The following is a 57,671-nucleotide window of genomic DNA, read 5'->3' on the forward strand; positions in this document are numbered from 1 at the left end:
CACAACACTCGACAACGAACAGGAACACACCCCGGTCAACTCGCGCAATAAAGTTGTCGTCGCCTCGCTCATTGGCACCGCCATTGAGTTCTTCGACTTCTATATTTACGCCACCGCCGCGGTGATCGTGTTTCCCCATATCTTCTTCCCGCAGGGGGATCCGACCGCGGCTACGCTACAATCCCTCGCCACTTTTGCTATCGCCTTTGTGGCCCGACCAATCGGTTCCGCGGTGTTCGGACATTTCGGCGATCGCGTCGGCCGTAAAGTCACGCTGGTTGCTTCACTGCTTACCATGGGGATCTCGACAGTCGTCATTGGCCTGCTGCCGGGCTATGAAACTATCGGCATTTTCGCCCCACTGCTGCTGGCGCTGGCGCGTTTTGGTCAGGGTTTAGGTCTGGGCGGTGAATGGGGCGGCGCAGCGTTGCTGGCGACGGAAAACGCGCCACCGCGCAAACGCGCGCTGTACGGATCATTTCCGCAGCTGGGCGCGCCTATCGGTTTCTTCTTCGCCAACGGTACCTTTCTGCTGCTCTCCTGGCTGCTGACCGACGAACAGTTCATGAGCTGGGGCTGGCGCGTACCGTTCATCTTCTCCGCGGTGCTGGTGATTATCGGTCTGTACGTCCGCGTTTCATTGCATGAATCCCCGGTTTTCGCCAAAGTAGCCGCGGCGAAAAAACAGGTGAAAATCCCGCTGGGTACTCTACTGACAAAACATGTTCGCGTGACGATCCTCGGCACGTTCATCATGCTGGCGACCTATACGCTGTTCTATATCATGACCGTCTATTCGATGACGTTCAGTACCGCCGCAGCGCCTGTAGGGCTTGGCCTACCGCGTAATGAAGTGTTGTGGATGCTGATGATGGCGGTCATTGGTTTTGGCGTCATGGTGCCGGTGGCGGGCCTGCTGGCCGATGCGTTTGGTCGCCGCAAGAGCATGCTCATCATCACCACGCTGATCATTCTGTTTGCGCTGTTTGCCTTTAAACCGCTGCTCGGCTCTGGCAATCCGGTGCTGGTGTTCGCCTTCCTGTTGCTGGGCTTAAGCCTGATGGGTCTGACATTTGGCCCGATGGGCGCACTGCTGCCGGAGCTGTTCCCGACCGAAGTGCGCTACACGGGGGCGTCGTTCTCATACAACGTTTCGTCGATTCTCGGCGCATCGGTTGCCCCATACATCGCTGCATGGTTGCAGGCGAATTATGGTCTGGCGGCTGTTGGTACGTATCTGGCATCGATGGCGGCATTGACGCTGATTGCACTGCTGTTGACCCACGAAACCCGCCATCAGTCGTTGTAATTCTTTTGCCGGATGCGGTGTAACCACCTTATCCGGCCTGGGTTGAGCATGAAATCCAGGCCGGATAAACATCCGGCCAGACATCACTTCTTCATCTGCGACAGGATCGTCCGGCACTGATTCGCGTCACCCTCTGAAGGCGAAATCAGCGCCAACAAGGCTGCCGCGGGAGTAACTAACGTGGCTAATGCGGCAGCAACCGCACCGCGCGCAATCAGCGGTCCGGCCTTCACGCCAGCCCGCGGATTCTTAAATGTGCCGCGAACATACAGCGGCGAACGCAGAGTAATAATACGAATCCCTTTGCTCTCCGGATCGATGGTTAAATCAAGTTGCTCCGACGCAAAGCTCGCCGTACCAGTGACATTGATCACTGCGTTTTCCGTGTCGAAAGCAAAAATCTGCGGACGCGCCACGCCGTTAACAATATCCAGATTCGCCGCCGCGCAGTTCACCCGCACTTCGTCATCACCAAATATCTGCCCGACAAGATAGTTCCCCAGATTCAAGCCCACAATTTCCATCAGATTCCGGCTGATCAAGCCGTCATTCATCAGCAGTTTCAGGTTGCCATTGCTGTTACCCAGCAGCGCCGCTACCGAGTTTCCACTTCCGCTAAACCGGGCGTCCCCGTTCATTTCACCGAGCGTTTTCTGCATCAGTTCCACATCGGGCATCAGCGCTTTTAGCTTCAGCCGCCGCGCCTGAATATCCGCCTGCCCCCGCATCGGCTTTTTATCCCCTTCCAGATGGATGCTGGAGACAATGCTGCCTCCCGCAAGACCAAATTTCAGCGGTTGCAGGCGCAGGTCAGCATTTTTCAGGATGATATGAGTGGAGAGATCGCTGATCGGCAGGCTACTGCCATGCTCAATACGCCGTCCTTTGAAACGCACGTCAGCGTCCATCACGTTCCATTTATCGGTTTCAAAACGGTCATACGGCAAGACCTTGTCCGCTGGCTGAATGCTCTTCTCACCTTTGCGCTGTTCAGATTGTTTTGCCCGTTCCGCCCCTTTGCCTGAATCCACCCCGATCAGCGGCCCCAAATCGGCCAGCCTCAGCTGGCGTGATTCCACATCGCCCTTCAGCATGGGTCGCGGCTTACCGGTGGTATAGGCCAGCGTTCCGTGAATATCGCTGTCGCCAATGCGGCCATTGAAATCGCGATAATCAAAAACAGAGGATTTTTCCGGGTCAATTTTCGCCACCAGACGTCCGTCGGTTTCAAACGGCGGCGTATCCGGGAGCAGTACGCCGGTCAAATCGTACAAATCCCCTAGCGAATCTCCCGAGAATTTAAGCCGCAGATCCGCCCCGCCCATATTCATCGGATCGTTTATCGTGCCGATAAACGCTACGCGCGTATTGCCCGAACGGAAATCAGCCTGAATCGGGAAAGGCGTATCTTCGCCACGCAGCGCCAGCATTCCACCTATTTTTCCGCTACCGCTTAGCGGTTCGCCGTTATATCGTCCTTGCGCTTTCAGCCCAAACACGTAGTCCTCGACGCGGGCGTTGCTCTCTTTACCTTTTGCGCCGGTCACTTCGCTAAAGGGTAACGGTTTACCCAGCGGATCGACCAGGATTTCAATCTCCGACTTCGTCACCTTATCGTTAATGGCGATACGTCCCTGGTCGAACAGAATGTTATCCAGCCGGAAAGACCATGCTGATGGCGGCGCATCAGGATCGCGGTTTTCGTCCCCAGCTAAGTTAAAGGTCCAGTTATTGTTTTTCTCCGACAGGCGGATCAGCCGCGCATCGGGTTTGACCAGCTTGACCCACGGGAGCCAGACGGTTTTTGTCAGCAGTGCCAGCGGGGCGAGCGTAGCTTCAACACGCGGCAGATGCACCATGGTGACGTCAGGAATATCTGGCGGGTTGCCGAGGATAATATCTTCAGCATGAACATGCGGCCAAGGAACCCAGCTACGCCAGCCAGTTTCCTGCTTCTGGCGTTCCCAAACCACGCCCAGGTCACCCCGTATAGCAAAGGGCCGGTTGAGTTCTGTAGAGACTTTCTGGTTGATGGTCGGTTTGAGCCGGTTCCAGTCAAATGTCGCAATCACAATGATGAGTACGACGATCAACAACAAGAAAACCCCTATTACTGAAGTGGTTATTTTACCTGTTCTCGTCATGTCTAACCTCGTTACTTCCTTCCTTGCCTGTCCTAAAGATAGTCCAGCAGGATGAAAAGGAGGTGCACTACGCCCTCATCAAAGCGACAGGATCACCTCTTCAAGCGTATCCAGAGGCACTGGACGAGAGAGAAAATAGCCTTGCGCAGCGAAAGCCGGTGAGTTTTGCACATCGCGCCACTCTTCCAGCGTTTCAACGCCTTCGACAATGACACCGCGGCAATAGCGGTTCATGAGCTGTAATAGTAGTGTGAAGAGATTACGTCCCTCCGGCGTCTTGCGCAGCATGACGAACAGATCCCGCGCCACTTTGATATAGTCATAACTCACTTCACTAAGCGCCGAGAAGTTCGCCATTCCGGTACCAAAGTCATCCAGCCAGAGCGGGCCGAACTCGCACATTGAGGCGAACGACGACCCCTTCGGCAAGCGGATATGTTCCACCAGCTCAAAACGCAGCCACGGCAGGCCTTCAATTATTTTCAGGATTTCGGGATCCTGACGCATCGCAATGAGTGTTGGTCCATCGACATTCACTGAAGCCAGCAGGTTGTTGGCTCTGAAAAAGCCCCCTTTCAGCTCAAGCTGCAGAAGTTGCTCTTTCACTACATCAACACGATGCCGTACAGCCACTTCAGCAAAATAGCGGTCTGGTGCAATACGTTGGGAAGGGTTATCAGGATGGCTCACGACGGTCAGCAGCTCAACGGCCATCAGCCGTCCGTTGGTCTGGTAAATTGGCTGGTAGGTGTAAGCACGCTCGCACTGCAGCCAATAGCGTCTTTCCAGCAAGCTTTCAATACTCGCATCGGGCGTAATGAGCTGCTGGGTAACCTGCTTTATCATCTGAGATGTCCTGTAAATAAGAGTGTGACTGACCGGACTCGTCAAAGGTTATCGGCGCTCAGACGAAGAACTTTACGTTCAGCTGTGCGCAAAAATAAAAACTAAGCGGCAAAAACAACGCAGAACACGTGCTGGCTCAAAAAAATAATGGAACGATGTTTTAATATAGTTGACCACTTAACACCCACAGCGCACACTAACGCTAATTTTTTTCAGAGCAGGTTACGACTATGTCCAGAAAGATTGCCGTGATTGGCGAATGCATGATTGAGCTGTCACAGAAAGGCGCTGACGTTCAGCGCGGATTCGGTGGCGACACGTTGAATACATCCGTTTATATCGCCCGTCAGGTCGATGCGGCGGCACTTTCCGTACACTATGTGACTGCACTGGGTACCGACAGTTTTAGCCAACAAATGCTGGAGTCCTGGCAGGGTGAAAACGTAGATACCTCATTAATCCAACGCATGGAAAACCGCCTGCCGGGTCTCTACTACATTGAGACCGACAGCACTGGCGAGCGCACCTTCTATTACTGGCGTAATGAAGCCGCCGCAAAATTCTGGCTGGAGAGCGATCAGTCTGCCGCGATTTGCGAAGAGCTGGCGACATTTGACTACTTATATCTGAGCGGAATCAGCCTGGCGATTTTAAGCCCGGCAAGCCGTGACAAGCTGCTGTCTTTGCTGCGTGAATGCCGTGCCAACGGCGGAAAGGTCATTTTTGACAATAACTACCGCCCACGTCTGTGGAGCAGCAAAGAAGAAACCCAGCAGGTGTATCAGCAGATGCTGGAATGCACCAATATCGCATTCCTTACGCTGGACGATGAAGACGCACTGTGGGGTGAAAAACCCGTTACCGAGGTGATTGCCCGTACTCACGCTGCTGGCGTTCAGGAAGTGGTAGTGAAGCGCGGCGCAGACTCTTGCCTGGTTTCCATTGCAGGCGAAGAACTGATCGACGTTCCGGCCGTTAAATTGCCGAAAGAGAAAGTGATCGATACCACTGCGGCCGGAGACTCCTTCAGCGCCGGGTATCTGGCGGTCCGTCTGACCGGTGGCGATGCCGCCGAAGCCGCAAAACGCGGCCACCTGACGGCAAGCACCGTCATTCAGCATCGTGGGGCGATTATCCCCCGCGACGCCATGCCGCAATAATTTATTGTTCCTGTAGGCCGGATAAGGCGTTAACGCCGCATCCGGCACTGGGTAAGCCGGGAGCGCTTCACTTGCCCGGCTTACAGGTTACGATACCCTTTACTGTACAGGCGGGATATCCGTCACTTCAGGGTGTGATTCATCCGTTTCAACAGACGTTGCCGCTGCGGTAACGGGCGCCATAATGCTATCCCACGTCGCCTGCAGATCCTTCATATTGAATTCAGGTTCACCCTTCGGCTGCAGCAGAATTAACGCCATATCTTGCGACAGCTGCTGACGCAGGTCCTGATTCAGCATCTCAACGCTCAGGCTGTTGAGGAAGCTCTGGCGTAAACGCTGGTACTGTTCAGGCGCAATATCCACCACCTGATTTTGCAGCGAGCGCAAACGCTGGCTGATCAAAATATCGGTATCGGTACGACCATAGGTGGCAAACAGCTTCTGCAGTTCCAGATTCTTTTGCGCTACCAGCGCATTGAACTCTTCTTCCGGCAGTCCCTTATCACGCACTTTCGCCAGCTCACGCGCAACCGTACCCAGATTGGCGTTCAGCTTATCGTTCGGCGACTCCACGTTAATCGCGCACTGCGCGCGCAGGAACAGCACCCGGCAGTCAAATCCGAGGCCAATGTCTTTGGCATTGTTTTTGGTTAGCTCTTGCTGAATGTGCCAGAACAGCGCCTCACGAGCTAAATCAGCGCGCCAGTAACGTAACAGCGCGGCAGATTCACGGATCGGCTGCCACGGCGTATCCCACATAATAGACAGGCGATCCTGGCGTACCGCATCGGTCATAATACTCACGGCTTCTGCTCGCAGCGGAGAGAGCGTGGGAACCGGTGCAGGCGTTTCGCGTTTTCCTTTTAACTCGCCAAAGGTTTTATTGATTTGCTCAGCTACGCTGCGTGCATCAACGTTACCGACGATGATCAGCGTCATCGCGTCCGGGGTATACCATTTCTGGTAGAAAGACTGAATTTTCGACGCGTCTACCGGCGTTTTCAGCGGATCGGCGGGATCGTGCCCCAGCAGGGTCGATCCCTTCAGACGGTAACGCCACCACCCTTCTTTGGTATCTGACGGCCAGGTTGCAACCATATCTTCGCTATTCAGCGCATGATTGACCGTTTCAGAGGTGATGCTCAGTTTACCGGAGATATTTGCCAGATAAGAAAGTGACTCTTTCAGTAGGTCGTTACGGCTGTTAGGCAAACTGAGGTTATACAGCGTTGAATCATAGGAAACGATAACCGGCGGCATGGGACGTTTGGGATCGAACCCCTGCTGCCACAGTGAACGGGCTTGCGTGGCATCGAGGCCACCGCTTTGCGTCAGCGCGATACGCGGGATCGCATGGCTGAAACCACTCTGTTGCGCACTTTCGGTGAGTGAACCGGTATTGACCAGCAGGCGAACCTCAATACGGTCGCTCGGACGCTGGGGAGTGGCTAACACTTGCCACTGTAAACCATTTGCCAGCGTGCCCTGTTGCCACGCTGGATCAGGCTGGAGCGCATCTGCCTGCACATAGCCGGCAGTGGCCATCATCAGCAAGCCGCCCGCTAAAAGTCGAATTTTTGTGCCCTGCATGTGAACCCCTGATCAACTATCCTGGAAATAAAAAGACAGCCCTCGAAAGGACTCTCTGAATATGACGTTAAAAACACTTCGTGTTAGACCGCGAGAACATAAAAATGTCACGGAAGAAGTGAAAAAATCCCGAGCCGCCGAATCGACGGTTTCAGGCACAGGGGGTAATTATGCGCAAACGCCCGCAGTCCTGGAAGGGACTACGGGCATAAGTGACGAGATTAAGAGGATAAATCGTGCGTTTTGCCATCCGGCGCACGATTATTCAGCGTGTCATCCAGCTTTTTGGTATCCAATTCTTTCACCCATTTAGCCACAACGACAGTTGCAACACCGTTACCAATCAGGTTGGTCAGCGCACGGGCTTCAGACATGAAGCGGTCAATACCAAGAATCAGTGCCAGGCCTGCAACCGGTAAATGCCCCACCGCAGAGATAGTCGCGGCCAGAACAATGAAGCCACTCCCGGTCACACCCGCTGCACCTTTTGAGGAGAGCAGGAGCACCACCAACAGGGTTATCTGATGGAAGATATCCATGTGGCTGTTGGTCGCCTGAGCGATAAACACCGCCGCCATCGTCAGATAGATTGATGTCCCATCAAGGTTAAACGAGTAGCCCGTGGGTATAACCAATCCGACAACCGACTTCCGACAGCCCAGTTTTTCCATCTTATCGAGCATACGCGGCAGCGCAGACTCGGAAGAAGAAGTACCTAGAACGATCAGCAGCTCTTCACGGATATAGCGGATGAATTTAAAGATACTGAAGCCGGTTGCGCGCGCAATTGAACCCAGCACCAGCACCACAAACAGAATACAGGTGATGTAGAAGCAGATGATTAGCTGACCCAGTTGCACCAGCGTTCCGACGCCATATTTACCGATGGTAAAGGCCATAGCACCGAAAGCACCGATAGGCGCCAGGCGCATGATCATATTGATGATGCCGAAAATAACCTGCGAGAAACTTTCAATCACGTTGAAAATCATCTGGCCCTTGCTGCCCAGACGATGCAGCGCAAAACCAAACATTACTGCAAACAGCAATACCTGCAGGATGTTACCGCTGGCAAACGCGCCAATGACGCTCGCCGGGATAATATCCATCAGGAAACCTACGATCCCCTGGTCTTTTGCCTGTTCGGCGTAAATCGCAACCGCTTTGGCATCCAGCGTCGCCGGATCGACGTTCATCCCGGCACCGGGTTGCACCACGTTAACAATGATAAGACCGATGATCAGCGCAATCGTACTGACCACTTCAAAATAAAGCAGTGCAACCGCACCGGTGCGGCCTACAGCTTTCATACTTTCCATGCCTGCAATGCCGGTAACGACAGTACAGAAGATGACAGGTGCGATGACCATCTTGATGAGCTTAACGAAGGCATCACCAAGCGGTTTCATTTGGGCGCCTAATTCAGGGTAGTAATGGCCAAGGAGAATACCAATGGCAATCGCTGTCAGGACCTGAAAGTAAAGGCTTTTGAATATAGAGGTTTTCATAGGGTGTCCTTAAAGTAAAAACCACAGGTCTTGTAAGGTTTTGTTTAACCTGCGGCCTTAAAGTAACACCCACACAACTTGACAGAAATGTACCTGGATCATAATTGATACAAAAATGTTAAAAATTTTGAGCTGGCTCGCACAAGCGAGACCTTTTTTAACTTTTGTAATCAGCGCTTTCCGGCGCCAGATAACGTTCTTCGAAGATATTTGCCGGAACCGGTCTGGCAAACAGGAACCCTTGTGCCACTTCCACCCCGGCTTGTGATAGCCATTCACGCTGCGCTTCGGTTTCGACACCTTCGGCGATCATCTGCAAATTAAGGCTGTGGGCCAACTGAATGATGGCGGAGATCATGCTGCAATCCTCAGGTACTCCGTCGACAAACATCTTATCGATTTTGAGGACATCCACCGGTAGCGACTTCATGTGCTGCAGCTGTCGCAGGCCCGCATACCCCATGCCAAAGTCATCCAGTGCGATACGTACTCCCGCATTACGCAATGGGCGCAAAATGACCACCGCGGCGTGGGGATCATCGATATGTCGGCTTTCAGTCACTTCCAGGATCAACGTACCAGGCTTGATACGATAGCGGTTTAACAACTCCAGCAGGTCCGAGACCATACTCGGGTGCATCAGCTGTAGTGCGGACAAATTCACCGACAGCGGCAGCATCAGACCCCGTTCCTGCCACGCTGACAGCTGGCGACACGTCTCTTCCAACACCCAGTAACCAACCGTCACCATCAGGCCGCAGGACTCAATCCTGTCGATTAACCCTTCGGGCAGCTCCCAGCTTCCATCCGGCTGCTGCATCCGCAATAATGCTTCTGCGCTCAATACCTTACCGCTGGACATTTCCACCTGCGGCTGCATCCAAAGCGCGAACTGCTGGTTATCCAGCGCGCTGAGAATATCGTTCTCTTCCGTCAAACGCTGCTGCGCCTCTTCCATCTGTAACGGATCAAAGAACTGAATTTGATTTTTACCCTTATGGCGCGAGGTTAACACGGCCGACAGGGCGCGGCGGTAAAGCTGTTCTGCGGTCAAATCACCATAGAACATCGCTACCCCAATGTTGCAGGTAGGACGCAGTTGAATACCCTGAATAGGTAATCGCTCGTTAACGATAGTGAGTACTTGCTGACCTAGAGTAATAGCGTGCCAGGGTTCTTTTACGCCATGGGCGATGATGGCGAAGTCATAGCCACTCACCTGGGAAAGCACCATCCTGGGGGCTAATACCGATTTGAGTTTTTCGACCAGCGTAAGCAACAGGATTTCCCGCTGAGTTTCAGTTAACACACCCGCGGTATCACGTAAGGTTTCGCAGGTGACAATCATCAGCGCCGTCGTCTGCTGGCGGGTAACAACCTGCTCCAGCAACCCCATTAAAAACGACTTATTGGGCAGTTCAGAAACCGGGAAACGCATTGCAAAGTCGCTTTGCTCTTCGCTATGTCGCTGAATCAACTGCTGATTAAGATTGTAGCTACGCACCAGCATACCAATCTCATCATCCTGATGTAGACGCGGCAATGCCAGTTGATAGCCAATCAGATCCTGCTGTTGGATGTCGTTCAGCTCACGAGCAATTTTACGTAAGGGGTGCACAATCAAGCGGTTAATGCACCAGGAGATGGCGACGGTCAGTATTAACGACAAAAGTAAGTAAATGGTCACTAACGTAGAGAGCGTACTCATCACGAATTTGTACATGCGGTACGAATCCGCCTGCAGCACCAGATACGCCAGCGGTTGCGGGTTAGCTGAACGCTCAAGAGAATAGATCGGCAGCGAAATTTGTACCGGAAGCTCAAACAGGCGAGTCACCGTAACAGGAACGGGGCGTTCAGGGATAAAGCTCATCCGCAACGCCTGAAACTGATTGGGCAGCACCACATCGGCGCGACTGACTACACCCGCTGGCCGAATACTTTTTAAAATGGCTTCCGCTTCGGGAATATCCCCTTTCAGGATAGTGTCCGACAGAGGCTCACGGACGGAGCGAGCGATACTTTCCAGTTGCGTAGCCGTGTTATAGCGGTTTTGCTGGACCAGATGGAACAACAAAACGGTGCAAAAAATAAAAACGAACACCATAACAACGGCCGCAACCATTGCCATCTGCTTAATTGTTAACGAGCGACTGACACGCAAACTGACTCTCCACGGATAGACGAAACTGCCGTCAGAGTATACCCGATCGTAGCGGTATTAAGAGAGGCGGTATCTGAAAACTTCCCAGCGTGCATTATCGCGACAGGATAGGCACCTGGCGACGAGATTTATCTGCATTTAAGCCGAAAAAGGCCGCAAGGTCGCCCCCTGCGGCCTGGTTCGGGCGCATGTTGCCATCACGGCAGGCAGACGCCTACAAAGCGCATTACTTTCTGTTACGCAGCCAGCTCACAATCAGGCTGGCAATGGTGCCAGCGATGATTGGAGCCGCTAAATCGTGCCAGAAGGCCACGCCTAACTGTGCGAGCGTCATATAGCCGCCTGTGTTGCAATGGCAACTGTTCACGGCTATCCTTGAGTTGTTCAGGTTCAAGTCAGCCCCCGTTTTGTTGCCAGGTTTATACCGAACAACGTGCGGGGGTTTTCTCTTTCCAGCAACCGATGCCGCCGGGGATCAAGCCCCCGCAACATTGCGCCTCACCGGGAATTCCCGGCTTGCCGCTGATTCTACGGCAGCCCACTTGCCATATCACTGCGCAATATTGCGCTCTGCGTAGCGCCTCGCAATTCACCCATTTTCTTACCAGCACGCTGGAAAGATTCTTTCCAGTTGGCAATATTCCTGCCGACCATTAGTTCAGACAAAAACATAACACATTGATATCTATCAGTTCATTTTCTGGCACAGCGATTGCTATTTGACTGTGAGCTGTTCTGTTCCGAATTAAAGGAGATATCATGTCTGACTGTCGTACTTACGGATTCAACACCCAGATCGTTCACGCGGGGCAACAACCCGACCCTTCAACTGGCGCGCTTAGTACGCCTATTTTCCAGACCTCAACGTTTGTTTTTGACAGCGCCGAACAAGGTGCCGCCCGCTTTGCGCTCGAAGAGTCCGGGTACATTTACACCCGCTTGGGTAACCCCACCACCGATGCGCTGGAGAAAAAGCTGGCTGTACTGGAAAGAGGTGAAGCCGGGTTGGCAACCGCGTCCGGTATTTCTGCTATCACCACAACGCTGTTGACGCTTTGCCAGCAGGGTGACCATATCGTTTCCGCCAGCGCGATTTACGGCTGCACCCATGCGTTTTTGTCGCACAGCATGCCGAAGTTTGGGATTAACGTCAGCTTTGTCGACGCGGCAAAGCCTGAAGAAATCCGCGCCGCCATGCGACCAGAAACCAAAGTTGTGTATATCGAAACGCCCGCCAACCCAACGCTGTCGCTGGTCGACATTGAGACGGTTGCCGGTATCGCCCATCAACAGGGCGCATTGCTGGTGGTGGATAACACCTTTATGTCGCCGTACTGTCAGCAGCCTTTGCAACTGGGCGCGGATATTGTGGTTCACAGCGTCACCAAATATATCAACGGTCACGGGGATGTGATTGGCGGCATCATTGTTGGTAAGCAGGAGTTTATCGACCAGGCGCGGTTTGTAGGCCTGAAAGATATCACCGGCGGCTGCATGAGTCCTTTCAATGCGTGGTTAACACTGCGCGGCGTTAAAACGCTGGGCATTCGTATGGAACGCCACTGTGAAAATGCGCTGAAAATCGCCCGCTTCCTCGAAGGGCATCCATCTATTACTCGGGTGTATTATCCTGGCCTGACTTCGCATCCGCAGTATGAGCTGGGCCAGCGGCAAATGAGCCTGCCAGGTGGAATTATCAGCTTCGAAATCGCCGGCGGCCTCGAGGCTGGTAGGCGGATGATCAATTCTGTAGAATTGTGCCTCCTCGCGGTCAGTCTCGGTGATACCGAAACCCTCATTCAGCACCCAGCGTCTATGACACATTCGCCCGTTGCACCTGAGGAACGGCTCAAAGCAGGTATTACCGACGGGCTTATCCGTCTTTCTGTGGGTCTTGAAGATCCAGAAGATATTATTAACGACCTTGAACACGCCATCAGAAAGGCAACATTCTGACCAATATGGCCTGAACCGACGTCGTTCGGTTCAGGTTGTTGAGAATCAAGGCACAACAGTCTGGCAATACACGCGATCCTCTTTCGGGGAGAACGTGTATTTTGGGCAGGGGGTTCTATGCAGGACAACACATTACAATTAAGCAACAATACAGCAACCGCCGTACCATTCTCAAAAAAAATACCGTTTACGAAATACGATTTTGGCTGGGTATTACTGTGCATCGGCATGGCCATTGGTGCCGGAACGGTACTGATGCCGGTACAAATTGGCTTAACAGGCATTTGGGTATTTATCGTTGCCTTTATTATTGCTTATCCGGCAACTTATATTGTGCAGGATATTTATTTAAAAACATTATCAGAAAGCGAAACCTGTAATGACTACACGGATATTATAAGTCATTACCTGGGAAAAAACTGGGGCGTATTTCTTGGCGTCATCTATTTTCTGATGATTATTCACGGCATATTTATTTATTCCTTATCCGTGGTTTTTGACAGCGCCTCATATATTAAAACCTTCGGCTTGACCGAGGCCGATCTTTCACAATCGATAATCTATAAAGTGGCCATTTTTGCCGTGCTGGTCGCCATTGCTTCCGGGGGAGAAAAACTGCTGTTCAAAATCTCCGGCCCGATGGTGGTGGTCAAAGTGGGTATCATCATCGTATTTGGTTTTGCGATGGTTCCGCACTGGAACTTCGCTAATATCAGCGCCTTCCCTGAAGCATCGGTCTTCTTTCGTGATGTACTGCTAACTATCCCGTTCTGCTTCTTCTCAGCGGTGTTTATTCAGGTGTTGAACCCAATGAACATCGCCTACCGCAAACGGGTGGCGGACCGGGTGCTGGCTACGCGTATGGCAATCCGTACGCATCGCATCAGTTACATTACTCTGATTGCTGTCATTCTGTTTTTCTCCTTCTCTTTTACCTTTTCCATTAGCCATGAAGAGGCCGTTTCGGCTTTCGAACAAAATATTTCAGCACTGGCGCTGGCGGCTCAGGTCATTCCTGGGCAGATTATTCATATCACCTCAACGGTATTAAATATCTTCGCCGTATTAACCGCGTTCTTTGGTATTTATCTGGGATTCCACGAAGCGATCAAAGGTATTATTCTCAACGTTCTGAGCCGCGTCATTGACATTGAGAAAATTAATCCGTTGGTGCTTACGCTGGGTATTTGCACCTTTATTGTTATCACCCTGGTCATTTGGGTGTCATTTCGCGTATCGGTACTGGTGTTCTTCCAGCTAGGTAGTCCGCTTTACGGGATTGTGTCGTGTATTATTCCGTTCTTCCTGATCTATAAAGTAACGCAACTGGAAAAACTGCGCGGACTGAAAACCTGGTTGATCCTGCTGTACGGAATTCTGCTGTGCCTGTCGCCCTTATTGAAGCTGATTGAATAACCCATGTATATCGCGCCGTCAGACGCTGGCGGCGCTTAACCCACACTCTCCAGCTGATAACCGCGAATTTTATTCAGCACCGTGGTGTGCGACACGCCCAGCGCTTTGGCGATATGCCGTGACGACACATTATCTTCCACCATCTGTTCAATGAGCTGGCGTTCAGCACACAGAACCTGCTCTTTAAAAGGACGTTCTGTCGGGCCCCGCTCAACGGCAGGCAAATTCACCATCCCTAATTCTTCCCGCGTAATAACATCGGATTCAGCCATCAGCATCAGGCGAATAATGGTATTTTCCAGTTCGCGCACGTTTCCCGGCCAGGTGTGATGGTGCAGGGCATCAAAACAGGCTTTATCCAGAATGATCCGCCGCTGGAATTCCTTTGCGTATTTCTGCACAAAGTGGCGAATCAGCAGGCTGATATCCTGTGGACGCTCGCGCAAAGGTGGAATGGTCAGTGAAAGCACGTTGATGCGGTAATAGAGATCGGCGCGCAGCAGACGTTGTTCTACCATCTCTTCCAGATTGGCATTGGTTGCCACAATAATGCGCACATTGACCGGAATAATATGCGCTCCGCCAACGCGCCGAATCCCGCCATCCTGAAGCACGCGCAGGAGTTTAGCCTGTAAGCTCAGCGACATTTCGCCAAACTCATCGAGAAAAAGGGTGCCTTTATCGGCCATTTCAAACAGCCCTTTTTTGCCTTTACAATCCGCGCCGCTGAAAGCCCCTTTCTCATAGCCAAAGAATTCACTCTCCATTAGCGACTCAGGTAGCGCAGAGCAGTTGACCGGAATAAACGGATAAAAACGTCGCTGCCCGGAATTATGGATAGCCCGGGCCAGCAGCTCTTTACCGGTCCCCGTATCGCCACGGATCAGAACGGTATATTTGCTGTCGGCAATTTTTATCGCCTTTTCGATAAGCGCGTGCATGCTCTGGCTGCTGCAAATAATGTCAGAGAAATAGCGCGGGCGTTCCGGCTCCGGCGTTGACAGTTCGCTTATCTCCTCACAGAGGTAAGCGACATGAATAATATCGGCGCGCTGGCTTAAACAGGATTGCACACAGGAAATATCCTGTAGCTGGCGGCACCAGGATTTAATCAGGATCCGCCCAGGCGTGACTTTCATGGAGATGATATTGATATCACAGCAGGAAAATTCCTTCAGGACATCCTCAACCATCGACAGACGATCAATTGTTTTAATATCCCAGCGTATCGTGACCACATTTGCTCCTGGTAGTTAGCAACTGCGAAATAGATATTTTTGTGACTAGAGGGAATCTGACTACATTCTAGACGCTGTGGAATAATGTTCTGCCAAAGGACTCACATTGTGGATGTAAAGAGAAAATATAAAAAAACCGGAGCACAAGGCTCCGGTTATCGGGTCATAACCCAGGTTTATTGCTGTGGGTTTTCATCCTGGTCAACGGCAAAACAAGCCACCAGTTGACCGCCGTAATCTTTCAACTGCGGCTGAAGCTGGGTACACGGACCAAAGCGACGACGGCAGCGGGCGTTAAACGCGCAGCCCGGCGGCGGATTCAGCGGGCTTGGCAGTTCACCGGTCAGCTTGATACGCTCACGGCGATCGTCCGGGTTCAGACGCGGCGTTGCGGAGAGCAGCGCTTGCGTGTACGGATGACGCGGATTATTGAAGATTTGGTCCTTCGTCCCTTTCTCCACGCAGCGGCCTAAATACATCACCATCACTTCATCGGCAATGTGCTCAACCACCGACAGGTCGTGCGAGATAAAGACGTATGACAGCCCCAGTTCCTGCTGCAAATCCATCATCAGGTTCAGCACCTGCGCACGCACCGAAACGTCCAGCGCTGAGACCGGTTCATCGGCAATCACCACGTCCGGGTCAAGCATCAGACCGCGAGCGATGGCAATACGCTGACGCTGACCGCCGGAGAACATATGCGGATAGCGGTCGTAGTGTTCGGTTTTCAGCCCCACTTTCGCCATCATCGCCAGCGCTTTTTCACGACGCTCCTCTTTGCTGAGCGTGGAGTTGATCAGCAGCGGCTCTTCCAGAATCTGCCCCACTTTCTTACGCGGGTTCAGGGAACCGTACGGGTTCTGGAATACAATCTGGATTTTCTGCCGACGCAGCTTTTGCGCCTGCGGGTCGTGCTTAAGCAGATCCTGTCCCTGGTAATACAGCTCACCGCCGGTCGGGACTTCAATCATCGTCAGCAGGCGGCCAAGGGTGGATTTCCCACAGCCCGACTCGCCTACCACCGCCAGCGTTTTACCACGCTCTAAGGTAAAGGAGACGCCGTCCAGCGCTTTCACCAGGCGCTCCGGGGCGAACATGCCCTTTTTCACCGGGTAGTGTTTTTTCAGATCAATAGCCTGCAACAGCGGCTGTGACAAAGCGGCCTTTTGCGTACTCATAGCCCAGGCCTCCCGGCATCATCAAGTGGGTAGTGGCATTTCGACTGACGACCGCCTTCCAGCAGGTTCAGTTCAGGTTCTTCAGCGCGGCATTTGTCGGTCGCATAGGGGCAGCGTGGGTTCAGCAAACAGCCGCTCGGGCGGTCATATTTCCCGGGAACCACGCCCGGCAGCGAGGCCAGACGTGCTTTATCCTGAGCAAACTCAGGCAGCGCACGCAGCAGCGCCTGGGTGTAAGGATGACGCGGCGCGCGGAAAATATCCTGCGCGGCTCCGGTTTCTACCACCTGGCCGGCGTACATCACGATGATTTTGTGTGCCGCTTCAGCCACCAGCGCCAGATCGTGCGTGATTAAGACCAGCGCCATGTTCTCTTTTTGCTGCAATTCCAGCAGTAGCTCGATGATCTGCGCCTGAATAGTCACATCCAGCGCCGTTGTCGGTTCGTCGGCAATCAGCAGTTTCGGACGACAGGCTATCGCCATCGCGATCATCACGCGCTGACTCATCCCACCGGACAACTGGTGCGGATATACATCCAGACGCGAGGCCGGATCGGGGATCCCCACCAGCGTCAGCAGGTCTATTGCCCGCTGAACACGCGTTTTTTTGTTGCCGCCCTGGTGCACTTTAATGGCTTCCATAATCTGGTAGCCGACGGTGTAGCAGGGGTTAAGGCTGGTCATCGGGTCCTGGAAGATCATCGCCACTTCCGCACCCACTAACTGGCGACGCTCTTTCTCAGAGATGCGCTTCAGGTCGCGACCATTAAACTCCAGATTTTCGGCCATAACGCGGCCTGGGTAGTCAATCAGTCCCATAATCGCCAGCGAACTGACGGACTTACCAGAGCCGGACTCTCCTACAATGCCAACCACTTCACCCTGATTCACACTGTAGCTAATGCGGTCTACGGCGCGGAATTCGGAACCTACGTCGCCGAAATGCACCGATAATTTATCTACATTTAATAACGCCATCTCGAACCTCTTACTGCTTCAGTTTGGGATCGAGCGCGTCACGCAGACCGTCACCCATCAGGTTAAATGCCAGCACCGTCAACAGGATCGCCAGCCCCGGGAAGGTCACAACCCACCAGGCGCTTTGGGCAAACTGCAGAACGTCAGAGAGCATGGTGCCCCATTCCGGCGTAGGCGGCTGTGCGCCCATCCCCAGGAAGCCGAGGGCAGCCATATCGAGAATGGCGTTAGAGAAGCCAAGCGACGCCTGAACAATCAGCGGCGCAAGACAGTTAGGAAGAATGTTGACGAACATCTGGCGCATCGCGCCGGCTCCCGCCACGCGAGATGCAGTGACGTAGTCGCGGTTAACCTCCACCAGCACGGCGGCGCGCGTCAGACGCACATAGTGCGGCAATGCCACGAACGTCAGCGCCAGCGCGGCGTTGCCAATCGAGGGGCCAAATACAGCCACCAGCACCAGTGCCAGCAACAGGCTCGGCAATGCCAGCATGATATCGACCACACGCATGATGACGTTATCGACAATCCCGCCAAAGTAACCGGCGATCAGCCCAAGAACCACGCCCATCAGCAGGGAGAGTACTACCACCAGACAGCCGACCAACAGCGACAGACGCGCACCGTACATCAGGCGGGACAACACGTCGCGGCCCACATCATCAGTACCAAACAGATGGGCCATGGTTCCGCCTTCCTGCCACGCGGGAGGAGCCAGCAGCGTATCGCGGAACTGGTCTGCCGGGTTGTAGGGTGCGAGGACGTTGGCAAAGACCGCAATCAGGATCATCACCACAACGTACACCAGCCCAACAACCGCACCTTTGTTGCGTTTAAAATAGTGCCAGAACTCCTGCAGCGGAGTCATCGGCACCGGTGCAGCAATAACTTTATTTTCAGTAACCTGTGACATGATGGCCCCTTACTTCTTATGCCGAATACGCGGGTTCACCACGCCGTACAGCAGGTCTACCAGCAGGTTGACGAGGATAATCATCGTCGCGACCAGCAGTACCCCGCCCTGCACCACCGGATAATCGCGGCGTTGCAGCGCATCGATCAGCCAGCGCCCCAGTCCCGGCCACGAGAAGATGGTCTCGGTCAGAATCGCCCCGGCCAGCAGCGTACCAACCTGCAGGCCGATAACGGTCACCACGGGCAGCATCGCGTTACGCAGAGCGTGAATAATGATGACGCGCATACGGGTCAGGCCTTTGGCGCGCGCGGTACGGATGTAATCTTCACCCAGCACTTCCAGCATCGATGAACGGGTCATACGCACAATGACCGCCAGGGGAATGGTACCCAGCACCATCGCAGGCAAGATCATATGCGCCAACGCATCAATAAAGTTGCCCTCTTCACCCCAGATGGCGGTGTCGATCAGCATAAAGCCGGTTAGCGGATTGGAATCATCAAGGAACACCATGTCGCTCACCCGCCCAGAAACTGGCGTCAGGTTCAACTGCACGGAAACCAGCATGATCAGCATCATGCCCCACCAGAAAATCGGCATAGAGTAACCGGTCAGCGCCAGGCCAACTGCCGTGTGATCGAAAATGGAGCCGCGCTTAACGGCAGCAAGTACACCCACTGGGATACCCACTGCGACGGCGAAAATCATCGCGCAGACGCCGAGTTCCAGCGTTGCTTTGAAGCGAGGTACGAACTCTTCCCACACCGGTAAGCGGCTTTTCAGTGAGATACCTAAATCACCATGCATAACCCCCCAGATATAGTGGAGGTACTGCTGCCACATCGGCTTATCCAGACCGAGTTCAGCCAACAGTTGAGCATGACGCTCAGGGGAGATCCCACGTTCACCCGCCATGATCATAACCGGATCGCCGGGGATCATATGGACGAAGGCAAAGGTGAGAAGAGTGATACCGATAAACGTGGGGATGACGAGTCCCAAACGTCGGAGAATGAACTGCAACATAACCCGGATTCTCTCTAATGACGCACGGCCTGGAACCGTGAGTCTGTATTGCTCACAAATCTTATCCCACGCAAACTGCATCGCGGGTAAAGCATTACGCCGGAGGGCGCTGCGCTTATCCGGCCTACACAACACCGGGGCGCAGCGCTTCCTTAATTGCTTTTAATTATTCGACAGAGACGTTTTCGAAGTGGTGTTTGCCTAATGGATCAACCACATAGCCTTTCACTTCTTTACGCACTGGTTCGTACACGGTGGAGTGAGCAACAATCAGAGCCGGAGCCTGGTCGTGCATAACAACCTGAGCTTGCTTGTACAGTTCAATACGTTTGTTGTGATCGTCGGTCGCACGCGCCGGCTGGATCAGGTCTTCAAACGGCTTGTAGCACCAGCGAGAGTAGTTAGAACCGTCTTTCGCTGCCGCACAGCTGAACAAGGTCGCGAAGAAGTTGTCCGGATCCCCGTTGTCACCGGTCCAACCCATCATCACCGCCTGATGCTCACCCGCTTTGGCGCGTTTCAGATACTCGCCCCACTCGTAGGTCACAATCTTGGCCTGAACGCCAATTTTCGCCCAGTCAGCCTGAACCATTTCTGCCATACGACGTGCGTTCGGGTTATATGGACGCTGTACCGGCATAGCCCACAGCTCAACGGTAAAGCCTTTGTCCTGACCAGCTTCCTTCAGCAGCGCTTTGGCCTTCTCAGGATCGTAGGTGTAGTCTTTAACGTCGTCGTTATAGCCCCACATGGTCGGCGGGATCAGGTTTTTCGCGGCAACGCCAGCGCCCTGATAAACCGCTTTGATGATCGCTTCTTTGTTTACCGCGTAGGTCAGCGCCTGACGGACTTTCACGTCATCAAACGGTTTCTTCTCGGTATTGAAAGAGAGGTAGCCCACGTTCAGACCCGCCTGCTCCATCAGGTTGATGTTTTTATCCTGCTTCATGCGCGCGATGTCTGCCGGGTTCGGGTACGGCATCACCTGGCACTCGTTCTTCTGCAGTTTGGCGTAACGCACGGAAGCGTCAGGCGTAATGGAGAAGACCAGACGGTCGATCTGCGGCTTGGTGCCCCAGTAACCTTCGAATGCTTTATACAGAATACGGGAGTCTTTCTGGTACTGCTGCAGCTGGAACGGACCGGTACCAATTGGGTTCAGATCCACTTTCTCCGGAGAACCGGCTTTCAGCATGTTGTCAGCATATTCTTTGGAAAGAATAGAAGCGAAGTCCATCGCCAGGTCAGCCAGGAACGGCGCTTCCGGGCGAGTCAGCACGAACTGAACGGTTTTATCGTCCACTTTTTTCACTTCGGAGATCAGATCCGGCAGACCCATCCCTTCGAAGTATTCATAGCTGCCGCCAGAGACTTTATGGTACGGGTTCTGGGCATTCTTCTGACGATCGAAAGAGAACACCACGTCATCGGCGTTAAAATCGCGCGTCGGTTTAAATTCTTTGTTGTCCTGCCACTTCACGCCCTGACGCAGGTGGAAGGTGTAGGTTTTGCCGTCTTCGCTGATTTCCCACTTCTCAGCAAGGCCCGGGATCACTTCAGTCGTACCGGTTTTGAACTCGACCAGGCGGTTATAGATCGGTACGGAGCTGGCATCATAGGTAGTGCCAGAGGTGAAAAGCTGCGGGTTAAAGCCTTCAGGAGATCCTTCTGAACAATAAACCAGAGTTTTAGCCTGTACGCTTGCTGCGACGGTCATAGCCACCAGGCTCAGACCAAGCTTCAGCATCCCTGACTTCTTCAAGGAAATACTCATTCTTCTGCTCCAATGTGATGTTTGTTGTTTTACCCTTTGCAGTGGGTTTGCACCGCCTGGCCTTTTTTGTTTTTTACCCGGCCGGGTCGGCGTTAAGAGGATGGGGATTCCGTTCACATAAGCGACTGAGTTGCAGTGCGGATTCTCCATGAAATGCCCCTCATACCCTACAATCTGTCAACAGAATGTGAAAACGTCAATACAGGTCACCGTGATTTACGCCAACGGTGAGAATTCACAAACAAAGATTAAAAAAAGTGCGGAAGGACATTTTCAGCAGGGAAATTTGTGCTACGCGCACTATGCCAGAATAAACATCTTCATATTTCGCAACATTTGGTGATTAACATTTATGCAATTTATTCAAACTTTCTAAATTAATGCTGCATATCTGAGCGATTAATACCATGAACGTTAAAGCGCACAGCGGAAAATGCCAGCTTCAGCCATAAGTAGCGCAAAAAAAGTTTCAAGCAAATATAAAAAAAGGCAATGGAATATGTCACAGAATCGTTAACAGTCAGTGGGAAGTGGTGCACAATTTTTGCAGATAAAATGAAGGTCAAACGTGGGGTCGGAAAAACACAAAATACGCCCTGCCAGCGCTTCGCCTGTAGGCCGGATAAGGCGCTTGCGCCGCCATCCGGCAATGTCTGTTATAGCGTGATGTTTTGCCTGATGGCGCTTCGCTTATCAGGCCTACAAAAGCCACAAATGCAAAAAGCCCGCTCAGAGAGCGGGCTTTTCTAATTTGGTCGGTGATAGAGGATTACTCGCCACTGCGTGGCTCGCCCTGCGGGCCGTTGCTGACGCAACGTTCTCTCGCTACGCTCGAGTCGAACCTCTTGCCCCCGGAGGTTCTCATCCTCGTGGATTCCGGAATGCAAAAAGCCCGCTCAGAGAGCGGGCTTTTCTAATTTGGTCGGTGATAGAGGATTCGAACCTCCGACCCCTTCGTCCCGAACGAAGTGCGCTACCAGGCTGCGCCAATCACCGAATGCGGGGCGCATCTTACTGCTCAGCTGCGCGCCCGTCAATCCCTTAGTATCAAAATGCCATTTGATCGGCGAGAAAGTCAGCAGCTCAGTTACTGGGCTGTAGCCTCATTCGCGTCCGGGATACGACACCAGTTATTATTCTCGTTAATACCACCATTTGGCGAGGTATAGCCGAGGCAACCCAAAATGGTGTCGTACAGTTCCACATGACGACGCGGCACCTTCATATCAGCTTCTTGCTTAAGGTGTGCAAACGCCTTCGCATGGTCGGGGTCTTCCAGATATTTGTCAGACATCCACACCATCATAGGAACGCGGAACTGCTCAGGTGGCGCCATTTTACGCGGCGTACCGTGCAGGTGCTCGCGCTCGTTAATCGACTCACCGTGATCGGCGGCGTAAAACACGATCGCTTTCTTATCGCGTAGTTGATCAAACACTTTGGTAATAAAGTGATCAACATAGGTTACCGAGTTATCGAATGAGTTGATCATCTCAGCTTTCGAGCAACCGCTATCAACATTGACACACTCCGGCTTCCACTGCGCATATTCGCGGGTGTAGCGCTGAGTGTAGTTAAAATGCGAGCCTTTCGTATGCAGAATAATCAGACGTTTTCCACTCTTATCATTCTGCTGCAAGGACTGCTGCATCTCGGCGATCAACAGCATATCGTCAACGTTCTTGCCACGGTTGCGCGGCTCTGCGCCAATCTGCTCACGATAGGCGATGTTCTCCGCCATGGTGTTACTGTAGAACCACATCTCGCTTTGCATCGCGTAAAGATCGGTCTTGAACCCTAACTGGCCGAGCACGGAGAAGACGTTTTGTTCTTTCAGAGTACGCTGCGGGTTTTCTTCTGCCCCACCCTCACGCACAAACATGCAACGCAGCGAAAGTTTGGTTGCCGTATCACAGGAATATCCACGGAAGGCGGCCAGATTTTTCTCCTGGGCGAGCCTTGGCGTGGTATTACGCTCATAGCCAAAAATCCCCATATGATCCCAGCGGGTCGTTTCGCCGATAATAAAGACCACATAGGTGTCGTCGAGGTTTTTGGGGGCAACATAGGTAAACTTCTTCGCCGGGTTCATCAACGATTTGTTGTCTGAGGATTCATCCACCTGTGCCCAGGCGTACAGACCCAGCGCGGAGAGCCAGTTTGACGGCAGATAGGAATTCGCCACTACCCCGCCATAGCTGGGCAAATCGATCCCCGTTGCTCGCTCAACGCTTCTCTGTTGCATACTCAGCAGGCGAATCGGGACCCATACCATCAGACCAGCCAGTAAAACTACCGCCACGCTGCGCCATCTCATGCCAGGCGTACGGATCTGTTTCATCAGGGTATAGCGGCAGCGATTACTCCAAATCAGAACCAACGGTAAAATGCTGACCGAAACCAGCCACACGACAAAATGCCAGCCAACAACTTCTTTCGATAAATCAATATCCGTGGTCATTACGGAGGCAATAATACCGTAACCAATTACCACATTCAGGAAGGTCATGTAATAGCTGGCACCGGCAGAACACAGCACCACTAAGGTTGTCAGGACACGCCAGGCGCGCCGACCAAATAAAGAGAGAAGTCGTAGTAAAAAGAAAGTCACCAGCACAGTGCCGGCTAATTCAACAACCGCAGAGAGTCCTTTCCAGACGGTAAACTCGTGTGCATATCCGCTAAAGCGCCGGAAAAATACAGCACAGTTCATAAACAAACCGATATAGATTGCCAGCAGGAAACTGAGTTTCTGCTGCGTCATCGACTTAATGTATCTCATGCAAACAAACCCTGGGAATCGGGATTAAAACACCCTGAGCAGTAGTCAAACAGACCAGGCAGGGGAAAATGCGACAACAGCAGAAGTGAAATGTCTACGGGCGCGGGTAAGTAGACCACAGGAGGGGGAAAAAGTGCTTATGGAGAATGCAAATGACGCATATATTTTTGTAAATATATGCGCCAGGTATTAATCAGACTACTAATAGGTTTAGGCGTGCGCCTCGGCATATACGCTACGCTGTGGCTGGCGGATGGTGGTGGAGAGTGCCAGTGAGATGATTAACAGCGCAAAGATAACGCAGAAGGTCACATAGAAACCGCCGAACAGCGAGGCGATAATGGAACCACAAATGCTGCCGATACCGAAACCTAAGTAAATGACACCATAGTTTTTAGCCAGATTGTTCAAACCGAAGAACTCGCTCACCAGTGACGGGAACACGGTGATGGTACCGCCAAAGTTAAATGCTACACAGGCAATCGCCGCGAAGAAGGTCGCATCATTCAGCGGGGCGAACAGCAGTGCCGCCATACCGACCAGCGAAACGACCTGCCCAATGGTGATAACGCGAATACGAGAGATTTTGTCGGACAGAATCCCCAGAACCAGACGACCTGACAGGTTAGCGATAGAAATGACGGTAACCGCATTTGCCGCCGTTGCCACATCCATATGCGCCAGGCTTTGTGCAATATCTTTCGCCACGCCAATCACATATAGCCCACTCATACACGCCGTCAGGAACATCACTGCCAGCATCCAGTACTGCGGTTTACGCATGGACTGCGCCAGGGTGTAGTCATTCTCAACCACGCCATTTTTCGTTTTCACTTCCTGATTCGGCGCGTCTTTCATCAGCGTGGAGCCAAAGACGATCATCACCAGCACAATCGCGCCCCAAATCATGAAGGTTTTTTCCAGACCCACAGTGCTCAACAGTTGGCTGTCGATGAATTTAAAACCGAGGCTGCCAAGACCGTAAGAACCGATGGCAAAGGCGGAAATCAGCCCTTTACGCTCAGGGAACCATTTTACACAGTTGGAAAGTGTTAACAGGTAGCCTGCGCCATCCGCCAGACCAACCAACACACCGGCGCTCAGCCACAGCATAATCAGGCTGTCAGAGTGGGCGGTTAAGAAGAAGCCGACACCCAGTAAAATACCGGAGGCCATGGTGACGCGTTTCACGCCAAAACGTTCCTGCAGTTTCCCGGCGACGGAAGAAGAAATTGCCAGCCCGAGGCTCAGCAGGCCAAAGGAAAAGGCAACCTGACTCACCGGTGCATCAAGCTTAGAAGAGAGCGCACCGTTAAACAGGCTCCAGGTATAAACAGAACCTAAAGCAAATTGGGTAATGATGGTGCCGATCAGTGTCAGCCAGCGGGTACGCTGATAATCAGAAGTTTTCATGGCAGTCTTCCTGCATAAACAAAATGGGAAATTCTCTGCCAACAACCATACCGAAGCGCTTTTATGAGCAGGAGAAAACGGCATGAAATGCCGCCAGGACGGAATGAAATGCCTGGAATGCGGAATGAATGACGAGACAAAAAGTCGGGTTACTGAATTTTATCGCATGAGTTAGTACACGCTATCGCTGGAGTGCGTGTGATTGTTGATCTCAACATGTAATCAAGATGTTTATATGCTGATTACTTACGTTAAAATTTGGCGCTCACTCCCATGGTGTACATATAGTCGCTGTTGTTGGTACTGTTTTCCGCCTGCGAAAGCGCTGCGTAAGCCGCCATGTGCGGGTTCAACAGCATATCCGCACCGACGGTGACATCCACCCAGTTACCATCCTGACCCGCTGCTGACATGCGGCTGAGACCCGACTGCGCCTTCCAGATATTCTCGCCAAACTGCTGGTTATAGCTGATTTGCGCCCACGGTCGCACATCACCGAACTGCGAATTGACTCGCCAGCCCAACGAGCTCACGCTGGCATGCCACAGCGGATCGTTCTGCGTTACCGAAGTCGCGCTATCGCCAAATTCGTTGTAAGTAGATGTGGTTGAACCGTCATAATGCAGCGCGGCAACCGGACCAGTTGTCACCTGCCTTGAAAGCGGGAAGTTCCAGCCCATACTCATGCCGCTGGTCGCATCCATAGGCGTCTCATCCGCCAGATTCACCACGGGACCCGCCACGTTCTGAGTGGAACGAATACGTTCTTCCAGAATGTCGTTATAACGTGGTTGGTGATCGCTGTCCCATGTATAACGTTCAGCCGTATGCCCTGACATCGCATCAACGATATATTCTTGTTGCCAGCCATATGCTGTATTGATGGACAGCGCACAAACTACGACGCTCGCCAGAGTTAACCTTTGGCGACCACTACTGTTTCTTATAATCATCAACGCGACTCCAGAAAAGAGCCGAATTCGGCGATATTATTGTCATTGTGTGAAGGATATTGGGCCCATCAGGCCCTGTATTAAATATTGTCTTTTTAGCTGGCGCGTCAAGGCGGGCCGAATGAAATTTTTACGCCAGTAAAAACAGCGAGGAAGAATATGCAGCGTTGCGGATGGGTCAGCCAGGACCCACTTTACATTGCCTACCACGACAAGGAATGGGGCGTCCCCGAAACCGATGGTAAAAAGCTGTTCGAAATGATCTGCCTTGAGGGCCAGCAGGCCGGGTTATCGTGGATTACCGTGCTCAAGAAACGGGAAAACTATCGCCACGCCTTCCACCATTTTGACCCGGAAAAAGTGGCGGCCATGACCGAAGAGGATGTGGAAAGGCTGGTACTGGATGCCGGCATTATTCGTCATCGCGGAAAAATTCAGGCCATTATCGGCAACGCTCGCGCTTTTCTGACGATGGCGCAAAACGGAGAGTCGTTTAGCGAATTCGTCTGGTCATTTGTTGATAACCAACCGCAAGTGACTCGTGCCGCCAATCTGAGCGATATTCCCACCTCCACGTCTGCGTCAGACGCGCTGTCTAAAGCGTTAAAAAAACGCGGATTTAAGTTTGTCGGCACCACCATTTGTTACTCCTTTATGCAGGCGTGCGGCCTGGTCAACGACCATGTCACCAGCTGCATCTGTTATCCGGGAGAACAACATGATTCGTGAATCCAAGGCTGACGATCTGCCATCAATTCTGGCGCTGTGGATGGAAAGCACAATCCATGCCCATCCATTTATCGAAGAGCGCTACTGGCGCGAAAGTGAATCCGTGGTGCGGGATGTTTATCTGCCAGCCGCGCAAACCTGGGTTTGGGAAGAAGAAGGCGAGCTCAAAGGCTTTGCCAGCGTGATTGACGACCGCTTTCTCGGCGCGCTGTTTGTCGCACCTGCCGCCATCAGAAGCGGGATCGGCAAAGCGCTGGTGCAGCATGTCCAGCAGCGCTTTTCGATACTCAGCCTTGAGGTCTACCAGAAGAATCAATCAGCGGTGAACTTCTACCATGCGCTGGGTTTTCGCATTGAAGACGGCGCATGGCAGGAAGAGACTCACCACCCCACGTGGATTATGGGCTGGCAGGCGGATCAAACGCCGTAAGCGCCAACGTTGGTCCGCTATATTTTTCAAGCCACGCCAGCGCAGTATTGCCCGCGCAGCCATTCCCCAGCTTCGAGCTGGGGAGATCTTTGGTCAGCACGTTGACGGCGCCATTTTTACAAATACCGTTCGCTGCGAGATCCAAATCAGGCCAGGCGCCTTCATGAATACAGATGACGCCGGGTTTAATACCCGCCGTCACCACCGCGCCCGCCAGAACTTGCCCGCGCTGGTTCCACACCCTGACCGTATCGCCATCCGCAATGCCGCGCGCGTGGGCGTCCTGCGGATGAATCGTTATCGGCTCACGATCCGCTACCGCGTACTGCTCACGTAGCGCACTGTAGTTAAGCTGACTATGCAAACGGTGCGCCGGATGGGCGGAAAGCAGCTGTAGCTGGTCCGGTTCGGCGTTACCGAACCACTCATCCGGCTCCAGCCACATCGGGTGTCCCCCGCAGTCCGCGTAGCCGTAACCGGCAATCCTCGCGGAGTAGATTTCAATTTTGCCGCTGTCCGTTTTCAGCGGATGCGCCTGCGGGTCGCAGCGAAAATCCGCAAAACGGATAAACTGTGCGCTGGCGGCGTTTTCCGGCATTTCGATCAGGGCGTTGCGCTGCCAAAACTCGGCGAAAGGCGGCAATGTCACCTGCTGACTGGCCCCACGTTGCCCGGCAATATTGTAAAAAGTCTCCAACCACGCCAGTTCGCTTTTACCTTCGGTGAACCGTTCATATCCGCCCTTTTCCCAGCGCTCACTCAGCTCGGCAAAGACATCAAAATCATTTCGCGCTTCGTCCTGCGGCGGTACGACCTGCTTCATCGGCACCAGGTGCTGGTTGCTGTAATCGCCAGTCATGGTCAAATCATTACGCTCAAAGGAGGTGGTTGCTGGCAGCACGATATCGGCATGCTTTGCTGCGGCGGTCCAGAAACACTCCGAGATGACCACCAGCTCCGGTTTTTGCCAGGCGCGAATTAAACGGTTAGTGTCCTGATGATGGGTGAAGTTAGCCCCGCCCGCCCACCACAGCATACGGATGTCCGGGAAATGGCGGTCCATGCCGTTGTGCTGGTAAAAACCGCCGGGATTTTCCAGCGCTTCGACAATTCGCGCCACCGGGATCTTATCTACCGCGTCGGTGCCGCCTTTAACGCTGCCCTGCATTGAAGCCAGCACCGCAGCCCGGCGCGTTGGGTTGCCGCCATTGGCAAAATGGTACGACAGCCCAAAACCGCCGCCTGGCGTCCCGATTTGTCCGAGCATGGCGGCCAGGGTGACAATCATCCAGTGTTTCTGCTCGCCATACTGTTGGCGCTGCATGCCCCATCCGGCCATCAGCATGGTGGTATTTTGGTGAAATATCGCCGCAAGTTCGCGTATCTTCGCCGCCGGAATGCCACAAATCTCTGCCGCCCATTCTGCCGTTTTTGCAACATCATCAGATTTACCCAGCAGATAGTCGGCAAAACGGTCATATCCGGTAGTACACCGGGCGAGAAAGTCCTCGTCATGCCAGCCGTTTTCCACCAGCGTATGCGCGATGCCCAGCATCAGCGCTACGTCGGTCCCCATATGCGGGGCAATCCATTCCATCTTATCGCCAAAGAAATCGACGCTTTCCGATTGCATCGGATCGATACAGATCAACCGTTTACCGCTGTCGCGCAATGCCTCAAAGTACGCGAGGCCCTGCTCATCGGACGCGTTCCAGGCAATCTTCAGGGTATTCAGCGGATTGGCGCTCCACAACACCACCACCTCGCTGTTCTCCAGCACCACCGGCCAGCTGGTTTGCTGCTGGTAAACTTCGTTCCCGCCCACCACGTACGGCATGATCGCCTGCGCAGCCCCCGTCGAGTAGTCCCCCAGATGCCCGGTATAACCGCCCGCCAACGCCATATAACGCTGTAACAGGGTCGCCGCTTTGTGTAACACGCCGTTGGAACGCCAACCGTACGAACCGGCAAAAATTGAGGCCGGGCCGTAGCTGTCACGGATGCGTTTATGCTGCGTATGGATAAGATTCAGCGCGTCATCCCAACTGACGCGAACAAACTCATCCTGCCCACGTACGCCCTGTGGGTTCTCCGGCGAGGCGAGAAACCCTTTACGCACCATCGGAAAACGTACCCGCGTTTTACTGTGAACCTGGTCGCGCACCACGGTTTGCAAAGAGTTGGGATGAGTGGTGGGCAGCGCGCCACGCGAGGAGAAAACTGTCTCCCCATCAGTGTCGACGAGGATTGGTCCCCAGTGGGCGGCGGTTAACACCGAGTAATGTGCGGGTGAATTAGCCAAGATGGCGCTCCTGAATGCGATGTGACGGCTTATTTATTATGCCGTTCAATGTTACTTACAAATTTCAGAGTCTTCCCTGGAATTTTCTTCATGTTCACACGTCATAATCAACCGCCACGGTCGCTGTGGCAAAGAAGAAAAAGTCATTAAGGAATTAAGATGAAGAAACGTGTATTTGTTATTGCTGCCATCGTGAGCGGCGCCCTGGCGGTTTCTGGCTGCACAACAAACCCTTACACCGGCGAACGCGAAGCGGGTAAATCCGGCATTGGCGCAGGTATTGGCTCTCTGGTCGGCGCGGGCATTGGCGCACTCTCTTCTTCGAAGAAAGATCGCGGCAAAGGCGCACTGATTGGCGCAGCGGCTGGCGCGGCCGTTGGCGGTGGTATCGGCTATTACATGGATGTACAGGAAGCAAAACTGCGCGAAAAAATGCAGGGAACGGGCGTCAGCGTGACACGCAGTGGCGATAACATCATTCTGAACATGCCAAACAACGTCACCTTCGACAGCAGCAGCGCCAACCTGAAGCCTGCGGGTGCTAACACCCTGACCGGCGTGGCGATGGTACTGAAAGAGTACAATAAAACCGCCGTCAATGTGCTGGGCTTCACCGACAGCACCGGCAGCCAGGATCTGAATATGCGTCTGTCACAGCAGCGCGCAGACTCCGTAGCCAGCGCCTTGATCACTCAAGGGGTCGCAGCTAACCGCATCCGCACTCAGGGTATGGGCCCGGCAAATCCGATCGCCAGCAACAGCACAGCGGAAGGTAAAGCGCAAAACCGCCGCGTAGAAATTACCTTAAGCCCGATCCAGTAACGTTTTGTGCCGGATGGAAGCAGACCGCGTCCATCCGGCATGAAGCACTTGCCATCGTTGATTTTCGCGTTAAGGTGTTGTCACCAAATTCAGGGAAATCAGCGATGAGCAAATCAACACGGGCAACCATCAGCGATGTGGCGAAAGCTGCAAAAACCGGCAAGACCAGCATTTCACGTTATCTCAACGGTGAAAAGCACCTGCTTTCCGACGCGCTGCTGGCCCGCATTGAACAAGCCATTGCCGATCTCGACTATCGTCCCAGCCTGATGGCAAGAGGCCTGAAACATGGTCGTACCCGCCTGATTGGCCTGATCATCGCCGATATTACTAATCCCTACTCCGTCAACGTGTTAAGTGGTATTGAAGCCGCCTGTCGCGATAAAGGCTTTACCCCGCTGGTGTGTAACACCAACAACGAAGTGGATCAGGAGCTGCATTATCTCGACCTGCTGCGCAGCTACCAGGTCGAAGGGATAGTGGTCAACGCCGTCGGGATGCGCGAAGAGGGGCTGAACCGCCTGCAACAGTCTGCGCTGCCGATGGTGCTGATTGACCGTAAAATTCCCGATTTCGCCTGTGATATGGTCGGGCTGGATAACACCCAGGCGGCAAAGGTTGCCACCGAGCATCTGGTCGAACAAGGTTTTGAAGCCATCCTGTTCCTCAGCGAACCACTCGGCATGGTGAATACCCGCCGCGAACGCCTGAGCGCTTTTCGCGCCACGCTCGCGCAATACCCTGGCGTTATAGCGCAAAATGCCGAAGTCCCGCTCACGGACAATACGCAACTGGACGACACCCTGCGCCAGTTTCACCAGCAGCATCGTGGAATGCGCAAAGCCGTTATCTCTGCCAACGGTGCCCTCACGCTACAAGTAGCCCGCGCCCTGAAACGCATTGGCCTCAACTGGGGGAGCGACATTGGCTTACTCGGCTTTGACGAACTGGAATGGGCTGAGCTGGCGGGCGTTGGTATTACCACGTTGAAACAACCCACCTGGCAGATTGGTTACACCGCCGTTGAGCAGGTTGTGCGCCGGATTGATGGCGGCTCCGCTGCCATTCAGGAACAGGTCTTCTCCGGCGAGCTGATCGTGCGCGGCTCTACCGCCCGTTAAATTACCTTCGTGATGGTGATCATAAATTCGACATCATAGGCTTTCCTTTGGAACCGGTTCCATCTAGCGTTATAACAAGAACGCTAGTCTGGAGTTTCCATGAAAAGAAAAATTATGGTGGTCACCGCCGCTTACGGGCATGACCAGGTACGGGCCGCAGGCGGGCAAACGGCAATGCTGCCCATCATCGCTGAAGCCGGTGCTGACGGCGTCGAAATCCGCCGCGAGCTATTAACCGACGCCGAGCTGAAAACGCTCTCTACGATGGCTTCTGCGATCGAAATCTTCGGCCTGCTGGCCTGTTACTCAGCGCCTGAACCGTTGTTCCTTGAAGACGGTAACCTCAACCCCCGTCTTCCAGAACTACTTGAGGAAGCGCAGGCCTTGCAGGCGCTGTGGTTAAAAGTCTCCCTCGGCCATTTTTCCCATACCGAACAGTTCGACGTTCTACGCCAATGGCTGGACAATAGCGGAATGGAGCTGGTTGTCGAGAACGATCAGACCGACTGCGGACGCCTGCAGCCAATTCAGCGCTTTAACGAAGCCTGTCAGACGCAAAACCTGCCGATATCTTTAACCTTCGATATGGGCAACTGGCTGTGGGTGGGCGACTCCCCGGAACAGGCGGCGCAGAACCTGGCGTCAACCGTTGGCTATATCCATGTCAAAGCCGCAGTTGCATATCACGACAGCTACCGCGCCGTACCGCCTGATGAAGCCGATCCGCGCTGGCTGGCGCTGCTAAAAACGCTGCCCAACGATGTCCCGCGCGGCATTGAGTTCCCCCTGGAAGGGCAGGATTTGGTGGCGGTTACCCGCCGCTACGTCGAGCTGTTACGCGAGGAGTAACGCATGAAAAATTCACTGGATGTGGTCACCATTGGCGAAGCGATGGCGATGTTTGTCGCCACGCAAACCGGCGAACTGGCGGATGTGGAGCAATTTATCAAGCGCGTTGCAGGCGCTGAGCTTAACGTAGCGACCGGTCTTGCCCGTCTGGGCCTGAAGGTCGGCTGGGTGAGCCGCGTTGGCAACGACAGCTTTGGCCGTTTTATCGTTAAGTCGCTGGAAAAAGAAGGGATTGATGCGCAGGGAGTCACCCAGGACGGGCGTTACGCTACTGGCTTTCAGCTTAAATCTAAAGTAGAAAATGGAACCGATCCCATTGTGGAATATTTCCGTAAAGGTTCCGCTGCCAGCCACCTCAGCATTGAAGATTATCACGAGGCCTATTTCGCCAGCGCGCGCCACCTGCACCTGAGCGGCGTAGCAGCAGCACTTTCTGCCAGCTCTTATGAACTACTGGCGCATACCGCCCGCACCATGAAGGCCCAGGGGAAGACCATCTCGTTCGACCCGAATTTGCGCCCGGTATTGTGGAAAAGCGAAGCCGAAATGGTGGAAAAACTGAACCGCCTGGCATTCCAGGCAGACTGGGTTTTACCAGGGTTAAAAGAGGGCATGATTTTAACCGGTCAGCAAACGCCTGAAGCCATCGCCGACTTTTATCTGCGCCATGGCGTGAAGGCCGTGATCGTGAAAACCGGGGCTGATGGCGCCTGGTACAAAACCGCCAGCGGCGAACAAGGCTGCGTGGCACCGGTAAAAGTCGACAATGTGGTCGATACGGTCGGTGCAGGAGATGGCTTTGCCGTGGGCGTTATTAGCGCCCTGCTGGAAGGCCGCTCGTTGCATCAGGCGGTGACCCGCGGCAATAAAATTGGCGCACTGGCCATTCAGGTTCAGGGCGACAGCGAAGGATTACCCACACGTGAACAATTAGGGGAATAAACTCCCGGCCAACTCTGTACCCTACATACAGAGGCGGCGTATCAGCATAACCAGAGGGCAGTCTATGAATAGCTCAACTAATGCAGCAAAACGCTGGTGGTACATCATGCCAATCGTGTTTATCACGTATAGCCTGGCGTACCTTGACCGCGCGAACTTCAGCTTCGCCTCCGCCGCCGGTATCAACGAGGACCTCGGCATTACCAAGGGGATCTCTTCCCTGCTGGGCGCACTGTTTTTCCTCGGCTATTTCTTCTTTCAGATCCCGGGCGCAATTTACGCTGAACGCCGCAGCGTACGAAAACTGATTTTTGTCTGTCTGATCCTCTGGGGCGCATGCGCGTCGTTAACCGGCATGGTCAGCAATATTCCAATGCTTGCCGCCATCCGCTTTATTCTTGGCGTCGTTGAAGCCGCCGTGATGCCGGCAATGCTGATTTATATCAGCAACTGGTTTACGAAATCTGAACGCTCGCGCGCAAACACTTTCCTGATCCTCGGTAATCCGGTCACCGTCCTGTGGATGTCCGTGGTTTCCGGTTACCTGATTCAGGCGCTGGGCTGGCGGGAAATGTTCATCATTGAGGGCTTCCCGGCCATCATCTGGGCGTTCTGCTGGTGGGTGCTGGTAAAAGACAAACCGTCTCAGGTCGGTTGGCTGTCAGAATCTGAAAAAGCCGCTCTTCAGGCACAACTGGAAAAAGAGCAGCAAGGCATCAAAGCCGTACGTAACTATAGCGAGGCTTTCCGCTCACGTAACGTCATCCTGCTGTGTATGCAGTATTTCGCCTGGAGTATTGGCGTCTATGGTTTTGTCCTGTGGCTGCCGTCGATTATCCGCAACGGCGGCGCAAACCTGGGGATGGTGGAAGTTGGTTGGCTGTCATCCGTACCGTATCTGGCGGCAACGGCGGCGATGATCCTCGTCTCCTGGGCGTCCGATAAGCTGCAAAACCGTAAGCTGTTTGTCTGGCCACTGTTACTGATCGCGGCGTTCGCGTTTATCGGCTCCTGGGCCGTAGGCGCAGACAACTTCTGGATTTCTTACACGCTGTTGGTTATTGCAGGCGCGGCAATGTATGCCCCCTATGGTCCCTTCTTCGCCATCATCCCGGAAATGCTGCCGCGCAACGTCGCCGGTGGGGCAATGGCGCTGATCAACAGCATGGGCGCGCTAGGTTCATTCTTTGGTTCATGGTTTGTCGGCTACCTCAATGGCGCTACCGGCAGCCCGTCTGCCTCGTACATTTTTATGGGGGTAGCGCTTTTTGTCTCAGTGTGGCTAACTTTAATTGTTAAGCCTGCTAATAATTCTCAAATTCCGGTTGGCGCACGCCACGCTTAAATTTTAACTTACGGAGATTCGCATGAAGCCGTCCATTATTCTCTATAAAGCGTTACCTGACGATTTACTGCATCGCCTGGAAGAACATTTTACTGTGACTCAGGTGCCTAACCTGCGCCCGGAAACGGTCGCACTGCACGCCGACGCTTTTGCCAATGCAGAAGGTCTGCTGGGCTCCAGTGAAGCCGTTAATACCGCTCTGCTGGAGAAAATGCCCAGGCTGCGTGCGACATCCACGATTTCTGTAGGCTATGACAACTTCGACGTCGATGCCCTCAACGCGCGTAAGGTGCTGTTGATGCACACGCCAACCGTGCTGACGGAAACCGTCGCCGATACGGTAATGGCGCTGGTGTTAAGCACCGCTCGCCGCGTAGTGGAAGTTGCTGAACGGGTAAAGGTCGGCGAATGGACCAAAAGTATCGGACCGGACTGGTTTGGTACCGATGTACACCACAAAACGCTGGGGATTGTCGGTATGGGCCGCATTGGGCTGGCGCTGGCACAACGTGCGCATTTCGGCTTTAGCATGCCGATTCTCTATAATGCGCGCCGTCATCATCAGGAAGCAGAAGAGCGCTTCAATGCACGTTACTGCGACCTCGATACGCTGTTGCAGGAGTCTGATTTTGTCTGCCTGATCCTGCCGTTGACCGACGAAACGCATCATCTGTTCAGCACCGAGCAGTTTGCCAAAATGAAGTCTTCCGCCATTTTCATTAACGCCGGACGTGGCCCGGTGGTCGATGAAAAAGCGTTGATTGCTGCCCTGCAAAAAGGCGAAATTCATGCCGCTGGCCTGGATGTATTTGAGCAAGAGCCATTATCGGTAGACTCACCGCTGCTGTCACTGCCCAACGTGGTGGCCGTACCGCACATTGGTTCAGCCACGCACGAAACGCGCTACAACATGGCGGCCTGTGCGGTGGATAACTTAATCGATGCGCTGCAAGGACACGTTGAGAAGAACTGCGTAAACCCGCAGGTCGCATCATAAACAAAAGGCCGGGTAGCGCTTACGCTCACCCGGCCTTTCATGTATTACCGTATCTTAATTACTGAGCGGCATTCACCGCAGCAGTCCAGGCCTGATTAAATGCCTGATGCTGAGCAGCCAACGGGCCAATCAGCGTATTGTACTGACTTGCCTGCTGTGACGTTGGGAACTGGATACCGTTGGCGACAAAGCTCACCTGCGTATCCTGCTGTGCCACAAAATCACCAACCTGCACCAACTGCTGCGTGAAAATCTGCGCGGCAGGGATCAGCGGCTGTAAGGCCTCTGCTGGTGCAGTAACAACTTTGTTGTACACCTGATCAAAGACCGGCTTCAGATCTTCGCCCTGCTTCAGCGCGCCATGCGCAGCATCTGCCTGTAGTTTCGCATTCTGCAACTGTTGCCCTAATACACCTAGCGCACCATTTGCCTGACGCAGCGGTTCACGCTGAGTCACATAATCCTGAGGAACACGAATCGCATTTACGCTATCAACCACCGGACGCAGACCGGAGTCCATCGCCTGATTAACCTGCTGCGAATAGCCATACAGAATCGCGTAATCGGACACAAACGGGCCAAACTGTTTTTTCTGATCGGCGGTCAGCGTTGGTAAACGCTCTCCGCTACGCATTGCAGTATTCTGCAGAAAATCGATAAACGCTTTGCGTTGATCGCCTTCTTTATCAAAACACCCACTCAGGCCAACTACCATTAAGAGCGCCAAAACAGGCGCAAACCAGCGAGAGCAGGACTTACCTGTCGCCATTTTAATACTCCTTTCACCCAAAAATGCGCACAACGACACCCGCGTGCCTGACGTTGACAAGGATAGTCCAGGTCAGCCCCGCAAGATACCCTTTCCGCGTAATCTTGTGGGGGAAAATAACCGTTCCCGCCACCGTTCGTTTTGCTAAACAATGCTGCATTTACCACTCGGCGTCATATTTTAGTCATCTTTACAATCGGAATCGATCGTTCGGAGATCCCGACCTTTATCAGTTCGTTAGCCAGCAAAAGATTGTCACCTGCGATCCGCTGAAACGAATCCATCACACAACCCTTAAATCCGGCTTCATTTTTTCCGACTACTCTTAATGAGCTTCGAAGAAATTCACGATCCCGCTGTGTGATTTGTAGGAGTTCTCAATGGAATACAAAGATCCTATGTTTGAACTGCTAAGCAGTCTGGAGCAGATTGTTTTTAAAGATGTATCGCAGACGGTCACTCTGCCGCAAAAAACCAACCCTTTCACCGAATTTGAACAGCTACGACGAGGGACAGGTTTAAAAACAGATGATTTTGCCCGAGTGATGGGCGTGACGGTCGCGATGGTTCATGAATGGGAGTCTAAACGCGTAAAGCCTTCCACTACCGAATTGAAGTTAATGCGCCTGATTCAGGCAGACCCTAGGTTAAGTAAGCAACTGATGGATTGAACTATTTTTCAATTTTGCTTAAGAACGGTCCTGTTTCAGGGCCGTTCTCTTACGAAGGTTATCCACAAAAAAGAAAATAGTAGTTGCATCCACATGCGTAAAATGAGTTAATGCCCTCAACGGTTTGACGTACAGACCATTACAGCAGTTAGTAAGGCAAGTCCCTTCAAGAGTTATCGTTGATACCCTTCGTAGTGAGCATTTCCTTTACTGTTAAAAAATCTGTAAAGCACGCCATATCGCCGAAAGGCACACTTATTTTTTAAAAGGTAATACACTATGTCCGGTAAAATGACTGGTATCGTAAAATGGTTCAACGCTGACAAAGGTTTCGGCTTCATCACTCCTGACGATGGCTCTAAAGATGTGTTCGTACACTTCTCTGCTATCCAGAACGATGGCTACAAATCTCTGGACGAAGGTCAGAAAGTTTCCTTCACCATCGAAAGCGGCGCTAAAGGCCCGGCAGCTGGCAACGTAACCAGCCTGTAAGCTTAAAAAGCTCAAAATTCTGAATCCCTGCCAAACGGCGGGGATTTTTTTTATCTGTACTTCGCAGCACATCCCACCTAAACGCTTCTTTGCATTACTTTACCCGTCGCCCCTTTGACCTTTCCCTAAGGGTAAGCTTTATAGTGAGCCAGTCTATATTCCACAATTTTCACAAGGAATTGAAGCTATGTCGAAATCCTCACTGCTGCTGATTTTAGGTTTGCTCACTACAGGTACTGCGTTCGCGGCAACGCCGGAAGCTACTTTTCTGGCCGAACACGGGCTTAGCGGGAAATCCGTCGAACAAATCGTAGAGACGATTGATCAGTCACCGCAGAGTCGCCCGCTGCCGTACTCCGCGTCCATCACCAGCACCGCGTTGAAGCTCTCTTCGGGCGATCAGGTTTATACCCTGCCGCTCGGTGACAAGTTTTATCTGTCGTTTGCCCCGTATGAATGGCAAACACATCCTTGCTTCAACCACAGCCTTTCTGGCTGCCAGGGCGAAATGCCGGAGAAGACATTCAATGTCAAAGTGACGGATAACAAGGGTGATGTGGTGGTACAAAAAGCGATGAAGAGCGGCCGTAATGGCTTTGTCGGGGTATGGCTACCGCGCAATATGGAAGGCACCATCGCAGTGAGCTACAACGGTAAAACGGCGGAGTATCCTATTAAGACGATGGAAGACAGCCAGACCTGTCTGACAAAATTGCAGTTGCGCTAATAACATAAAAAAATGCCGGATAGCGCAATGCTTATCCGGCCTACTGGTGTTTCTCTCGTAGGCCGGATAAGGCGAAGCCGCCATCCGGCATTTTCTAAGTCAGCGCAGGGTCGTTACTGCAGCAGAGAAATATCTGCCACGCGCAAGAACAGCTCGCGCAGTTTTTCGAGCATAGACAGACGGTTAATACGCAGATCTTTATCTTCTACGTTGACCATCACTTTCTCGAAGAACGCATCAACCGGTTCACGCAGTTCCGCCAACTCAACCAGCGCTTCCTGGTAACGACCGGCAGCGAAGACAGGCTCCAGCTTATCGCGCAGCACAACCACCTGCATCGCCAGCGCAATTTCTTCCGGCTCTTTCAGCGTTGCCGCATTCACGCGGTCATTCAGCGTCTCTTCAGACTTCGCCAGGATGTTCGATACACGCTTGTTCGCGGCAGCCAGCGCGGACGCGGCTTCCAGCGTACGGAAGTGCGAAACCGCCTTCATACGTGCGTCAAAATCAGCCGGACGAGTCGGACGACGTGCCAGCACGGCCTGAATGGTGTCGACGGTATAACCTTCGTCCTGATACCAGGCGCGGAAGCGACCGAGCATAAAGTCGATAACGTCATCCACCACGTTGGCGTTGGTCAGCTTGTCACCATACAGACGAACCGCTTCTTCGGTCAGCGTTTGCAGATCCAGATTCAGGTTCTTCTCAACGATAATACGCAGCACACCCAGCGCAGCACGACGCAGCGCAAACGGGTCTTTGTCGCCTTTCGGATGCTGACCGATACCGAAGATACCCGCCAGGGTGTCCATCTTGTCAGCAATCGCCACGGCACAAGCTACCGGGTTCGACGGCAGATCATCACCAGCAAAACGCGGCTGATACTGTTCGTTCAGCGCAACAGCTACATCTTCCGCTTCACCATCGTGACGCGCGTAGTGCATGCCCATCACACCCTGGGTGTCGGTGAATTCGAAGACCATGTTGGTCATCAGATCGCACTTGGACAGCAGGCCAGCACGCGTTGCGTGGTTAACATCCGCGCCAATCTGACCAGCAATCCAGCCCGCCAGCGCCTGGATACGGTCAGTCTTGTCGCGCAGCGTACCCAGTTGCTGTTGGAACAGCACGGTTTGCAGACGCGGCAGATGGTCTTCCAGACGTTTTTTACGGTCGGTATTGAAGAAGAACTCGGCATCCGCCAGGCGCGGACGAACGACTTTCTCGTTACCGGAGATAATCTGGATCGGATCTTTCGATTCGATGTTGGCAACGAAGATAAAGTTCGGCAGCAGTTTGCCGTCGTTCGCGTAAACCGGGAAGTACTTCTGGTCACCTTTCATGGTGTGAACCAGCGCTTCAGACGGAACTGCGAGGAATTTCTCTTCGAATTTCGCGGTCAGCACTACCGGCCATTCTACCAGCGAGGTGACTTCTTCCAGCAGGCTCTCGCTCAGATCAGCGTTACCGCCAATCTTACGCGCCGCTTCTTCAGCATCGGCTTTGATTTTCGCTTTACGCTCAGCGTAATCCGCAATTACTTTGCCGCGCTCACGCAGGATTTCCGGGTACTGATCGGCAGAATCGATGGTGAATTCCGGCTCGCCCATAAAGCGGTGTCCACGGATCACGCGATCGGACTGAATGCCCAGAATCGTTGCCGGAATCACTTTGTCGCCCAACAGCAGGGTCACGGTGTGAACCGGACGCACGAAGTGGACATCAGACGCGCCCCAGCGCATCAGTTTCGGGATAGGCAGCTTCGCCAGTGACGTGGCGATCATGTTTGGCAGCAGCGTTTCTGCGCTTTCGCCTTTTACATGCGCACGGTACAGCAGCCATTCGCCTTTGTCGGTAGTCAGACGCTCAGCCTGATCAACCGTGATGCCGCAGCCACGTGCCCAACCTTCTGCCGCTTTGCTCGGTTTACCTTCAGCGTCAAACGCCTGGGCAATGGCCGGACCGCGTTTTTCAACTTCGCGATCGGGTTGAGATTCCGCCAGATTCGCGACTTTCAGCGCCAGACGACGCGGCGCGGCGAACCACTCAACGTTGCCGTGCGCGATGCCAGCGTTATCTAGCTCCGCGGTAAAGTTTGCAGCAAAGGACTCAGCCAGGCTGCGCAGTGCTTTTGGTGGCAGCTCTTCAGTGCCGATTTCCACCAGAAAAGTTTTCTCAGACATGGCCGCCTCTTATTTGTCTTTGTTGCACATCGGGAAGCCAAGGGCTTCACGGGAAGCGTAGTAAGCTTCTGCCACTGCTTTGGTCAGGGTGCGAATTCGCAGGATATAGCGCTGACGCTCAGTGACGGAGATGGCTTTACGCGCATCCAGCAGGTTGAAGCTATGGGCGGCTTTCAGAATGCGTTCATACGCAGGCAGCGGCAGCGGATTTTCCAGCGCCAGCAGCTGCTGCGCCTCTTTCTCGTACTGCTCGAAGCAGGTGAACAGGAAGTCCACGTCGGCGTATTCAAAGTTGTAGGTGGATTGCTCCACTTCGTTCTGATGGAACACGTCGCCGTAAGTGGTTTTACCCAGCGGGCCGTCGCTCCAGACCAGGTCGTAAACGCTGTCTACGCCCTGAATGTACATGGCCAGACGTTCCAGACCGTAAGTAATTTCCCCGGTTACTGGTTTACATTCCAGGCCACCAACCTGCTGGAAGTAGGTGAACTGCGTCACTTCCATGCCGTTCAGCCACACTTCCCAACCCAGACCCCAGGCACCCAGCGTCGGGTTTTCCCAGTTATCTTCCACGAAACGGATATCGTGAATGGTCGGGTCCATACCCAGTTCTTTCAGAGAACCCAGGTACAGCTCCTGAATGTTGTCCGGAGACGGCTTAATCACTACCTGGAACTGATAGTAGTGCTGTAAGCGGTTCGGGTTTTCGCCATAGCGGCCATCGGTCGGACGACGAGAAGGCTGCACATAAGCAGTCGCCATCGGCTCCGGCCCCAGCGCACGCAGGCAGGTCATTGGGTGAGATGTTCCCGCGCCGACTTCCATGTCCAATGGTTGAACGATGGTGCAGCCCTGGCGAGCCCAGTAATCCTGTAAGGTCAGGATCAAGCCCTGGAAGGTCCTGGTATCAAACTTTTGCATATTATTTCGTGCTGGATACGTGTGGATTTAAAGGAAGCGGTCAGTATACCCGCTGGCTGCAAGATATACAGTACGAAACGGGAAAAAGGGGGAACTTAGCGCATGGAAAGGTGCAAAAACTGCCCGTCTGCATCAAAAGAGCAGACAAAACTCTCTTTACGGAAGGTAGAACCACGCATCTCATAGCTGCCCTGGAATTGCTCCAGGCCGGAGATATCAATTTTCTGCGCGCCAGTGTTGTAGCGTTGCGCCGCCTCATTTTTGCACAATGACTCCATATCCAGCGAACGTGTGGCACTGACCTTAACCTTTTGCGCTTTCTGCGCAGGTGCAGACGATTGTGTGTCAGCGCACGCTACCAGCAAAAGGGCAGCGATCGCGGGAAAGAAATACTTCATCATCATTTTATTACCGCCTGGTTTGCTGGTCAGTCTTATTATTAGTGTCTGGAAACAGATCCTATTTTGAGAATCTCATCAGACCATCTCAAGCTTTAGCGTAAGAACTCGGATTATTCCAGTGAGCTACGTTCGCAAAATATCGGTCAGACTTTTTTTAATGGACACAGAGGAACTGATGCAGCCCAAAATTTTCTGGATTGATAACCTGCGCGGGATAGCCTGTTTAATGGTCGTGATGATCCACACCACAACCTGGTACATCACCAATGCGCAAAGCGTCAGCCCGTTGAATTGGGATCTGGCTAACGTGCTCAATTCAGCTTCTCGCGTCAGCGTTCCGCTGTTCTTTATGATTTCGGGCTATCTGTTTTTTGGTGAGCATAGCGCCAAACCGCGCCATTTCCTGCGCATCGCGCTTTGCATTCTGTTTTACAGCAGCGTGGCGCTGGCCTATATCCTGCTGTTTACCTCGATCAACGCTGAGCTGTCGCTGAAGAACCTGCTGCAAAAGCCGGTGTTCTATCACCTGTGGTTTTTCTTCGCGATCGCCGTCATTTACCTGGTTTCTCCGCTGATACAGGTGAAAAATATCAGCGGCAAGATGCTACTGGCGCTCATGGTTGTGATTGGGGTGATTGCCAATCCCAACACCGTCTCGCAAAAAATCGGCGGCTTTGAGTGGCTCCCAGTCAACCTGTACATCAGTGGCGATACTTTCTATTACATCCTGTACGGCATGCTGGGCCGGGCGATTGGCATGATGGATACGCAAAAGCGTGCGCTCAGCTGGCTCTGTGCGGCGGTATTTATTACCGCAGTATTTATTATTTCTCGTGGCACATTGCATGAACTGCGCTGGCGAGGCAATTTTGCCGACACCTGGTACCTCTACTGCGGCCCAGCGGTATTTATTTGCGCCGCCTCGCTCCTGACGCTGGTCAAAAATACGCTCAGCACACGTACCCTGCCGCTACTGGGCCTTATTTCTCGCCATTCATTGGGCATTTATGGTTTTCATGCGCTGATCATTCACGCACTACGTACCAACGGAATTGAACTCAAAAACTGGCCACCGCTGGATATACTGTGGATTTTCAGCGCCACGCTGGCAGGAAGTTTACTTTTGTCTATTCTGTTGCAGCGTATTGATACGCGTAGGCTGGTGAGTTAGGTGTCTCCAGGCAGCGCCTGATTACGCGAACGCTGCAGTAAAAATTGCCCCATTAAACACACGAAGAATGCTGCCGGGTATAACCCTATTTCGAAGGGCGCCAACGGGGCATTCCACACCCCCACCAGCAACAGCCCTGCCGTGATGAGCGCCACCATCTGACATACGGAAACGAAGCGTTCATCGTTTTGATTGAGATTTACTGCGCGCTGATAGGCATACGTTACGAACATCCCCGTCATCAGCGCCCCCAAAAAATACCCCTTGCCGCTCAATAACGGGCATGCACGCCATAAACCGATACTGTAAGTCAGTATGCCTGAGAGGAATAATATCCATGGCAACAGCCTGGTTGTCTTCATTGGGATCTCCTTATCCATCATGGATACAATATGAATAACCCGCTAAAGACAACACAGAAAAAAGCGACTACACAGGACTTTCAGAATACATCCATACGTGTAACTTATTATTTTCGTGAATATATATATGCAGCAAATTCCCCTCTGCTAGCCAGAGGGGAAAGTGGTCAGGACATCAGCGGTTGTAATTGCTGATAGATACGACGGAAAGTTTCTCGACGCTGTTGATAACGAGCATGACGCTCCGCGTCAGGATAATGCGCCTGCTCCAGCGTAAGCTGAGGCAGTAACTCTGATAACGACGTTTGCGGATTCATGGCAACTTGCGCCAGGCGCGCCGCGCCGAGAGCAGGGCCAACGTCACCGCCGGTACGGTAATCCAACTGCAATCCGCTGATGTCAGATAGCATCTGACGCCAGTATTCACTACGCGCCCCACCGCCGATCAGCGTAATGCTGGCGGGCTGAACGCCACAGGCATGTACCACGTCCATACCGTCAGCCAGCGCAAAACCCACACCTTCCAGCACCGCCTGTGCCAGTTCTGCCGGACCATGCTGATGTGTCAGACCGAAAAATACGCCCTTGGCCTGCGGATTGTTATGCGGCGTACGCTCGCCGGACAAATAAGGTAAAAACCAGACCGGCTCCGCGTGTTCATCCGCCTGTTGCGCAGCGTCAATCAACGCAGGAACGCTCGCCAGTCCGGTTAATTTTGCCGCCCAGTCCAGACACGATGCCGCACTTAACATTACAGACATCAGATGCCATCGCTCAGGCAAAGCATGGCAAAAACTGTGAACCGCACTTTCCGGTTTGCTAAGGAAACCATCACTCACCGCAAAATAGACGCCGGATGTCCCCAGCGAAAGCATCGCCTGACCGGCATTCATCATGCCTACGCCAACCGCGCCCGCCGCGTTATCACCACCTCCGGCAACAACCGCAACCTCCTGCATTCCCCAGGCTTTAGCGACGTCTGGCAATAAGGTTCCGGTAATCTCGCTGCCTTCATAGAGCGCAGGCATATGTGCGCGAGTCAGTTTACAGGCAGCCAGAATGACATCGCTCCAGTCACGCTTCGCGACATCCAGCCACATTGTCCCTGCAGCATCAGACATATCGCTGGCAAAATCACCGGTCATGCGCAAACGCAGGTAATCTTTCGGCAGCAGGACTTTATCAATCTGGTTGAAAATCTCCGGCTCGTGGCGTTGCACCCACAGCAGTTTTGGCGCGGTAAAGCCAGGCATCATCAGGTTGCCGGTGATGGCACGAGACTGCGGAACCTGACTCTCCAGCATCACGCACTCTTCAGCACAGCGGCCGTCGTTCCATAAGATAGCCGGACGCAATACCTTCTGTCGTTCATCCAGTAGCGTAGCGCCGTGCATCTGCCCGGCAATCCCTAACGCTTTCACCTCGCGGAGTGAATGCTGCTGACCCAGTGCTTTTACCGCGCGATCCGTTGCCAGCCACCACTGCTCAGGGTCTTGTTCTGACCATAACGGGTGCGGGCGCGAGACGGTGAGTTTCTCCGTTTTTGAAGCCACCACATCGCCCTGCTCATTGAGCAGAATGGCCTTTACGCCTGATGTGCCAAGATCTATCCCGATATACATAAGGCATCGTTCCTTAAAGAAAGGCCCGGTAGCGCTAGCTGACCGGGCTTACGGACGTTCTCAGAGACCCGTTATTTGTCGAACAAATAATGGTTTACCAGATTTTCCAGCAATTCCTGATGACCGCTCTGGTGCACTGGCGCCAGGTTGTGTTGTTCAGCGTACTGCGCAATTTCTGTCAGCGTCATCTGGCCTTTCAGAATTTGCTGGCCCAGCTCACCATTCCAACCGGCATAACGTTTAGCCACACGCTGATCCAGGCCACCGTCTTCAATCATACGGGCCGCAATTTTCAGCGACAGCGCCATGGTATCCATCGCGCCAATATGACCATAGAACAGATCGTATTTATCGGTGCTCTGACGACGTACTTTGGCATCAAAGTTCAGGCCGCCGGTAGTGAAGCCGCCCGCTTTCAGGATTTCGTACATCACCAGCGCATTCTCTTCTACGCTGTTCGGGAACTGGTCGGTATCCCAGCCCAGCTGTGCGTCGCCGCGGTTGGCATCGACAGAGCCAAACAGACCCAACGCGATAGCAGTGGCGATTTCGTGATGGAACGAATGGCCTGCAAGCGTAGCGTGGTTGGCTTCGATATTCAGTTTGATCTCTTTTTCCAGACCGAACTGCTTGAGGAATCCGTACACGGTCGCCGCATCGTAGTCGTACTGGTGCTTGGTCGGTTCCTGCGGTTTCGGCTCGATAAGCAAAGTGCCCTGGAAACCGATTTTGTGTTTGTGTTCCACGACTAATTGCATGAAACGACCAATCTGCTCACGTTCCTGACGCAGATCGGTATTCAGCAGTGTTTCATAACCTTCACGGCCGCCCCACAGAACGTAGTTTTCACCACCTAACTTGTGCGTGGCATCCATGGCCGTAACCACCTGCGTGGCGGCCCAGCTGAACACTTCTGGATCTGGGTTTGTGGCCGCACCCGCACCGTAGCGTGGGTTAGTGAAGCAGTTTGCTGTACCCCACAGCAGCTTCACGCCGCTCTGTTCCTGTTTTGCCGCCAGCACATCAACCATCTGCGCAAAGTTGTTTTTGTACTCTTTCAAAGACGCGCCTTCCGGCGAAACATCCACGTCATGGAAGCAGTAGTAAGGCACGTTCAGCTTGTGGAAAAACTCAAATGCCACATCCGCTTTGCGTTTCGCCAGCGCCAGAGCTTCACCAGGCTGCTGCCATGGACGATCGAAAGCGCCCATACCGAACATATCCGCCCCGTTCCAGCAGAAGGTATGCCAGTAGCAGGCCGCAAAACGCAGATGATCTTCCATGCGCTTGCCCAATACGATTTCGTCAGGGTTGTAATGGCGAAATGCGAGCGGGTTGGTGGATTGAGTGCCTTCGAAACGAACACGATCGAGTTGGTCAAAATAAGCCGGCATAATAAGCTCCATAATCAGGTAATACGGCAAGTAAACTGCGATATGGCTATACTGGAATTTCCTGATTTATTGCTCAATTACGTTATTTCACACCGCCATTAAGAGAATACCCAAACGTGCGCTGGCTCCCAAAAAAACGCGCTAAATAAAGAAATAAAAAAGCGATCGCGATCGAAGGTTAGTCATTAAACAAAAAACCGTAATGCGCAGATAAAAAATGACAATTGTCATCCCGCGACCAGTATGTAAATTTTGCGTAGCCTCAGGCAATCAGGAATTTTGTCACGCTTCATCAAGCAGTCGTACCTGCGATTTTGCTAGTATCGACAGGCCCACGTTAACCTTTCCAGGACAGGTTCTTATGTTTGATAAACGTCACCGCATCACTCTGCTATTTAATGCCAATAAAGCCTACGACCGCCAGGTGGTAGAAGGTGTGGGTGAATATTTACAGGCATCGCAATCCGAGTGGGATATATTCATTGAGGAAGATTTCCGCGCCCGTATCGATAATATTAAAGACTGGTTAGGCGACGGCGTTATTGCTGATTATGACGATGATGATATTGCGCAATTACTTGCCGATGTTGAAGTTCCCATCATCGGCGTTGGAGGCTCCTACCATCTGGAGCAAGATTATCCACCGGTACATTACATCGCCACCGACAACCATGCGTTGGTAGAAAGCGCTTTCCTGCACCTGAAGGAAAAAGGGGTTAACCGCTTTGCATTCTATGGTCTGCCATCGTCAAGCGGCAAACGCTGGGCCGCGGAACGTGAATATGCGTTTTGCCAGCTGGTTGCCAAAGAGAAGTACCGCGGCGTTGTCTATCAGGGGCTGGAAACCGCACCGGAAAACTGGCAGCACGCGCAAAATCGTCTGGCGGACTGGCTACAAACACTACCGCCGCAAACCGGTATTATCGCCGTTACCGACGCGCGGGCACGACACGTCCTGCAAGTCTGCGAGCACCTGCATATTCCAGTACCGGAAAAGCTGTGTGTGATTGGGATCGACAACGAAGAACTGACCCGCTATCTGTCACGGGTGGCGCTTTCATCCGTGGCCCAGGGAGCCAGGCAGATGGGGTATCAGGCCGCTAAGCTCTTACATCGTTTACTGGCAAATGAAGAGCTGCCGCTGCAACGTACACTGGTTCCTCCGGTGCGCGTCATTGAACGCCGCTCAACCGACTACCGTTCATTAACCGATCCGGCGGTGATTCAGGCGATGCACTTTATCCGCAACCATGCCTGTAAAGGTATTAAGGTTGAACAAGTGCTGGATTCAGTGGGGATTTCTCGTTCGAATCTGGAGAAGCGTTTTAAAGAAGAGGTCGGAGAGACTATCCACGCCGTGATTCATGCCGAAAAGCTGGAAAAAGCGCGCAGCCTGTTGATATCTACCACGCTTTCAATCAACGAAATCTCACAGATGTGCGGCTATCCGTCTCTGCAATACTTTTATTCGGTCTTTAAGAAAGAGTATGACACGACGCCCAAAGAGTATCGCGATGTGAACAGCGAAGTGTTGCTATGAGGATTATTGCCGGATGCGGCGAAGCCGCCATCCGGCACACAGAATTACATATGCGCGGCGATTAAACGCTGGTTATCCTGATACATTGCGAACAGATAGTTGTTGTAGCTCTGTCCTTTAGTGGAATAACCCTTCAGCTTATGAATCATCGCAGTAGCGGTGACTTCCTGATCGGCTTTACGCAGTTGCGCACGTGACTTACGGAATGAAGAGTAAGCCGGATGCGTGTTCAGGTTGATGACGTAAGCATTCACCGACTCTTTCACCGATTCAAACTGTGAGTAGCCTTTCACCTTACCCGGGGCATTGTTACAACGACCTTTGCCACATTTCATGCCAAACAGGTTGTTGTTGCTACGCGCCAGCTTCGACGTACCCCAGCCACTTTCAGCCGCAGCCATGGTTGCCACCATACTGGTCGGGATAATGTCTACGCGCTCAAGCAGCGTATTCCATGGGATTTTACGCGTGTTGCCAGACCAGCTCACCTTGTAGCGCTTCGCGATATCTTTCATACGCGTACGCTCAGTCGGTGACCAGCGGTTCTGGTACTGTTTTGAAATCAGCCAGTTACGGTCCGCCGTAATGGCAGCATTTTGACTGGTAATATAAGGCATAACCGTCCGGAGAAACGCTTTTTTCCTTGGTGTTCCGGAAGGGTATTTTCGCAAATCAGGAAGTGAACTACTCTTTGCACTATTGCGAGAATACTCTTGTTTACTGCTTACCTGTGTATTACTTGTCTTGATTACCTGGGGCTTGTGACTCGTTGTCGCCGTGTGTGTCTTTGCCAGCACCTCACCAGAAAATGCAACGGTGAGTAACATAAGAATCATTGCCCCATATCGTCGAATGGGAGTCAATATCATTAGGTCTCCTGGTCGGATTTATACATTCCAACACCTTATATTTTTCACAAAAATGAGAGATGAATCTCAAATCATATCAAAAATAGCCGTCAAGAGCACCCAAAGGAATAGTCCAATTCTGAAACCATGTCACGCATTAACGGTTCAGGGTGCGATTAATTCGAAGAAAATGTGGAGGTTATCGCAAAATGAGTTCATTTTTTGCGCGCGATCGCTCACCCTCACCTCTCCTCCTGGCGGAATCGACTCAAAGGAGGAGTTTCCGGCCTGATTTCACTGGCAAACTGGCGAAAATCGCAGCACCAAGGACAGCATTATGAAACTTGCCGCCGTTGCGCTGGCGCTCATGCCCGGCATTGCCATCGCCTCATCATGGACTTCTCAGGGACTCCCCACCTTCGAAGCGGAAGGTACGGGTAAATTCGTCAGCCATGCAGCGTTGACGAAGGGTACGCGTCCTTTAATCCTAAATTTTGACCAACAGTGCTGGCAGCCTGCTGATGCGATAAAACTCAACCAGATGCTGTCGCTAAAACCGTGTGAAGGCGCCCCGCCGCAGTGGCGCTTATTCAAAGACGGCGATTACACGCTGGAAGTGGATACCCGCTCCGGAACGCCAACGTTGATGCTCTCGGTAAAAAGCGCCGCAGACCCTGTCACGACCCAGATTCGCCAGTGCCCGAAATGGGATGGTTCGCCGTTAACACTGGATGTGAGCCAGACCTTTCCGGAAGGTGCCGTGGTGCGTGATTTCTACAGCCAGCAAACGGCAACGGTAAAAAATGGGTCGATTACCCTACAGCCTGCCACAGCCAGTAACGGACTGTTGCTGCTGGAACGGGCGGAAACCGATGCCCCGGCCGCTTTCGACTGGCATAACGCTACGGTGTATTTCGTCCTGACGGATCGCTTTGTAAATGGTGACCCGAGCAACGACCACAGCTACGGGCGTCGCAACGACGGCATGCAGGAAATTGGTACTTTCCACGGGGGCGATTTGCGCGGGCTCGCCAGCAAACTCGACTATCTACAACAGTTAGGCATCAACGCCCTGTGGATCAGCGCGCCGTTTGAGCAAATTCACGGCTGGGTCGGCGGTGGCACCAAAGGTGATTTCCCCCATTATGCTTACCACGGCTATTACACTCAGGACTGGACCACGCTCGATGCGAATATGGGTAATGAAGCTGACCTGCGTGCGCTGGTTGACGGCGCGCACCAGCGCGGCATTCGCATCCTGTTTGATGTCGTCATGAATCATACCGGCTACGCCACGCTGGCGGATATGCAGGAGTATCAGTTTGGGGCCCTGTACTTGTCGGGCGATGAACTGAAAAACACGCTCGGTGAACGCTGGACGGACTGGAAGCCAGCCGCCGGGCAAAGCTGGCACAGCTTTAATGATTACATCAACTTCAGCGATAAAGCAGGCTGGGAAAAATGGTGGGGGAAAAACTGGATCCGCACCGATATTGGCGATTACGACAATCCGGGTTTTGACGACCTGACCATGTCGCTGGCTTTCCTGCCCGATCTGAAAACCGAATCCACCACGCCTTCCGGGCTGCCAAACTTTTATCAACACAAACCGGATACGCACGCTAAAGCTATTGCTGGTTATACGCCCCGCGATTATCTGACCCACTGGCTCAGCCAGTGGGTGCGTGATTACGGGATTGACGGGTTTCGGGTCGATACCGCCAAACACGTCGAACTTCCCGCCTGGCAGCAGTTAAAAACACAGGCCAGCGCGGCGCTGGTTGAATGGAAGAAAGCGAACCCGGATAAAGCGCTTGATGACAAACCTTTCTGGATGACCGGCGAGGCCTGGGGTCACGGCGTGATGCAAAGCGACTATTACCGTCACGGCTTTGATGCGATGATCAATTTCGACTATCAGGAGCAGGCGGCAAAGGCCGTCGATTGTCTGGCAAATATGGATGTCACCTGGCAACAGATGGCTGAGAAATTGCAGGATTTCAACGTTCTGAGCTATCTTTCCTCGCACGATACGCGTCTGTTCCGCGAAGGTGGAGACAAAGCCGCCGAGCTATTGCTGCTGGCGCCAGGCGCGGTACAACTCTTTTACGGCGACGAATCGGCCCGGCCCTTTGGACCAACAGGTTCAGACCCATTGCAGGGTACGCGCTCAGAAATGAACTGGCCGGATGTGGCCGGGAAATCTGCCGCCAGCGTCACTCACTGGCAGCGCATCAGTCAGTTCCGGGCCAGACATCCCGCCATCGGCGCCGGTAAACAGACCACGCTGACATTGAAGCAGGGATACGGATTTATCCGCGAGCATGGCGGCGATAAGGTGATAGTGGTGTGGGCCGGTCAGCCCTGATCCCAACAGGCTTCCCGCTGTGCATACAGCGGGAAACCCAACACAAAATAAAAAACCAGCCAGGCAAACATCTGTAGCACAAAACATCAATCCAGCCCGCTCCCCCTGATTTGCACCCTGCCATAGGTAGCGCTATGGTTAGCCACTTTACTACTCAGTTCGACAGACCCCCTGCTATGACATTCTCACTTTTTGGCGACAAATTTACCCGCCATTCAGGCATCACCCGCCTGATGGAGGACCTCAACGACGGTTTACGCACCCCAGGCGCCATCATGCTCGGCGGTGGTAATCCGGCGCAAATTCCAGAGATGCAAAATTACTTCCAGTCCCTGCTGACAGATATGCTGGCAAACGGCAAAGCCACTGATGCGCTTTGCAATTATGACGGTCCGCAAGGGAAAACCGAGCTACTGTCTGAACTGGCGAAACTGCTACGTGAGAAGCAGGGTTGGGATATCGAGCCACAAAATATTGCACTGACAAATGGCAGTCAGAGCGCGTTTTTCTACTTATTCAATTTGTTCGCCGGACGCCGCGCTGACGGAACAACGCAAAAAGTGTTATTCCCGTTAGCGCCGGAATACATTGGCTATGCCGATTCCGGGCTGGAAGAAGATCTCTTCGTCTCAGCACGTCCAAACATCGAACTGCTACCGGAAGGCCAGTTTAAGTATCACGTTGATTTTGAACACCTGCACATCGGTGAAGAAACGGGCATGATCTGCGTGTCGCGCCCCACTAACCCGACAGGCAACGTGATCACCGACGACGAGCTGATGAAGCTGGACCGGCTGGCCAACCAGCATGGGATCCCACTGGTGATTGATAACGCCTATGGCGTACCGTTCCCTGGCATTATCTTTAGCGAAGCACGCCCACTGTGGAACCCCAACATTGTGTTGTGCATGAGCCTTTCCAAGCTGGGTCTGCCAGGTTCCCGCTGCGGCATCATTATCGCGAATGAAAAAATCATCACGGCGATTACCAATATGAACGGCATCATCAGCCTGGCACCTGGCGGAATGGGTCCAGCGATGATGTGCGAGATGATTAAACGTAACGATCTGCTGCGCCTGTCCGAAACGGTTATCAAGCCGTTTTACTATCAGCGCGTTCAGGAGACGATTGCGATTATTCGCCGCTACTTGTCTGAAGATCGCTGCCTTATCCATAAACCTGAAGGCGCGATTTTCCTGTGGCTATGGTTCAAAGATTTACCGATCACCACCGAACTGTTGTATCAGCGTCTGAAAGCGCGCGGCGTACTGATGGTTCCTGGTGACTACTTCTTCCCGGGGCTGGATAAACCCTGGCCACATACCCATCAGTGCATGCGGATGAACTACGTGCCAGAGCCGGAGAAAATCGAAGCTGGCGTGAAGATTCTGGCGGAAGAGATCGAACGCGCCTGGCTGGAAGGCTAACGCAAACCCGACCCAAGTGCGGGTCGGGCTCACTTCACAGCGGCTGTGAACGCAGGCGCTGGCGCTGAATACTGACGGCATCAACACACTGCAACGCGCTGGTCGGGCAGGCTTCGACACACGCTGGTCCCGCCTCGCGATGCCAGCACAAATCGCATTTTATCGCCTGCACCCGCGACGAACGGGCAACGACATTCATTGCCCCAAACGGGCAGGCCAGCATACAGCTTTTACAACCAATACAACGTGCCTGTTCAACGAAGATATGCCCATGTTCACGACGAATGGCGTGAGTTGGACAAACATTCGCACAGGGAGCGTCTTCGCATTGATGGCAGGCGACCGCCGTGGTAAAGGCGTCGTCTTTGATGACCCGAATCCGCGGTATAAACGCAGAAGAAGAGACCGAAGCACAGTCCTGGTTTTGCTGATGCGCGACGACGCAGGCAACTTCGCAGGTACGACACCCAATACATTTTGCCGCATCCGCCATAATAAACGCGTTCATTGCCCCCTCCCTCTGCGTGAAAACCACAGAGTGCCAGAGAGACCGCCCCTGGCGCTTTGATCGGACAGGGGAAACGGTTAAATTTTGTCAGGTGACTGAATAACCTTAATCGCGAACGGTAAAACCCAGCTCATTTGAAATCGCCTGCGCGGTTTCCCGTAGCGGCTTGAGTAGATTTTTTTCCCCTATCTGCTTAAGTCGCGAGGTAGATAGTGAAATTGACACCGCGTACGGCACCCGACCATGAATATCAAACACCGGCACGGCAATACAGGAAACGCCCAATTCGTTCTCTTCCCGATCCATCGCCATACTGCTTTCGCGGATCTGCGCCAATTCGTCGTACATCGCTGGTAAACCGGTAATGGTATTGCGGGTCAGCGGCTGAATAAGATCCTGATGGCTCTCCCAGTAAGATTTCACATAATCCGCATGCCCAAACGCCATGTAAATTTTACCCATCGCGGAGCAATACAGTGGCATATGTTGACCGATATAAGCGCGAGTACGCAGCATGCCCGTCGTCGGTTCCAGCTTATAAATCAGAATCGCGTGGTCATCTTCACGGCTGGAGAAGTTGATTGTTTCACCAGTAGCAATATTCAACGCTTCGAGGTGCGGCGCGGCAACATGGATGATATTCAGTGACGACAGTGCCTTCTGCCCAACGGCGATAAATTTGGTGGTCAGCCTATAGCTACCCGCAGCAGGTGCAGGCGTGACATATCCGCAGGACTGCAGCCCTTGCAGGAGTCGATGCACTGTACTTTTGTTCAGCCCGGCCAGTTCAGACAGATGGGCCAATGGGCACCCATTCGGATAGTTACTCAGAATCTCAATCAACATCAAACCACGGAACAGGCTCTGACTTCCGGCTGGCCTCTCTTTGTCTTGCGTCATTTCACTCTCTTTTGTGCCCATCGCTTCCGCTCCCCTTTTCGTCGCGCTCTGATGGTAGCGCAAAGTGTGTTTTAGTTCACGATCTGAACCGAAAAAACACAACTATTTGATTTTGATGATTTTAAAAAATAGACCACCCCGTTGATCTGTCAAAATTTGATCGCTATATTTGAAATCAGATTTCGCATAGTGAAATTTAGAGATAAAAAAGCGATCAAATTTAAACAAGGAAACAGGAATGAAAGTCACTTTTGAGCAGTTGAAAGATGCGTTCAATCGGGTACTGCTGGCACGCGGTATTGCCGTTGAAACCGCCGATGCCTGTGCCGAAATGTTTGCGCGCACCACCGAGTCCGGCGTTTATTCGCACGGTGTGAATCGTTTTCCTCGTTTTATTCAGCAATTGGATAACGGCGACATCATTCCTGAGGCCAAACCGCAACGCATTACCAGCTTGGGGGCGATTGAACAATGGGATGCTCAGCGTTCGATCGGCAATCTGACGGCGAAAAAGATGATGGACAGAGCCATTGAGCTGGCCTCCGATCACGGTATTGGCCTGGTCGCACTGCGTAACGCCAACCACTGGATGCGCGGCGGCAGCTATGGCTGGCAGGCGGCGGAGAAAGGTTACATCGGTATCTGCTGGACTAACTCGATTGCCGTCATGCCACCGTGGGGTTCGAAAGAGTGCCGCATTGGTACTAACCCGCTGATCGTCGCGATCCCCTCATCGCCAATTACCATGGTTGATATGTCGATGTCGATGTTCTCCTACGGCATGCTGGAAGTGAATCGCCTGGCCGGTCGCGAACTGCCGGTAGACGGTGGCTTTGATGATGAAGGCAATCTCACCAAAGAGCCGGGCGTTATCGAAAAAAACCGCCGCATATTGCCAATGGGTTACTGGAAAGGTTCAGGTCTGTCGATTGTGCTGGATATGATTGCCACCCTGCTTTCTGATGGCTCTTCCGTTGCGGAAGTCACCCAGGATAACAGCGATGAATATGGCGTTTCACAGATATTTATCGCCATTGAAGTGGATAAACTGATCGATGGCGCCACCCGTGATGCCAAGCTACAGCGGATTATGGATTTCATCACCACCGCCGAACGCGCAGATGAAAACACGCCTGTCCGTCTGCCGGGCCACGAGTTTACGAAGCTACTGGAAGAAAATCGCCGGAACGGTATCACCGTTGACGACAGCGTCTGGGCAAAAATTCAGGCCCTGTAAGGAGCAACACCATGATCTTCGGACATATTGCTCAACCTAACCCATGCCATTTGCCTGCTGCGATTGAAAGGGCCCTCGACTTTCTGCGCACCACAGATTTTCGCAAACTGGAGCCGGGCGTGGTGGAGATCGACGGTAAAAATATCTTCGCGCAAATTATTGATTTAACCACGCGTGACGTTGCCGAAAATCGTCCTGAGGTGCATCGCCGCTATCTGGATATTCAGTTTCTGGCCTGGGGTGAAGAGAAAATCGGGATCGCCATTGATACCGGGAATAACCAAATCAGTGAATCGCTATTAGAACAGCGCGATATTATTTTTTATCACGCCAGCGAACATGAATCTTTTATTGAAATGATTCCGGGAAGTTACGCCATATTTTTCCCGCAGGATGTTCATCGTCCAGCATGTCATAAAACTGTCGCCACACCGATCCGCAAAATAGTCGTGAAGGTTGCTATTTCAGTTTTATAAAAGGAGCACAAAAAATGAAAGCTAACACTACCGGTTATATTATCGGTGCGTACCCCTGTGCACCCTCATTTCACCAAAAGAGTGAAGAGGAAGAGAAGGAATTCTGGCGACAACTCTCCGATACCCCGGATATTCGCGGACTGGAGCAGCCCTGTCTTGAACATCTGCACCCGTTAGGCGACGAATGGTTATTACGCCATACGCCGGGCGACTGGCAAATCGTGGTCACGGCCATTATGGAAACCATGCGCCGTCGCGGTATTAATGGTGGTTTCGGGCTGGCCTCCAGCGATGAAGAACAGCGTAAAGCCTGCGTGGCGTATTACCGTCATCTGCAGCAGAAAATCAACCATATCAATGCGGCCAACGGCGGAAAAGTGATTGCACTGGAGTTGCATGCTGCCCCGCTGGCGGGCAACCCGAACGTCGCTCAGGCCACCGACGCGTTTGCTCGTTCGCTGAAAGAAATTACCCGCTGGGACTGGTCCTGCGATCTGGTGTTGGAACATTGCGATGCCATGACAGGCCCCGCGCCACGCAAAGGATTTTTACCGTTAGACAACGTGCTGGACGCGATAGCCGGATATGACATCAGCGTGTGCATTAACTGGGCGCGCTCGGCCATTGAAGGGCGGAGCCTCACCCTACCGCTGACCCACACGCAGCAGACCAAACGGGCTGGGAAACTGGGCGCACTGATGTTTTCCGGTACCACGCTTGCGGGGGAATACGGCGAGTGGCAGGACTTACATGCACCGTTTGCCCCTTTCTGTCCAGAAGGTCTAATGACCACAGAGCATGCCCACGAATTATTCGCCTGCGCAGGAGCAGATCCATTGCAATTTTCTGGCATTAAATTGCTGGAAATAAATGCCAGTGCAGATGTGAACCATCGTGTAGCGATATTGCGCGACGGTATCGCCGAATTAAATAAAGCAAAACTATAAAAAAAAATACTACTCTACGAGAATATTAATATGAACATGACCTCTCGCCCTACACTTCAAGACATACCCCGTCAGCGCTGGCTACGGATTATTCCACCTATTCTTATCGCCTGTATTATTTCTTATATGGACCGCGTCAATATCGCTTTCGCGATGCCCGGCGGAATGGATGAAGAATTAGGTATTTCCGCCACCATGGCCGGTCTGGCCGGTGGTATTTTCTTTATCGGTTATCTGTTTTTACAGGTTCCCGGCGGAAAAATTGCCGTACACGGCAGCGGCAAGAAATTTATCGGCTGGTCGCTGGTTGCCTGGGCGGTTATTTCCGTTCTGACGGGATTAATCACGAATCAGTATCAACTGCTGGTTTTGCGTTTCTTACTCGGTGTTGCTGAAGGCGGCATGCTGCCGGTCGTGCTGACGATGATCAGCAACTGGTTCCCCGACGCCGAGCGCGGTCGCGCCAATGCGATTGTGATTATGTTTGTGCCGATTGCCGGGATCATTACCGCCCCGCTCTCGGGCTGGATCATCACCGTACTCGACTGGCGTTGGCTGTTTATCATTGAAGGTTTACTGTCTGTCGTCGTCCTGGTGCTGTGGGCCTATACCGTTTACGACCGTCCGCAGGAAGCACGCTGGATCTCTGAGGCGGAGAAAAATTACCTGGTAGAAACCCTGGCCGCCGAGCAAAAAGCTATTGCCGGAACAGAGGTCAAAAACGCCTCTCTGGGTGCAGTGCTTTCCGATAAAACCATGTGGCAGCTAATCGCGCTGAACTTCTTCTATCAGACCGGGATTTACGGTTACA

Annotated in this window: 50 protein-coding genes, 1 tRNA gene and 1 other RNA gene (2 of these 52 running past the window's edge); 24 read left to right on the forward strand and 28 right to left on the reverse strand. The window is 52.9% G+C overall.

Translation table 11 applies throughout. The features are described 5' to 3' along the window. Positions 1-1,309, forward strand: the 3' portion of a protein-coding gene (locus OGY67_RS22460; RefSeq protein WP_003023312.1) for an MFS transporter. It extends 14 nt beyond the left edge of the window; the window shows 1,309 of its 1,323 coding nt (coding positions 15-1,323); its start codon lies off the left edge, out of view; its stop codon occupies positions 1,307-1,309. A gap of 83 nt (positions 1,310-1,392) precedes the next feature. On the opposite strand, the gene OGY67_RS22465 is transcribed toward OGY67_RS22460, so the two are convergent. Together OGY67_RS22465 and pdeH are read right to left on the reverse strand one after the other, a co-directional pair. After that, positions 1,393-3,453: an AsmA family protein gene (locus OGY67_RS22465; protein ID WP_286574544.1), complete on the reverse strand. Its 2,061-nt coding sequence runs from the start codon at positions 3,451-3,453 to the stop codon at positions 1,393-1,395. A gap of 78 nt (positions 3,454-3,531) precedes the next feature. After that, entirely contained in the window at positions 3,532-4,299 is a 768-nt protein-coding gene (pdeH, locus tag OGY67_RS22470) for a cyclic-guanylate-specific phosphodiesterase (RefSeq protein ID WP_008786408.1), read from the reverse strand. A gap of 230 nt (positions 4,300-4,529) precedes the next feature. Here pdeH and kdgK point away from each other — a divergent pair, with 230 nt between their 5' ends. Continuing rightward, the gene (kdgK, locus tag OGY67_RS22475) at positions 4,530-5,459 is read left to right on the forward strand and encodes a 2-dehydro-3-deoxygluconokinase (protein WP_286574545.1); all 930 of its coding nucleotides are present in this window, start codon (positions 4,530-4,532) and stop codon (positions 5,457-5,459) included. 99 nt (positions 5,460-5,558) lie between these two features. Here the strand turns inward: kdgK and OGY67_RS22480 are convergent, their stop codons facing one another. The 4 genes from OGY67_RS22480 to OGY67_RS22495 all read right to left on the reverse strand — a co-directional run bounded on the left by OGY67_RS22480 (position 5,559) and on the right by OGY67_RS22495 (position 11,058). Then, positions 5,559-7,052 (reverse strand): M16 family metallopeptidase, encoded by a 1,494-nt coding sequence (locus OGY67_RS22480; RefSeq protein WP_032945317.1) that lies wholly within the window; start codon positions 7,050-7,052, stop codon positions 5,559-5,561. Between the two features lie 221 nt (positions 7,053-7,273). Then, positions 7,274-8,560: a C4-dicarboxylate transporter DctC gene (gene dctA, locus OGY67_RS22485; protein ID WP_008786411.1), complete on the reverse strand. Its 1,287-nt coding sequence runs from the start codon at positions 8,558-8,560 to the stop codon at positions 7,274-7,276. A 157-nt stretch (positions 8,561-8,717) separates the two neighbouring features. After that, the gene (gene hmsP, locus OGY67_RS22490; protein WP_071845232.1) at positions 8,718-10,724 is read right to left on the reverse strand and encodes a biofilm formation regulator HmsP; all 2,007 of its coding nucleotides are present in this window, start codon (positions 10,722-10,724) and stop codon (positions 8,718-8,720) included. A gap of 226 nt (positions 10,725-10,950) precedes the next feature. Beyond that, on the reverse strand, positions 10,951-11,058 hold the full coding sequence (locus OGY67_RS22495) for a type I toxin-antitoxin system toxin Ldr family protein (protein WP_003827426.1): 108 nt from the start codon (positions 11,056-11,058) through the stop codon (positions 10,951-10,953). A gap of 425 nt (positions 11,059-11,483) precedes the next feature. Between OGY67_RS22495 and megL the strand changes: the two genes are divergently transcribed. Together megL and OGY67_RS22505 are read left to right on the forward strand one after the other, a co-directional pair. Continuing rightward, entirely contained in the window at positions 11,484-12,680 is a 1,197-nt protein-coding gene (megL, locus tag OGY67_RS22500; protein ID WP_008786414.1) for a methionine gamma-lyase, read from the forward strand. Between the two features lie 117 nt (positions 12,681-12,797). Continuing rightward, positions 12,798-14,096 (forward strand): SLC5/6 family protein, encoded by a 1,299-nt coding sequence (locus OGY67_RS22505; protein WP_008786415.1) that lies wholly within the window; start codon positions 12,798-12,800, stop codon positions 14,094-14,096. A gap of 35 nt (positions 14,097-14,131) precedes the next feature. Here the strand turns inward: OGY67_RS22505 and OGY67_RS22510 are convergent, their stop codons facing one another. From OGY67_RS22510 to dppA, 6 genes are all read right to left on the reverse strand, one after another. Next, positions 14,132-15,334 carry a sigma-54 interaction domain-containing protein gene (locus tag OGY67_RS22510; RefSeq protein ID WP_153752051.1) on the reverse strand — a complete coding sequence of 401 codons (1,203 nt, stop codon included), beginning with the start codon at positions 15,332-15,334 and terminating at the stop codon, positions 14,132-14,134. 176 nt (positions 15,335-15,510) lie between these two features. After that, a complete protein-coding gene (dppF, locus tag OGY67_RS22515; protein ID WP_071446715.1) occupies positions 15,511-16,515 on the reverse strand; it encodes a dipeptide ABC transporter ATP-binding subunit DppF in 1,005 nt (334 codons plus the stop codon). Then, positions 16,512-17,495, reverse strand: a complete 984-nt coding sequence (dppD, locus tag OGY67_RS22520; protein WP_048236981.1) for a dipeptide ABC transporter ATP-binding protein — start codon at positions 17,493-17,495, stop codon at positions 16,512-16,514. Before dppD ends, dppF begins: the two co-directional genes overlap by 4 nt. A 10-nt stretch (positions 17,496-17,505) precedes the next feature. Beyond that, a complete protein-coding gene (gene dppC, locus OGY67_RS22525; RefSeq protein WP_003024315.1) occupies positions 17,506-18,408 on the reverse strand; it encodes a dipeptide ABC transporter permease DppC in 903 nt (300 codons plus the stop codon). Between the two features lie 9 nt (positions 18,409-18,417). Then, positions 18,418-19,437, reverse strand: a complete 1,020-nt coding sequence (gene dppB, locus OGY67_RS22530) for a dipeptide ABC transporter permease DppB (protein ID WP_032945322.1) — start codon at positions 19,435-19,437, stop codon at positions 18,418-18,420. 166 nt (positions 19,438-19,603) lie between these two features. Beyond that, positions 19,604-21,211, reverse strand: coding sequence for a dipeptide ABC transporter periplasmic-binding protein DppA (dppA, locus tag OGY67_RS22535; protein WP_003827414.1), 1,608 nt, complete (start codon positions 21,209-21,211; stop codon positions 19,604-19,606). 492 nt (positions 21,212-21,703) lie between these two features. On the opposite strand from dppA, the gene OGY67_RS22540 reads away from it, so the two are divergent. Then, positions 21,704-21,961 carry a hypothetical protein gene (locus OGY67_RS22540; protein WP_125362777.1) on the forward strand — a complete coding sequence of 86 codons (258 nt, stop codon included), beginning with the start codon at positions 21,704-21,706 and terminating at the stop codon, positions 21,959-21,961. Positions 21,962-21,963: 2 nt separating this feature from the next. Here OGY67_RS22540 and OGY67_RS22545 read toward each other — a convergent pair. The 5 genes from OGY67_RS22545 to OGY67_RS22565 all read right to left on the reverse strand — a co-directional run bounded on the left by OGY67_RS22545 (position 21,964) and on the right by OGY67_RS22565 (position 26,359). Then, a non-coding RNA gene (locus OGY67_RS22545) (RtT sRNA) lies at positions 21,964-22,096 on the reverse strand. Positions 22,097-22,130: 34 nt separating this feature from the next. Then, a tRNA-Pro gene (locus OGY67_RS22550) sits at positions 22,131-22,207 on the reverse strand. Between the two features lie 91 nt (positions 22,208-22,298). After that, positions 22,299-23,993: a kdo(2)-lipid A phosphoethanolamine 7''-transferase gene (gene eptB / locus OGY67_RS22555; protein ID WP_286574546.1), complete on the reverse strand. Its 1,695-nt coding sequence runs from the start codon at positions 23,991-23,993 to the stop codon at positions 22,299-22,301. A gap of 210 nt (positions 23,994-24,203) precedes the next feature. After that, positions 24,204-25,406 carry an L-lactate MFS transporter gene (locus OGY67_RS22560; protein WP_048215335.1) on the reverse strand — a complete coding sequence of 401 codons (1,203 nt, stop codon included), beginning with the start codon at positions 25,404-25,406 and terminating at the stop codon, positions 24,204-24,206. Between the two features lie 251 nt (positions 25,407-25,657). Next, positions 25,658-26,359, reverse strand: coding sequence for an autotransporter outer membrane beta-barrel domain-containing protein (locus tag OGY67_RS22565; RefSeq protein WP_003827405.1), 702 nt, complete (start codon positions 26,357-26,359; stop codon positions 25,658-25,660). A 159-nt stretch (positions 26,360-26,518) separates the two neighbouring features. Between OGY67_RS22565 and tag the strand changes: the two genes are divergently transcribed. Further along, positions 26,519-27,088 carry a DNA-3-methyladenine glycosylase I gene (gene tag / locus OGY67_RS22570; protein WP_032945325.1) on the forward strand — a complete coding sequence of 190 codons (570 nt, stop codon included), beginning with the start codon at positions 26,519-26,521 and terminating at the stop codon, positions 27,086-27,088. Beyond that, positions 27,078-27,518 carry an N-acetyltransferase gene (locus OGY67_RS22575; protein ID WP_008786424.1) on the forward strand — a complete coding sequence of 147 codons (441 nt, stop codon included), beginning with the start codon at positions 27,078-27,080 and terminating at the stop codon, positions 27,516-27,518. The genes tag and OGY67_RS22575 overlap by 11 nt, the downstream gene beginning before the upstream one ends. Here OGY67_RS22575 and OGY67_RS22580 read toward each other — a convergent pair. Then, positions 27,487-29,820 (reverse strand): molybdopterin guanine dinucleotide-containing S/N-oxide reductase, encoded by a 2,334-nt coding sequence (locus OGY67_RS22580; RefSeq protein WP_286574547.1) that lies wholly within the window; start codon positions 29,818-29,820, stop codon positions 27,487-27,489. The genes OGY67_RS22575 and OGY67_RS22580 overlap by 32 nt on opposite strands. Before the next feature lie 159 nt (positions 29,821-29,979). Here OGY67_RS22580 and OGY67_RS22585 point away from each other — a divergent pair, with 159 nt between their 5' ends. From OGY67_RS22585 to ghrB, 6 genes are all read left to right on the forward strand, one after another. Then, positions 29,980-30,642 carry an OmpA family lipoprotein gene (locus tag OGY67_RS22585; protein WP_003827397.1) on the forward strand — a complete coding sequence of 221 codons (663 nt, stop codon included), beginning with the start codon at positions 29,980-29,982 and terminating at the stop codon, positions 30,640-30,642. Between the two features lie 104 nt (positions 30,643-30,746). Continuing rightward, entirely contained in the window at positions 30,747-31,763 is a 1,017-nt protein-coding gene (locus OGY67_RS22590) for a LacI family DNA-binding transcriptional regulator (protein ID WP_286574548.1), read from the forward strand. Between the two features lie 99 nt (positions 31,764-31,862). After that, complete coding sequence (locus OGY67_RS22595) at positions 31,863-32,612, forward strand: sugar phosphate isomerase/epimerase family protein (protein WP_234691913.1); 750 nt, start codon at positions 31,863-31,865, stop codon at positions 32,610-32,612. 3 nt (positions 32,613-32,615) lie between these two features. Then, complete coding sequence (locus tag OGY67_RS22600; protein ID WP_071446719.1) at positions 32,616-33,554, forward strand: sugar kinase; 939 nt, start codon at positions 32,616-32,618, stop codon at positions 33,552-33,554. Positions 33,555-33,618: 64 nt separating this feature from the next. Further along, a complete protein-coding gene (locus OGY67_RS22605; RefSeq protein WP_128611249.1) occupies positions 33,619-34,899 on the forward strand; it encodes an MFS transporter in 1,281 nt (426 codons plus the stop codon). 22 nt (positions 34,900-34,921) lie between these two features. Continuing rightward, positions 34,922-35,896: a glyoxylate/hydroxypyruvate reductase GhrB gene (ghrB, locus tag OGY67_RS22610; RefSeq protein WP_234102982.1), complete on the forward strand. Its 975-nt coding sequence runs from the start codon at positions 34,922-34,924 to the stop codon at positions 35,894-35,896. Positions 35,897-35,954: 58 nt separating this feature from the next. On the opposite strand, the gene OGY67_RS22615 is transcribed toward ghrB, so the two are convergent. Continuing rightward, complete coding sequence (locus OGY67_RS22615; protein WP_003827386.1) at positions 35,955-36,665, reverse strand: DUF3053 domain-containing protein; 711 nt, start codon at positions 36,663-36,665, stop codon at positions 35,955-35,957. 380 nt (positions 36,666-37,045) lie between these two features. Between OGY67_RS22615 and OGY67_RS22620 the strand changes: the two genes are divergently transcribed. The 3 genes from OGY67_RS22620 to cueP all read left to right on the forward strand — a co-directional run bounded on the left by OGY67_RS22620 (position 37,046) and on the right by cueP (position 38,555). Next, positions 37,046-37,336 carry an HTH-type transcriptional regulator gene (locus OGY67_RS22620; protein WP_003827383.1) on the forward strand — a complete coding sequence of 97 codons (291 nt, stop codon included), beginning with the start codon at positions 37,046-37,048 and terminating at the stop codon, positions 37,334-37,336. 279 nt (positions 37,337-37,615) lie between these two features. Further along, a complete protein-coding gene (gene cspE / locus OGY67_RS22625; RefSeq protein ID WP_000014594.1) occupies positions 37,616-37,828 on the forward strand; it encodes a transcription antiterminator/RNA stability regulator CspE in 213 nt (70 codons plus the stop codon). 187 nt (positions 37,829-38,015) lie between these two features. Then, on the forward strand, positions 38,016-38,555 hold the full coding sequence (cueP, locus tag OGY67_RS22630; protein ID WP_032945331.1) for a copper-binding periplasmic metallochaperone CueP: 540 nt from the start codon (positions 38,016-38,018) through the stop codon (positions 38,553-38,555). Positions 38,556-38,668: 113 nt separating this feature from the next. On the opposite strand, the gene glyS is transcribed toward cueP, so the two are convergent. The 3 genes from glyS to OGY67_RS22645 form a co-directional block, all read right to left on the reverse strand. Beyond that, positions 38,669-40,738 (reverse strand): glycine--tRNA ligase subunit beta, encoded by a 2,070-nt coding sequence (glyS, locus tag OGY67_RS22635; protein ID WP_008786433.1) that lies wholly within the window; start codon positions 40,736-40,738, stop codon positions 38,669-38,671. 9 nt (positions 40,739-40,747) lie between these two features. Further along, complete coding sequence (gene glyQ / locus OGY67_RS22640) at positions 40,748-41,659, reverse strand: glycine--tRNA ligase subunit alpha (protein ID WP_001168551.1); 912 nt, start codon at positions 41,657-41,659, stop codon at positions 40,748-40,750. A 95-nt stretch (positions 41,660-41,754) separates the two neighbouring features. Next, entirely contained in the window at positions 41,755-42,063 is a 309-nt protein-coding gene (locus OGY67_RS22645; protein ID WP_020996059.1) for a YsaB family lipoprotein, read from the reverse strand. Positions 42,064-42,235: 172 nt separating this feature from the next. On the opposite strand from OGY67_RS22645, the gene OGY67_RS22650 reads away from it, so the two are divergent. Then, on the forward strand, positions 42,236-43,231 hold the full coding sequence (locus OGY67_RS22650) for an acyltransferase (protein WP_286574550.1): 996 nt from the start codon (positions 42,236-42,238) through the stop codon (positions 43,229-43,231). Here OGY67_RS22650 and yiaB read toward each other — a convergent pair. The 3 genes from yiaB to xylA all read right to left on the reverse strand — a co-directional run bounded on the left by yiaB (position 43,228) and on the right by xylA (position 46,609). Continuing rightward, the gene (gene yiaB, locus OGY67_RS22655) at positions 43,228-43,593 is read right to left on the reverse strand and encodes an inner membrane protein YiaB (RefSeq protein WP_057066853.1); all 366 of its coding nucleotides are present in this window, start codon (positions 43,591-43,593) and stop codon (positions 43,228-43,230) included. The two genes, OGY67_RS22650 and yiaB, sit on opposite strands and share 4 nt — an antisense overlap. 167 nt (positions 43,594-43,760) lie before the next feature. Continuing rightward, a complete protein-coding gene (gene xylB, locus OGY67_RS22660) occupies positions 43,761-45,215 on the reverse strand; it encodes a xylulokinase (RefSeq protein WP_057066855.1) in 1,455 nt (484 codons plus the stop codon). 71 nt (positions 45,216-45,286) lie between these two features. Further along, positions 45,287-46,609, reverse strand: a complete 1,323-nt coding sequence (gene xylA / locus OGY67_RS22665; protein WP_048236992.1) for a xylose isomerase — start codon at positions 46,607-46,609, stop codon at positions 45,287-45,289. Positions 46,610-46,970: 361 nt separating this feature from the next. Between xylA and xylR the strand changes: the two genes are divergently transcribed. Beyond that, a complete protein-coding gene (gene xylR / locus OGY67_RS22670; RefSeq protein ID WP_003827365.1) occupies positions 46,971-48,149 on the forward strand; it encodes a D-xylose utilization transcriptional activator XylR in 1,179 nt (392 codons plus the stop codon). A gap of 44 nt (positions 48,150-48,193) precedes the next feature. On the opposite strand, the gene OGY67_RS22675 is transcribed toward xylR, so the two are convergent. Then, positions 48,194-49,018: a protein bax gene (locus OGY67_RS22675; protein WP_008786441.1), complete on the reverse strand. Its 825-nt coding sequence runs from the start codon at positions 49,016-49,018 to the stop codon at positions 48,194-48,196. Between the two features lie 316 nt (positions 49,019-49,334). On the opposite strand from OGY67_RS22675, the gene malS reads away from it, so the two are divergent. Beyond that, positions 49,335-51,365, forward strand: coding sequence for an alpha-amylase (gene malS / locus OGY67_RS22680; RefSeq protein ID WP_286574553.1), 2,031 nt, complete (start codon positions 49,335-49,337; stop codon positions 51,363-51,365). 176 nt (positions 51,366-51,541) lie between these two features. Next, positions 51,542-52,792 (forward strand): valine--pyruvate transaminase, encoded by a 1,251-nt coding sequence (gene avtA, locus OGY67_RS22685; protein ID WP_003837697.1) that lies wholly within the window; start codon positions 51,542-51,544, stop codon positions 52,790-52,792. A 34-nt stretch (positions 52,793-52,826) separates the two neighbouring features. Here avtA and OGY67_RS22690 read toward each other — a convergent pair whose 3' ends face one another. Beyond that, the gene (locus OGY67_RS22690) at positions 52,827-53,300 is read right to left on the reverse strand and encodes a 4Fe-4S dicluster domain-containing protein (RefSeq protein ID WP_008786443.1); all 474 of its coding nucleotides are present in this window, start codon (positions 53,298-53,300) and stop codon (positions 52,827-52,829) included. 105 nt (positions 53,301-53,405) lie between these two features. Further along, positions 53,406-54,221 (reverse strand): IclR family transcriptional regulator YiaJ, encoded by an 816-nt coding sequence (gene yiaJ / locus OGY67_RS22695; RefSeq protein ID WP_003827359.1) that lies wholly within the window; start codon positions 54,219-54,221, stop codon positions 53,406-53,408. A gap of 217 nt (positions 54,222-54,438) precedes the next feature. On the opposite strand from yiaJ, the gene yiaK reads away from it, so the two are divergent. The 4 genes in view from yiaK to OGY67_RS22715 are tightly spaced (at most 30 nt apart) and all read left to right on the forward strand, a layout consistent with a single transcriptional unit that may run on beyond the window. Further along, complete coding sequence (gene yiaK, locus OGY67_RS22700) at positions 54,439-55,437, forward strand: 3-dehydro-L-gulonate 2-dehydrogenase (protein ID WP_003827358.1); 999 nt, start codon at positions 54,439-54,441, stop codon at positions 55,435-55,437. 11 nt (positions 55,438-55,448) lie between these two features. Further along, a complete protein-coding gene (locus OGY67_RS22705; RefSeq protein WP_103014694.1) occupies positions 55,449-55,913 on the forward strand; it encodes a YhcH/YjgK/YiaL family protein in 465 nt (154 codons plus the stop codon). Positions 55,914-55,927: 14 nt separating this feature from the next. Next, on the forward strand, positions 55,928-56,860 hold the full coding sequence (locus tag OGY67_RS22710) for a DUF4862 family protein (RefSeq protein WP_286574554.1): 933 nt from the start codon (positions 55,928-55,930) through the stop codon (positions 56,858-56,860). Between the two features lie 30 nt (positions 56,861-56,890). Continuing rightward, a protein-coding gene (locus OGY67_RS22715; protein ID WP_128611254.1) for an MFS transporter crosses the window boundary here: on the forward strand, positions 56,891-57,671 show its 5' portion. The gene runs 539 nt beyond the window's last position; 781 of the gene's 1,320 nt are visible here — the first part of the coding sequence; it begins with the start codon at positions 56,891-56,893; its stop codon lies off the right edge, out of view.

Origin of the sequence: Citrobacter sp. Cpo015, from assembly GCF_030333035.1 — a bacterium.
GTDB classification, from domain to species: domain Bacteria; phylum Pseudomonadota; class Gammaproteobacteria; order Enterobacterales; family Enterobacteriaceae; genus Citrobacter; species Citrobacter portucalensis.

Bases quoted from the DNA above. Each gene is read 5' to 3' on its own strand.
- yiaK (WP_003827358.1), top strand. From the start codon at position 54,439: ATGAAAGTCACTTTTGAGCAGTTGAAAGATGCGTTCAATCGGGTACTG.
- dppD (WP_048236981.1), bottom strand. From the start codon at position 17,495: ATGGCGTTATTAAATGTAGATAAATTATCGGTGCATTTCGGCGACGTA.
- kdgK (WP_286574545.1), top strand. From the start codon at position 4,530: ATGTCCAGAAAGATTGCCGTGATTGGCGAATGCATGATTGAGCTGTCA.
- xylB (WP_057066855.1), bottom strand. From the start codon at position 45,215: ATGTATATCGGGATAGATCTTGGCACATCAGGCGTAAAGGCCATTCTG.
- tag (WP_032945325.1), top strand. From the start codon at position 26,519: ATGCAGCGTTGCGGATGGGTCAGCCAGGACCCACTTTACATTGCCTAC.
- glyS (WP_008786433.1), bottom strand. From the start codon at position 40,738: ATGTCTGAGAAAACTTTTCTGGTGGAAATCGGCACTGAAGAGCTGCCA.
- xylA (WP_048236992.1), bottom strand. From the start codon at position 46,609: ATGCCGGCTTATTTTGACCAACTCGATCGTGTTCGTTTCGAAGGCACT.
- xylR (WP_003827365.1), top strand. From the start codon at position 46,971: ATGTTTGATAAACGTCACCGCATCACTCTGCTATTTAATGCCAATAAA.
- avtA (WP_003837697.1), top strand. From the start codon at position 51,542: ATGACATTCTCACTTTTTGGCGACAAATTTACCCGCCATTCAGGCATC.
- malS (WP_286574553.1), top strand. From the start codon at position 49,335: ATGAAACTTGCCGCCGTTGCGCTGGCGCTCATGCCCGGCATTGCCATC.
- OGY67_RS22595 (WP_234691913.1), top strand. From the start codon at position 31,863: ATGAAAAGAAAAATTATGGTGGTCACCGCCGCTTACGGGCATGACCAG.
- OGY67_RS22645 (WP_020996059.1), bottom strand. From the start codon at position 42,063: ATGATGATGAAGTATTTCTTTCCCGCGATCGCTGCCCTTTTGCTGGTA.
- OGY67_RS22585 (WP_003827397.1), top strand. From the start codon at position 29,980: ATGAAGAAACGTGTATTTGTTATTGCTGCCATCGTGAGCGGCGCCCTG.
- OGY67_RS22710 (WP_286574554.1), top strand. From the start codon at position 55,928: ATGAAAGCTAACACTACCGGTTATATTATCGGTGCGTACCCCTGTGCA.
- OGY67_RS22600 (WP_071446719.1), top strand. From the start codon at position 32,616: ATGAAAAATTCACTGGATGTGGTCACCATTGGCGAAGCGATGGCGATG.
- glyQ (WP_001168551.1), bottom strand. From the start codon at position 41,659: ATGCAAAAGTTTGATACCAGGACCTTCCAGGGCTTGATCCTGACCTTA.
- OGY67_RS22560 (WP_048215335.1), bottom strand. From the start codon at position 25,406: ATGAAAACTTCTGATTATCAGCGTACCCGCTGGCTGACACTGATCGGC.
- pdeH (WP_008786408.1), bottom strand. From the start codon at position 4,299: ATGATAAAGCAGGTTACCCAGCAGCTCATTACGCCCGATGCGAGTATT.
- OGY67_RS22540 (WP_125362777.1), top strand. From the start codon at position 21,704: ATGGAATATGTCACAGAATCGTTAACAGTCAGTGGGAAGTGGTGCACA.
- OGY67_RS22650 (WP_286574550.1), top strand. From the start codon at position 42,236: ATGCAGCCCAAAATTTTCTGGATTGATAACCTGCGCGGGATAGCCTGT.
- OGY67_RS22705 (WP_103014694.1), top strand. From the start codon at position 55,449: ATGATCTTCGGACATATTGCTCAACCTAACCCATGCCATTTGCCTGCT.
- eptB (WP_286574546.1), bottom strand. From the start codon at position 23,993: ATGAGATACATTAAGTCGATGACGCAGCAGAAACTCAGTTTCCTGCTG.
- OGY67_RS22620 (WP_003827383.1), top strand. From the start codon at position 37,046: ATGGAATACAAAGATCCTATGTTTGAACTGCTAAGCAGTCTGGAGCAG.
- OGY67_RS22465 (WP_286574544.1), bottom strand. From the start codon at position 3,453: ATGACGAGAACAGGTAAAATAACCACTTCAGTAATAGGGGTTTTCTTG.
- megL (WP_008786414.1), top strand. From the start codon at position 11,484: ATGTCTGACTGTCGTACTTACGGATTCAACACCCAGATCGTTCACGCG.
- OGY67_RS22505 (WP_008786415.1), top strand. From the start codon at position 12,798: ATGCAGGACAACACATTACAATTAAGCAACAATACAGCAACCGCCGTA.
- OGY67_RS22480 (WP_032945317.1), bottom strand. From the start codon at position 7,052: ATGCAGGGCACAAAAATTCGACTTTTAGCGGGCGGCTTGCTGATGATG.
- OGY67_RS22495 (WP_003827426.1), bottom strand. From the start codon at position 11,058: ATGACGCTCGCACAGTTAGGCGTGGCCTTCTGGCACGATTTAGCGGCT.
- OGY67_RS22605 (WP_128611249.1), top strand. From the start codon at position 33,619: ATGAATAGCTCAACTAATGCAGCAAAACGCTGGTGGTACATCATGCCA.
- cspE (WP_000014594.1), top strand. From the start codon at position 37,616: ATGTCCGGTAAAATGACTGGTATCGTAAAATGGTTCAACGCTGACAAA.
- dppC (WP_003024315.1), bottom strand. From the start codon at position 18,408: ATGTCACAGGTTACTGAAAATAAAGTTATTGCTGCACCGGTGCCGATG.
- OGY67_RS22590 (WP_286574548.1), top strand. From the start codon at position 30,747: ATGAGCAAATCAACACGGGCAACCATCAGCGATGTGGCGAAAGCTGCA.
- ghrB (WP_234102982.1), top strand. From the start codon at position 34,922: ATGAAGCCGTCCATTATTCTCTATAAAGCGTTACCTGACGATTTACTG.
- OGY67_RS22690 (WP_008786443.1), bottom strand. From the start codon at position 53,300: ATGAACGCGTTTATTATGGCGGATGCGGCAAAATGTATTGGGTGTCGT.
- OGY67_RS22615 (WP_003827386.1), bottom strand. From the start codon at position 36,665: ATGGCGACAGGTAAGTCCTGCTCTCGCTGGTTTGCGCCTGTTTTGGCG.
- cueP (WP_032945331.1), top strand. From the start codon at position 38,016: ATGTCGAAATCCTCACTGCTGCTGATTTTAGGTTTGCTCACTACAGGT.
- yiaB (WP_057066853.1), bottom strand. From the start codon at position 43,593: ATGAAGACAACCAGGCTGTTGCCATGGATATTATTCCTCTCAGGCATA.
- dppF (WP_071446715.1), bottom strand. From the start codon at position 16,515: ATGAGTACGCAAAAGGCCGCTTTGTCACAGCCGCTGTTGCAGGCTATT.
- OGY67_RS22675 (WP_008786441.1), bottom strand. From the start codon at position 49,018: ATGATATTGACTCCCATTCGACGATATGGGGCAATGATTCTTATGTTA.
- dctA (WP_008786411.1), bottom strand. From the start codon at position 8,560: ATGAAAACCTCTATATTCAAAAGCCTTTACTTTCAGGTCCTGACAGCG.
- OGY67_RS22575 (WP_008786424.1), top strand. From the start codon at position 27,078: ATGATTCGTGAATCCAAGGCTGACGATCTGCCATCAATTCTGGCGCTG.
- yiaJ (WP_003827359.1), bottom strand. From the start codon at position 54,221: ATGGGCACAAAAGAGAGTGAAATGACGCAAGACAAAGAGAGGCCAGCC.
- dppA (WP_003827414.1), bottom strand. From the start codon at position 21,211: ATGAGTATTTCCTTGAAGAAGTCAGGGATGCTGAAGCTTGGTCTGAGC.
- dppB (WP_032945322.1), bottom strand. From the start codon at position 19,437: ATGTTGCAGTTCATTCTCCGACGTTTGGGACTCGTCATCCCCACGTTT.
- OGY67_RS22565 (WP_003827405.1), bottom strand. From the start codon at position 26,359: ATGATTATAAGAAACAGTAGTGGTCGCCAAAGGTTAACTCTGGCGAGC.